The following is a 56,211-nucleotide window of genomic DNA, read 5'->3' on the forward strand; positions in this document are numbered from 1 at the left end:
ATCGAGCTGTTCACCGCCCTGCTGCTCTCGCTCCCCGGCTCGCCGATCCTCTACTACGGTGACGAGATCGGCATGGGCGACAACATCTGGCTCGGTGACCGCGACGCGGTCCGCACCCCCATGCAGTGGACGCCGGACCGCAACGCGGGCTTCTCCTCCTGCGACCCGGGCCGCCTGTATCTGCCGACCATCATGGACCCGGTCTACGGCTACCAGGTCACCAACGTCGAGGCGTCGATGTCCTCGCCGTCCTCGCTGCTCCACTGGACGCGCCGGATGATCGAGATCCGAAAGCAGAATCCTGCCTTCGGACTGGGGTCCTACACCGAACTCCAGTCGTCGAACCCGGCGGTGATCGCGTTCCTGCGGGAGTACGAGGACGACCTGGTCCTGTGCGTGCACAACTTCTCCCGCTTCGCCCAGCCCACCGAGCTGGACCTCAGGCAGTTCAACGGGCGGCATCCGGTGGAGCTGTTCGGCGGGGTGCGGTTCCCGGCCGTCGGCGAGCTGCCGTACCTGCTGACCCTGGCGGGGCACGGCTTCTACTGGTTCCGTCTGCGCGCGGACGGGTAACCGGAACCCGGCATAGTCCACCCCGGGCGGCGGCGGTTTCCTCCGGCCCGCCCGGGGCACGCAATACTGACGCCCCCGACGACCGGGGAAAGGACGTACCGCGATGGCGGACACGGTCACCCCCTCCACGACGCCCCCTCTTCTCACCTCGCTCGACCCTCTCCTGCGCGAATGGCTGCCCCGGCAGCGCTGGTTCGCCGGCAAGGGTCGCCCGGTCACCGGCTTCGCCACGGTGGCCGAGACGGAACTCCTGCCCTCGGACGGCAGGCTGGGCCTGCACCATCTGCTGGTCCGTGCCGAGCAGCCACCCGCCCCCGCCGAGGCCGGCGACTGCTACCAGCTCCTCATAGGCGTGCGCGAGGCGCTGCCGCCCCGGCTGGCGCCCGCGCTGATCGGACACCTGCCCGACGGCCCGCTGGCCGGACGCACGGTGTACGACGCCCTGTACGACCCCCGGCCCGCCGAGGTGGTCCTGGAGGCCCTGCGCACCCAGGCCCGCATCGGCGGGCTGTTCTTCGAAAACGACCCCGGCCAGGAGATACGCGACGGGCTGGTGGCCCGGCTGCTGACCGCCGAGCAGTCCAATTCCTCGGTCGTCTACGGAGATACGTTCATTCTGAAGTTGCTGCGACGCGTCGTGCCCGGCGTCAACCCCGACCTGGAGATACCCCTGGCCCTGGCCCGCGAGGGCTGCGCCCGGGTTCCCGCGCCGACGGCGTGGCTGCGGGCGGAGCTGGCCGGGGAGTCGTACGTCCTGGCCGTCCTGCAGCCCTTCGTACGCGGCGCGACCGACGGCTGGGAACTGGCCCTGCGGGAGCTGGCCAAGGGCGAGGACTTCGCGGCGGACGCGCGGGCGCTGGGGCGGGCCACCGCCGAGGTGCACACCGCGCTGGCCCGGGCGCTGCCGACCGTCACCCTCGGACACAGCCAGCTGGAGTCGATGGTCGCGGGCATGACCGAGCGGCTGGAGGCGGCCGCCCAGGCGGTACCGGCGCTGCGGCCGTACGAGGACGGGCTGCGCTCGGCCTACGAGGCGCTGGCCGGCCTGGCCGCCGAGGGCCGCACCTGGACCGCCCAGCGGGTGCACGGCGACCTGCATCTGGGACAGTGCCTGCGCTCACCGTCCGGGGAGTGGTCGCTGATCGACTTCGAGGGGGAGCCGGCCCGCCCGCTGGCCGAGCGCCGGATGCCGCAGCCGCCGGTGCGGGACATCGCCGGCATGCTGCGCTCCTTCGACTACGCGGCCCACTCGACGACCCCGCCGGCCCGCGACTGGGCGCGGCTGTGCCGGTCGGCCTACTGCGCCGGATACGCCGAGATCACCGGCACCGACCCCCGCACCGACCCCGTGCTGCTGCGGGCCTACGAGACCGACAAGGCCGTCTACGAGGTCGTCTACGAGGCCCGGCACCGCCCCGACTGGCTTCCCGTGCCCCTGTCGGCCGTACACCGCCTCGCCACCTCCGACTCGACCTGATCCCCGGGAGACCCGTCCGTGACCTCCAAGAAGTCCGTATCCGTAGCCGCCGACGACCGTGCGCGGCTGCTGCACGGCACGCACCACGACCCGCACTCCGTCCTGGGCGCGCATCCGGTCCCGGACGGCGGGGTCGCCGTCCGGGTGTTCCGCCCGTACGCCCGCGCGGTGACGGTCGTCGCCGGCCGGGATCTGCGGACCGAACTGCACGACGACGGCGACGGCTTCTTCTCCGTCCTGCTCCCCCTGTCCGACGTGCCGGTCTACCGGCTGCTGGTGGAGTACGACGGGACGGTCCAGGAGACCGAGGACGCCTACCGCTTCATGCCCACCCTGGGCGAGCTGGACCTGCATCTGCTCGGCGAGGGCCGGCACGAGCGGCTGTGGGAGGCGCTCGGCGCGCACCCCATGACCCACCAGGGTGTGTCCGGCACCCGTTTCTCTGTGTGGGCGCCGAACGCGCGGGGCGTGCGGCTGGCCGGCGGTTTCAACTTCTGGGACGGCGCCGGGTACCCGATGCGCTCGCTGGGCTCCTCAGGGATCTGGGAGCTGTTCGTGCCGGGCGTCGGCGCGGGCGAGCTGTACAAGTTCGACATCACCCGGCCTGACGGCTCCCGCACCCTGCGCGCCGACCCGCTGGCCCGTCGTACCGAGGTCCCGCCCAGCACGTCGTCGATCGTGCACGCGTCCCGCCACGAGTGGACCGACGAGGAGTGGATGACCCACCGGGCCGACACGCCGGTGCACGAGGCCCCCTTCTCGGTCTACGAGGTGCACCTGCCGTCCTGGCGCCCCGGCCTGACCTACCGCGAACTGGCCGAGCAACTCCCGCGCTACGTCAGTGACCTGGGCTTCACCCATGTCGAGCTGATGCCGGTCGCCGAGCACCCCTTCGGCGGCTCCTGGGGCTACCAGGTCACCGGCTTCTACGCGCCGACGGCCCGGCTCGGCACCCCCGACGACTTCAAGTACCTGGTCGACGCCCTGCACCGGGCCGGCATCGGGGTGCTGATGGACTGGGTGCCGGCGCACTTCCCGCGGGACGACTGGGCGCTGGCGGAGTTCGACGGGCGGCCGCTGTACGAGCACTCGGACCCGCTGCGGGCCGCCCACCCCGACTGGGGCACCCTGGAGTTCGACTTCGGCCGGCGGGAGGTGCGCAACTTCCTGGTGGCGAACGCCCTGTACTGGTGCGAGGAGTTCCACATCGACGGGCTGCGGGTCGACGCGGTCGCCTCGATGCTCTACCTGGACTATTCGCGCGAGCCTGGCCAGTGGACGCCGAACGAGCACGGCGGCCGGGAGAACCTGGACGCGGTGGCGTTCCTCCAGGAGATGAACGCGACGGTCTACCGCCGGGTGCCGGGCGTGGTGACCATCGCCGAGGAGTCGACGGCCTGGGAGGGCGTGACGCGCCCCACCGACACCGGCGGTCTCGGCTTCGGCCTGAAGTGGAACATGGGCTGGATGCACGACTCGCTGGAGTACATGTCCCACGAGCCGGTACACCGCAAGTACCACCACCACGAGATGACGTTCTCGATGGTGTACGCGTACAGCGAGAACTACGTCCTGCCCATCTCCCACGACGAGGTCGTGCACGGCAAGCGCTCGCTGGTCTCCAAGATGCCCGGCGACTGGTGGCAGCAGCGCGCCAACCTCCGCGGCTATCTGGGCTTCATGTGGGCCCACCCGGGCAAGCAGCTCCTCTTCATGGGCCAGGAGTTCGCCCAGGGCGCTGAGTGGTCGGAGGCGCACGGCCCGGATTGGTGGCTGCTCGACCCGGAGTACGGCGCCGAGGCCGACCACCGTGGCATCCGCGACCTGGTCCGCGACCTCAACACCGTCTACCGCGCCACCCCGGCCCTCTGGCAGCGGGACACCTCCCCCGCCGGCTTCCAGTGGATCGCGGGCGACGCGGCCGAGGACAACGTCTTCGCGTTCCTCAGGTACGACGCCGACGGCACCCCGCTCCTCGCGGTCTCCAACCTTGCCCCCGTGGTCCGCCACGACTACCGCCTGGGCGTCCCCGACGAGATCCCCGCCTGGCACGAGACCCTCAACACGGACGCGGCGGACTACGGCGGCAGCGGCATCACCAACCCCGACCCGGTCAAGCCGGAGCACCAGTCCTCCCACGGCCGCCCGGCGAGCATCCGGCTGACCCTGCCCCCGCTGGCCACGGTGTGGCTGCGGCCGGCGTAGGTTCCGCCACCTCGGGCGGCCCCTCATGAATCCAGGTCGGTGAGTCCCTTCGGCAGGGGGCCGGTGTGCAGCACCCCCAGCCGCTGGGTGGCGCGGGTCAGGGCCACGTACAGGTCGCTGGTGCCGTACCGGCCCGGTTCCACCACCAGGACCGAGTCGAACTCCAGGCCCTTGGCCTGGCGCGGGTCGAGAAGGACGACCGTCTGCGTCAGGTCGGGTTCGGCGCCGGCCGTGACGCCGTCGAGGCGCGTGGCGAGGGCGCGGTGGAGGTCGCGTGGGGCGATCACCGCCAGGCGGCCTTCGGCGGGGGCGAGTTCGGCCACCGCCTTCTCCACGGCGCCGGGGAGGTCGTCGTACGCCTGCCGGATCCATGGCCGTACGCCCGTCGAGCGGACCGAGCTCGGGGGCTCGAAGGCCGGGTTCCCGGCGCGGACCACGGCCGCGGCGAGGTCCATGATCTCGGACGGGGTGCGGTAGTTGACGCCGAGGCGGGTGTGGTCCCAGCGGTCCTCGACATACGGTTCGAGGATCTTCGACCAGGAGCCCACGCCCGCCGCCTCCGCGGTCTGGGCCGGGTCGCCGACCAGGGTCATGGAGCGGGTGGGGCTGCGCCGCATCAGCAGCCGCCAGGCCATCGGCGACAGTTCCTGCGCCTCGTCGACGATGATGTGCCCGAAGGCCCAGGTGCGGTCTTCGGCCGCGCGTTCGGCCGCGCTGCGGAAGTCCTCCTCCTCCTGGCGCTCGGCGAAGCGTTCGGCGTCGATGATGTGGTGCGCGGACAGGACCTCCGAGGCATCGGGGTCGCTGTCCTCCTTGTCGTCGAACTCGTAGGTCCGGGAGGCGTAGGAGACGTCGAGGACGCCCTGTGCGTAGGCGATCTGGGTCTCGCGCTCGCGCTCGGCGCGGGCCCGGGCGACGCGCTCGTCGACGCCCAGCAGTTCGGCCGCCTCGTCGAGGAGGGGGACGTCCGAGACCGTCCAGAACCGGGTGACGGGGCGGCGGATGGCGGCCGCGTCCTCGGCGCCGAGATACCCCTCGGGGGCGGCGAGGAAGTCGGCGACCAGGCGCTGCGGGGTCAGCCGCGGCCACAGCTGGTCGACGGCGGACCAGACCTCGGGGTTCTCGGCGAGTTCGTCGCGGATCTGGGTGATGTCGGAGGCGTCCAGCAGGCTGCTGCCGTCGAAGGGGTCGGTGCCCACCCGCTCGGCGTACAGCTCGGTGAGCGTGTTCAGGATGTGGCCCTCGAAGTGCTCGCGGGCTACGTTGTGCGGGAGCCCGGCGGCCCGGGTGCGCTCGCGGGCCACGTTCACCAGGCCGTCGTCGAGCATCAGCACCTCGCGGTCGTGCTCGATGGTGAGCACCGGGTCGGGCAGCGCCTCCCGGTCGCGTACGGCGGCGGCGAGCACGTCGGCCATGTCGGCGCGGCCCTTCACGGCGGCCGCCTCGGGGGTGTCGGCCGCCGTGGCCTTCACCCCGGGGTACAGCTCGCCGACCGTGGCCAGCAGCACGCCCGTCTCGCCGAGCGAGGGCAGCACCTCGCCGATGTAGCCGAGGAAGGCGGGGTTGGGGCCGACGATGAGCACGGCCCGCTTGGCGAGCAGTTCGCGGTGTTCGTAGAGGAGATAGGCGGCCCGGTGCAGTGCGACGGCGGTCTTGCCCGTCCCCGGTCCGCCCTCGACGACCAGGATCCCGCGGTGCGGCGCCCGGATGATCTCGTCCTGCTCGGCCTGGATGGTCTGCACGATGTCGTTCATCCGGCCGGTGCGGGCCGAGTTGAGGGCGGCGAGCAGCACCGCGTCGCCGGAGGGGTCTTCGTGGCCGGTGCGCTCCTGGTCGCCGAGGTCGAGGATCTCGTCGTGCAGAGCGGCGACCCTGCGGCCGTCGGTTGCGATGTGCCGGCGGCGGCGCAGGCCCATCGGGGTGTGGCCGGTGGCCAGGTAGAAGGGGCGGGCGACCTCGGCACGCCAGTCGATGAGGAACGGGGTGCGCTCGGCGTCGTCCCGGCGCAGTCCGATCCGCCCGATGTGGTGCTTCGTACCGGAGGTCAGGTCGATCCGGCCGAAGCAGAGGGAGCCGTCCACGGCGTTCAGCGCGGCGAGCAGCCCGGCGCGCTCGGCGACCAGGATGTCCCGTTCCAGACGGGCCTGCATCGGCTTGTCGCCGAGCGCGAGGGCGTCCGCGACCGAGTCCTCGGTGGCGCCGCGCAGCGCGTCCACCCGTGCGTACAGTCCGTCGATGAATTCCTGCTCGTGCCGCAATTCATCGTCCGGAAATTCGGTGTTTGACAATTCCGCTCCCGCCCGGATACACTGTGCCCACTGAACTTCTTCGCGACCGGGCCGATTTCGTATCGACTTGAAGTCACGAACTCTTGAATATACGCAAAGAAATCCCCCGAGTGCAATTGCTCGGGGGATTTCTTGTGTACGGGGTGGGCTCAGAGCACGTCGGACAGCTCCTCGATGAGCCGCCGCTTGGGCCGGGCGCCCACCATCGACTTCACCGGCTCACCGTCCCGGAACACCATGAACGTCGGCATCGACAGCACCCTGTAGGCGTTCGTCGTCTCCGGGTTGTGGTCCACGTCCAGCTGGACCACCTTCAGCCGCTCGCCCTCCTCCGCCGCGAGGGCCGTGAGCACCGGCGCCATCTGCCGGCACGGCGGGCACCAGTCGGCGGTGAACTCCACCAGCACCGCCCCCTGAGCCCCGATCACCTCCGCCGCGAAGTCCGCGTCCGTCACCTCGGCCACACCCGCCGCCTTGGTCATTCGACATCCCCTCCCAGCTCGCACACCGGTTCCGGACCACCCGGAACCCGCGCCTCGGCGGCCAGCTCGTCCCGCGTCCGCTCCGCCCGCACCAGCTGGGCCCCGACCTCGGCCCGCACGGCCTGCAACTCGCCGATGAGCGAGTCCAGCTCCGCCAGCTTGCGCCGGTAGACCGCGAGCGACGCCGGACAGGTGTCGCCCTCCGGATGGCCGGCCCGCAGACACTCCACGAACGGCCGGGTCTCCTCCAGCTCGAACCCGAAGTCCTGGAGGGTCCGGATCTGCGTGAGCAGCTTCAGATCGCTCTCGTCGTATGTCCGGTGGCCGTTCCCGGAACGCCGCGCGGGCAGCAGCCCGCGCGCCTCGTAGTACCGCAGGGTGCGCGTGGTGGTCCCGGCCCGTGCGGCCAGCTCGCCGATTCGCATGTCCACGACGGTAGGACTTGACGCCGACGTCAAGACAAGCTCGGCTGCACCCCCGCGGACTCCTCGACCTCCATCAGGGAGGCGCTGTGCCGCTCCTCATCGAAGGCCCGGCGCCCGCCGCGCAGCCCGAACAGCCGCTTGGCGAGGGCGATGTAGAGCACCGCGATGATGTTCAGCACCAGAGTGGCGATCTTCAGATAGCTGACCTTCTCGGTGAGTTCGTAGATCTCCAGCGGCAGGAAGGCGGCGGTGGCGACCACCGTCAGATACTCCGCCCACCGCTTGGCGTACCAGAGTCCGACCGCCTCGACGAGTTCGATCAGCGCGTACGTCAGCAGCAGCGCGGCCACCAGCAGCAGTGTGGAGTGCTTGTAGCCGAAGGCCTTCTGTATGGAGCCGACGACCGGTGAATGGTCGAGGTCGTAGTGGAAGTGCTTGAAGACCGGCCGGAAGGTGTCCAGGTACTCGTTGAAGAGCCGGCGCACCGCGTCCTGGCTGTTGCTGAACTTCCACACCGCTACCGCGACCAGCACGATGAAAACCCCGCGCACGGCCCGCTCGACCGCCAGGAAGCGCAGGATGAACAGATCCCGCAGCACCTTCCCCCGCGGCACCAGCGGGGCGTCCTCCGCCGGTCCCGAGCCGTGCGGCTCACCGAGCGCGAAGTCGCCGCAGCGCAGACAGCGCCACGCGTCGCCGACCGCGGTCTGGGCGTGCAGCCGCCCCCGCAGCCGCGGGTCGTCCGGGGCATAGGTCACATGCCCCTTGCGCGCGCAGTGCCGCCGATCCCAGTCGATCTTCATCCCCCGTGCCTCCCTGCCAGTGCCGACGTGCCGTTTCGGGTTGGTCCGGAGCGGCACGTTAGTGGATACGGCTGACAAGTGGCGGTGAGGGGTCAGCGCGCGCCGCTGTCCGCCGGCTCCCGCTCCTCTGCCGGAGCCTCCGCTTCCGCATTCTTGCGCCCCGGGAGCAGCGCCGCCACGAGCACGGTCCCGATGCCCAGGATCACCGCGCCGACCAGGCTGGTGTGGGCCACGGCGTCGGCGAAGGAGGAGCCGACGGCGTCCGTCATCTGCCGGGCGCCCTGTGCCAGCTGCTGTGCCTGCGCCTTCAACTGGGCCGCCTGCTGCGGGTCGGTGGCCTGCGCGGCCCTGGCGGCCGTCTGCCGGGCCTTCTCGCCGATGCCCTGGGCGACCGCGTAGCCGGCGCCGACCGAGTCCTGTGCGGTGGCGAGGGCGCTCGCGGGCAGCTTGCTGCCGCTGGTGGCGGCCGTGAGGTGGTTGCCGTACGAGGTGGCGAGCAGCGAGCCGAGGATGGCGATGCCGAGGGAGCCGCCGAGCTCCAGCGAGGTGTCGTTGACGGCGCCGCCGACGCCCAGTTCGGACTCCGGGAAGGCTCCCATGATCGCGTCCGTGCAGGGCGAGAGCGCGAGGCCGATGGCCAGGCCGAGGATGATCAGGGGCGCGACGAAGTCGCCGTACGCGGAGGAGGCGTCCACCCGGGTCAGCAGGGCCAGGGCGGTGGTACCGCCGACCATTCCGGCCGTCACCGTCCACTTCATGCCGACGCGCGGGGTGAGCCAGCCGGTCAGGGCCGAGCCGGCGAAGACCGCGCCGGCCAGCGGGAGCATCCGCACGCCGGTGCCGAGGGCGTCGTAGCCGAGGACGAACTGGAGGTGCTGGGTCAGGTAGTAGAAGGCGCCGAACACGGCCAGGAAGAACAGGGCGACGGCGAGGTTGGACCCGGCGAAACGGCGCTGGGCGAACCGGCGGACGTCCAGGACCGGGTGCGGGTGGCGCAGCTCCCACAGGACGAAGGCGACGAGACCGGCGCCCGCGACCACGGCCGCGGTGACCGCCTTGACGCCCCAGCCGAAGTGCGGCCCTTCGATGATCATGTAGACCAGCGAGCCGACCCAGACCACGGAGAGCAGCCCGCCGACGTAGTCGATCCGGTCGTGGTGACCGGCCCTGGACGGCGGTACGAGGACGAGGGCGCCGGCGATCGCGACGGCCGCGATCGGCACGTTGATGAGGAAGGTCGAGGACCAGCCGTGGTCGCGCAGCAGGGCGCCGGCGACCACCGGCCCGGCGGCGATGGCGAGCCCGGCGGTGGCGGTCCACAGGGTGATGGCCTTCGCCCGCTCATGGCGCGGGAAGGTCGCGGCGAGCAGGGAGAGGGTGGCGGGCATGATCAGCGCGGCGCCGGTGCCCATCACGGCACGGGCCGCGATCACGGTCGTAGCGCTGTCGGCGAGATATCCGAAGACGGCCCCGCCCCCGAACACGACCAGGCCGAGGATGAGCGCTCCACGGCGGCTGTACTTGTCGCCGATCGCGCCGAGCAGCAGCATCAGGGCGGCGTACGGGACGGTGTAGCCGTCGATGACCCACTGCAGGTCGGCGCTGCTGAGCCCCAGGTCGGTGGTCATGTCCGGCGCGGCCACCGTGAGGGCGGTGTTGGCCATCACGATGATCAGCAGGCTCAGGCAGAGCACGAGCAGTGCCCACCAGCGGCGCGGATACGGCCGCTCCATCGTCTCGACCGGTTCCTTCATGACGAGTCGCATGGCAGGGATCGCCTTCCTCGCGTCCGATGCGGTCTGATGCGCACGAGTTGACTTGCACAGCGGAGTGCAATTGCACAACCATGTGCAATGTAAGGGATATGCACACCACTGTGCAAATGAAGGAGGTGAAGCCCTTGCGCAGGGACGGTGAGCCAGGCCGCGGGCAGGCACAATGGCAGCCATGACCACGGGTAACACCTCCCGCGCCGACGTGAACCGGCGCCGCATCCTCGACGTCGCCCTCGCCGAGCTGCTGCGCGACCCCGACGCCTCGATGGACCAGATCGCACGCGCGGCAGGGGTCGTACGACGGACCGTGTACGGCCATTTCCCGAGCCGTGAGGCGCTGATCGGCACGCTGGTCGACGGCGCGGTGGAGGCGCTGGCCGCCGCCGACGCGGGGGCCCGCCGGGAGACGGCGGACCCGGCGGAGTCGGTGGCCCGCTCGGTGCTGGCCATCTGGGAGATCGCCGACCGCTACCGGCTGCTGGTCGGCCTCGCCCAGCGCACGGTCACCATGCAGGGCATCCGCGACCGTCTGGCGCCCCTGCGCGAGAAGAAGGTGGAGATGCTGCAACGCGGCCTCGACGAGGGCGACTTCAGCTCACCGCTGCCGGCGCCGGCGCTCGCGTACGTCCACGAGCAGCTGCTGTTCGCGGTGATGGAGGCGGTGAACGACGGGCTGCTGGACGCGAAGGAGGCGGGCCGCTCGGCCGCGGTCAGCGCACTGACGGCGGCGGGCGTGCCCGCCTCCAGGGCCACGGAGCTGGTGGCCGAGTTGAGCGAGTAGTCCCTTTGGGCCTGCCCCGGGCGGCTGAGCGAAGAGGAGGAGTTCTCAGCCGCCCGGAGGGCGATGACCGGACGGCCGGCCCGGGTTCAGGCCGAGCCGGACATCCGGCGGCTTTGACATCCGGCGGCTTTACGGACACCGGGGGCAGCGCCCCGTGAGGGGCGCGGGGCCGTGTCGATGTGCGGCTCCGCCGCGTGGGCGCGACCAGCCACCCATGACCGGCGGCCGCGCATGCACGGCAACCCGGCAGTCGCCTAGGCCTTCGCCAGCTCCTCCCGCTGCTCGGGCAGCTCGGGCACCGTCGGCTCCCCCTCGTCCAGCAGCGTCTTCTCGTCGAACGGCAGCTCACCGGCGAGCACCCGCCGCACGCGGCCCTTGTCGATCTCCTTGGTCCAGGTGCCGATCAGCACCGTGGCGACCGCGTTGCCCGCGAAGTTCGTCAGCGCGCGGGCCTCGCTCATGAACCGGTCGATGCCGACGATCAGGCCGACGCCGTCCACCAGCGCGGGCTTGTGCGACTGCAGACCGCCGGCCAGCGTGGCCAGACCGGCGCCGCTGACGCCCGCCGCGCCCTTCGAGGCCAGCAGCAGGAAGAGCAGCAGTGGGATCTGCTCACCGATCGACATCGGCGTACCGAGGGCGTCGGCGATGTACAGCGACGCCATGGTCATGTAGATCATCGTGCCGTCGAGGTTGAAGGAGTACCCCGTCGGAACGGTGATGCCGACGACCGGCTTGCTGACCCCCAGGTGCTCCATCTTCGCGATGAGCCGCGGCAGTGCGGACTCGGAGGAGGAGGTGGACAGGATCAGCAGGAACTCGCGGGCGAGGTATTTGAAGAGGGAGAAGATGTTCAGCCCGGCGATGGCCCGGAGCATCGCGCCCAGCACCACGAACACGAACAGCACACAGGTGATGTAGAAGCCGAGCATCAGCACGGCGAGGCTCTTGAGCGCGTCGAGCCCGGCGGACCCGACGACGGCCGCGATGGCACCGAACGCACCGATCGGCGCGGCCCACATGATCATGCCCAGGATGCGGAAGACGAGCCGCTGGATGTGCTCGATGCCCCGCAGCACCGGCTGCCCGGCCGATCCCATGGCCTGCAACGCGAACCCGGCGAGCAGCGCGATCAGCAGCGTCTGCAGCACCTGGCCCTCGGTGAAGGCGGAGACGAAGGTGGTCGGAATGATCGACAGCACGAAGTCGACGCCGCCGAGCGCCTCGGAGTCCACCTGGGCGTGTCCGGAGGCCTTGAGCGCGTTGGTGATGTGCAGCCCGTCACCGGGGTGCAGGATGTTGCCGACGACCAGCCCGATGGTGAGCGCGACCAGCGACATCACCAGGAAGTAGCCGAGCGCGATACCGCCCACGGCCCCGACCTTGGCGGCCTTCCGAACGGACCCGATCCCGAGCACGATCGTGCAGAAGATGATCGGCGAGATCATCATCTTGATCAGGTTGACGAAGCCGGTGCCCAGCGGCTTGAGCTCGACTCCGGCGTCGGGCCAGATGAGGCCCACGGCGATGCCCAGCGCGACCGCGACGATCACGGCGATGTACAGGTAATGGGTACGGTCCCGCTTCACGGCGGGTGCGGCAGGTGCCGTACTGGGGGTGCTTGCGGCGGCCACGGCTGCCCTCCTTGACGTCTTCGTCGGCATCACCGGCGTGCGGCTCACGTCCGGGGGATATGGGGGTTGCCGTGACTATCTCCTGGTCTGTGAGGCCGGTCACCCTTCCGTTCATTTAGTTCATCGTTAACCCGAGAGGCACACTGCTGACATGCGCTTCCCGACCGTCTCCCGCCCCCGCAGCCTGGCCGGCCAGCTGTTCGCCATGCAGGCGGTGCTGATAGCGGTGCTGGTCGCCGGATACGCGCTCTTCACCTACGTCAGCGACCGCCACCAGGCGGAGGAGGCGGCGACCCGGCAGGCAGCGGCGGTGGCACGGTCGGTCGCCGACGCCCCCTCGGTCCGTACGGCGATCCACACGTCCGATCCGAGCACCCTCTTGCAGCCGTACGCCCTCCAGGTCACGCATGACACCGAGGTCGACTTCATCACGATCATGACCCCGGACGGCATCCGCTGGACCCACCCCGACAAGAACGAGATCGGCAGGCACTACCTGGGCCATATCGAGGCGGCCCAGCACGGCCACACCTACAGCGAGACGTACAAGGGCACCCTCGGCCCGTCGGTGCGCACGGTGACACCGATCCTGGACAACGGCCGGGTGATCGGTCTGGTGAGCGCCGGCATCAAGGTCGAGGCGATCAGCCAGCGGGTCCAGGAGCAGGTGACGGCGCTGCTGGGGGTGGCGGCGGGCGCGCTGGCGCTGGGCGCGATCGGCACGTACGTGATCAACGCGCGGCTACGACGTCACACGCACGGCATGAACGCCTCGGAGCTGAGCCGGATGCACGACTACCACCAGGCGGCGCTGCACGCGGTCCGCGAGGGCCTGCTGATGCTGGACGGCCAGTTCCGGGTGGCGCTGATCAACGACGGGGGCCGGGAACTGCTGGGGGTGGGCCCGGAGGGGGAGGTCGTGGGCCGCTCGGTGGCCGAGCTGGGCCTGCCGGCGCCGCTGACGGGCGCGCTGCTGGCCTCGGAGCCCCGGGTGGACGAGGTGCATCTGACGGCGGACCGGGTGCTGGTGCTGAACACCTCGCCGGTGTCGGGCGGCGAGCGCCGCGGCACGGTGGTCACCCTCCGGGACGTCACCGAACTACAGGCCCTTACGGGCGAGTTGGACTCGGAGCGGGGCTTCACGCAGGCGCTGCGCTCCCAGGCGCACGAGGCGGCGAACCGCCTCCACACCGTCGTCTCCCTGATCGAGCTGGGCCGGGCGGAGGAGGCGGTGGACTTCGCGACGGCGGAACTGGAGCTGGCGCAGGCGCTGACCGACCAGGTGGTCGCGGCGGTCAGCGAACCGGTCCTTGCCGCACTGCTGCTGGGCAAGACGGCCCAGGCGAACGAGCGGGGTGTCGAGCTGGTGGTCTCGGACGAGAGCCGGCTGGATGACGGTTTGCTACCGGAGAGCCTGTCGGCGCGCGATCTGGTCACCATCCTCGGCAACCTGATCGACAACGCGGTGGACGCGGCCCAGGGGACGGTCCGGGCGCGGGTGACGGTGACCGCGTACGCGGACGATCACGATGCCGAGCTGGTGATGAGGGTGGCGGACACGGGGGCCGGGGTGGACCCCGCACATGCGGAACTGGTCTTCCAGCGCGGCTTCACGACGAAGCCGGCGGGGCCGGGCGGGCGGGGGCTCGGTCTGGCGCTCGTCCGACAGGCGGTCGTACGGCTCGAGGGCACTCTGACCGTGACGGAGGCGCCGGAGGGCGGGGCGGTGTTCGAGGTGCGGTTGCCCTTGCGGGCGTCTGTGGTGGGGGGCGAGGTGTGATGGCCGGGGAACCGATCAGAGTGCTGGTGGTCGAGGACGATCCGGTGGCCGCGGACGCGCATGTGATGTACGTGGGGCGGGTGCCGGGGTTCGTGGCGGTGGGGAAGGCGCACAGCGGGGCGGAGGCGCGGCGCGTCCTGGACCGTACGGCGGTGGATCTGCTCCTGCTGGACCTGCACCTGCCGGACGTGCACGGCTTGCAGTTCGCGCGGTCGCTGCGGGCGGCGGGACATCAGGCGGACGTCATAGCAGTGACGTCGGCACGGGATCTGACGGTGGTGCGGGAGGGGGTCTCGCTGGGGGTCGTGCAGTACGTGCTGAAGCCGTTCACCTTCGCGACGCTCCGGGACCGGCTGACCCGGTACGCGGAGTTCCGTGCGGCGGCGGGCGAGGCGAGCGGCCAGGACGAGGTGGACCGGGCACTGGCCACGCTTCGGGCGCCGTCGCCCGCGGCGCTCCCGAAGGGGTTGAGCGCACCGACGCTGGAGCGGGTGACGGTCGCGTTGCGGGAGGCGGAGGAGGGACTGACCGCGGCGGCGCTGGCGGAGAGCGTGGGGATTTCCCGGATCACGGCGCGACGGTATCTGGAACACCTGGTGGAGGCGGGGCGGGCCGGGCGGAGCCCGTTGTACGGGCAGGTGGGGAGACCGGAGTTGGTTTATCGGTGGGGGCGGGGGCGGTAGGGGGGCGAGTCGGGCGGCCCAGGTGAGGGCTTGGGCGGCTTCGGCGAGCAGCTGTTCGGCATGGGGGGATCCTCGCCTCCTCCCTCCCCCAGCAAACCCCCGCACACTCATTGACCTGACTAGACCACTCCACTTACCTTCACACGGCAAGAGAGACGAACCCCCAGGCCACAGCGCAGTGCGCCCCGAGGAGGTCGTGCCCGTGCGCCCCACCGCCGTCAGCATCGTTGCCCTCGCTCTTGTCACCTCCGCCGCTTCGCTCACCGCGTGCAGCAGCGGATCCGGGAGCAGTCCCGACACCGTGAAGGTCTCCTTCAAGCAGTCCATGGACAACTCCATCAAGGTGACGGACACATATCTCGCGGACATCAAGAAGCAGTTCGAGAAGGAGTACCCGGGGAAGAAGGTGGAGCTCGTTCCCATCAAGGCCTCGGACGCGGACTACTACACCAAGCTCCAGCAGATGCTGAGGTCCCCGCGAACCGCTCCCGACCTCGTCTACGAGGACACCTTCCTCATCAACTCCGACATCACCAGCGGGTATCTGAAGCCCCTGGACTCCTACCTCGCCAAGTGGAAGGACTGGGGGCAGTTCATCGACACCGCGAAGTCGGCGGCCAGAGGAGAGGACGGGAAGACGTACGGCGTCCCGGACGGCACCGACACCCGCGGCCTCTGGTTCGACAAGCGGGTGTTCAAGAAGGCCGGGCTGCCCACCGACTGGCAGCCCAAGAGCTGGGACGACGTGCTCGCCGCCGCCCGGACCATCAAGGCCAAGGTACCCGGCGTCACGCCCCTCAACGTCTACACCGGCAAGGCCGCCGGTGAGACCGCCAGCATGCAGGGCTTCGAGATGCTGCTGTACGGCACCGACGACGGGGCCGGTGACCCGCTCTACGACAAGACGAGCAAGAAGTGGATCGCCGGGAGTCAGGGGTTCAAGGACGCGTTGTCCTTCGTCGAGACCGTGTACAAGGACAAGCTGGGGCCGGACGTCTCCGACGCTCTGGACCCCAACTACCGGAACACCGTCTGGGGTGGACTCATGCCCCAGGGCAAGCTGGGCATCAACCTCGACGGGTCCTGGCTTCCGCAGAACTGGCTCAAGGGCAGCGGTCACGAGTGGTCCGACTGGTCCAGGCAGCTCGGTCTCGCCTACATGCCGACCCAGCACGGCCAGGCGCCCGGCAAGGTGAGCATGTCCGGCGGCTGGACCTGGGCCGTCCCCGCCAAGGCAGGCAACCCCGACCTCGCCTTCGACTTCATCAAGACCATGCAGACCAAGGCGAACGCGGAGAAGTGGTACATCGCCAACTCGGGGATCTCGGTGCGGAAGGACGTCGCGAGTGACCCGTCGTACACGTCCGCCCAGCCCGGCATCAAGTTCTTCACCGATCTCGTCGCCAGTACGCACTACCGGCCCGCCTACACGGCCTATCCGAAGGTCTCCACCGCCATCCAGGAGGCCATGGAGAGCGTGACCACCGGTGACGCGTCGGTCGACAAGGCGGCGAGTACCTACGACTCGACGCTCAAGGACGTCACCGACAACCAAGTGGTCACCCGGTGATCACCCGTCGCATCGCCCGCACTCTCCCGCTCACCCCCGCCCTGGTCCTGATCCTCCTCTTCCTCGGCGGGCCCATCGTCTACTGCGCCTACATCGCCTTCACCGACCTCCAGCTCACCGGCCAGGCGCACTCCTCCTTCGTCGGTTTCGCCAACTTCCGTACGGCGTTCGGGGACGACGCCTTCCTGAACGCCGTCTGGCTGACCCTCGTCTTCACCGTGCTGTCCGCGCTCGTCGGGCAGAACACGCTGGGGCTGGCGCTCGCCGCACTGATGCGGCGGGCGTCGAAGCCGGTGCGGACGCTCACCGGCGGGATCGTGATCACGGCGTGGGTGCTGCCGGAGGTCGTCGCCGGGTTTCTGCTGTACGCCTTCTTCCGGCGGGAGGGCACCCTCAACGCCATCCTCGACTTCCTCCATCTCCCGTCCCAGAACTGGCTGTTCACACTGCCGATCCTGGCCGTGTCGTTCGCCAACGTGTGGCGGGGCACCGCCTTCTCGATGCTCGTCTACTCCGCCGCCCTCGACGAGATACCCAACGAGATCGAGGAGTCGGCGGAGGTCGACGGCGCCGGGGGCTGGCGCCGGATGTGGCACATCACGCTGCCGATGATCCGCCGGTCCATCGGGACGAACCTGATGCTCAACACCCTTCAGACGCTCTCCGTCTTCGGGCTGATCTGGGTGATGACCCGGGGCGGGCCCGGCGACAAGAGCCAGACCCTGCCCCTCTTCATGTACGAACAGGCCTTCCAGAACAGCATGATCGGGTACGGGACGGCGGTCGCCCTGCTCCTTCTCCTGGTCGGCTCGCTCTTCTCGGTCGTCTATATGCGGCTGTTGCGTACGGAGGTGTGAACAAGACAGATGCCTCGCAATCGCCGGCGCTCCCGCCGCCTCGCCGCCGACCTCGGACTTCTCGTCGTGGCCGCCGCCTTCGTGCTGCCGCTCGCCTGGGTGCTGCTCTCCGCCGTCGATCCGCACGCCGATCTCCGGGTGAGGATCCCGGACGGGTTCACCTTCGCCAACTTCGACGCGATCCTCACCCCCGACATCACCTACACCCCACTCCTCAACAGCCTGATCCTCTGCGGCGGCGCCACCGCGCTCACCGTCGTCTGCGCCGCCCTCGCCGCCTACCCGCTCTCCCGCTACCGCTCCCGGCTCAACCGGCCGTTCCTGCTCTCCATCCTCTTCGCGACCAGCCTGCCAATCACCGCGATCATGGTGCCGGTGTACGCGCTGTTCGTACGGATCAACCTCATCGACACCCTGCAGGGCACCATCCTGTTCTTCGCCGCCTCCCAGCTCCCCTTCGCCATCTGGCTGATGAAGAACTTCATGGACGGCGTACCGAAGGAGCTGGAGGAGGCCGCCTGGACTGACGGCGCCAGTTCGTTCCAGTCGCTGGTCCGGATCGTGCTGCCGCTGATGGGGCCGGGGCTCGCCGTCGTCACCGTCTTCGCCTTCGTGATGATGTGGGGCAACTTCTTCGTCCCCTTCATGCTGCTGCTCTCGCCGGACCAGATGCCCGCCTCGGTCAGCATCAACGACTTCTTCGGCAACCGTGGCATGGTCGCCTACGGCCAGCTCGCCGCGTTCTCCGTCATCTACTCGACGCCGGTGATCCTGCTGTACGTCCTGGTGGCGCGCCGGCTGGGCGGCGGGTTCGCGCTGGGCGGCGCCGTCAAGGGGTGAGGCGGGGTCGCCAAGGAGTGCGGCGGTGCCGTCAAGGGACGCACAGTTCGGCCGTACGGTCGAATCCGTACGTTCCCACAATCCGTGTTCCTGGCCGAACAGACCGTAGTCAGTGCCCTCGCGTGCCCTTAGTTTGTGCGCTGTGCGCCGACCCCCAGCTCTGCCGAACCAGCCAGGTCCCCCCTTCAACGCCCCCGCCGCCCGCAGACTCCGTGCCGCTCTCGGTATGGGCCCCGAGCACGTGGCCCACCATCTGCGGGCCTCGTACGGGCTGCCGTACGCCAGCCCCGATCTCATCCTCGCCTGGGAGCGCGGGGCACTGATCCCCAGCAGTCCCGAACTCACCGCGCTCTCGGGCGTGTTGTGGTGCTCCCCGGGCGAACTGATCGGCCGGCCGCGGACCCTGCGCGAGCATCGCGTCGCCCGCGGGCTGGCACCCGAGGACGTGGCGATGGCCGTGGGTCTCGAACTCCTCGTCTACCTGGCCATGGAGGAGGACGAGCAGTGGCAGGGCACGGAACGCCAGTCCGCCGCCCTCGCCGACCTGCTCAGGCTCTCCCTGCCGGACTTCATCACCGTCACCGGCCGCGAGGAGAAACTGGCCGAACTGCTGCGCAGCGCGGTCACCACCCGCTGGCAGGGCTATGTCCGCCCGGTGACCAAGGTGGTCCCCCTGGACAAACGGGTGGTCGAGAACGTCCTGCGGGGGTTGCACGAGGACTACCAGGGCCAGATGACGGCCACCCTGGCCTGGGGCAACACGACCACGACGGAGGACGCCAAGGAGCGGGGCGAGGACTTCCTGACCGGGATAGTGCCCCGGTTCTGGAACGGCGTGGAGGAGGGTGCTTCCTGACCGGTGCTTCCTGAACGCCCCGGCCGGACGCGCCCCCTAGAACACCGACTCCGCCTCGTCCATCCGGTCCTTGGGAACCGTCTTCAACTCGGTCACCGCCTCGGCCAGCGGCACCATCAGGATGTCCGTCCCCCGCAGCGCCGTCATCTTGCCGAACTCGCCCTGGTGCGCCGCCTCCACGGCGTGCCACCCGAACCGCGTCGCGAGGACACGGTCGTACGCCGTCGGCGTGCCGCCCCGCTGGATGTGCCCGAGGATGACCGGCTTGGCCTCCTTGCCGAGCCGTCGCTCCAGCTCGTACGCCAGGGCCGTACCGATGCCCTGGAAGCGCTCGTGGCCGTACTGGTCGATCGCGCCCTTGCCGTAGTCCATCGAGCCCTCTGCGGGATGCGCTCCCTCGGCCACGCACACCACGGCGAACTTCTTGCCGCGGGCGAACCGCTCCTCGACCATCTTGACCAGGTCGGCCGGGTCGAAGGGCCGCTCGGGGAGGCAGATGCCGTGCGCACCGGCCGCCATCCCGGACTCCAGGGCGATCCACCCGGCGTGCCGGCCCATGACCTCGACGACCATCACCCGCTGGTGGGACTCGGCGGTGGTCTTCAGCCGGTCCATCGCCTCCGTGGCGACGCCCACCGCCGTGTCGAAGCCGAACGTGCGGTCGGTCGAGGAGATGTCGTTGTCGATGGTCTTCGGGACGCCCACGACCGGCAGGCCGGCGTCGGACAGCAACCGCGCCGCCGTCAGCGTGCCCTCGCCGCCGATCGGGATCAGCGCGTCGATGCCGAACTCCTCGACCATGTCGGTGGCCCGCTCGCACGCTTCACGCAGCCGGTCCCGCTCCAGGCGCGACGAGCCCAGGATCGTGCCGCCGCGGGCGAGGATGCCGCTGACGGCGTCCAGGTCGAGGGAGCGGTAGTGGCCGTCGAGCAGACCCCGGAAGCCGTCCTCGAAACCGATGACCTCGTCGTCGTACTGTGCGACTGCCCGGTGTACCACCGATCGGATGACGGCGTTCAGGCCGGGGCAGTCGCCGCCTGCGGTGAGAACTCCGATGCGCATGGTGGTGTGTCTCCTGCTCGCTGTCGTTACCGGTGAGCCGATCCGATTGTTTCATGCCGGGCGGGCGGGTGGAGTCCTGACGGGCGCCTTATCCGGCGCCGGGGGTATTGTCAAGAGGGTTCTGCTCACCTCGGTGGGCGATTTTTATGACACGGCGAAGACGGAACGGAGTGCACACGTGACGCGCAGCGTGTACGTGACCGGGATCGACCGCGGCGACGGCCGCCAGGTCGTGGAGCTGGGCATGATGGAGCTCCTGACCCGGCAGGTCGACCGGGTCGGCGTCTTCCGCCCCCTCGTCCACGACGGCCCCGACCGGCTGTTCGAGCTGCTGCGTGCGCGGTACCGCCTCTCCCAGGACCCGGGGACCGTCTACGGCATGGACTACCACGAGGCGTCCGCCCTCCAGGCGGAGCAGGGCGCCGACGAACTGGTCTCCACCCTCGTCGACCGATTCCACCTGGTCGCCCGCGCCTACGACGTCGTCCTCGTCCTCGGCACCGACTTCGCCGACACCCAGTTCCCGGACGAGCTGTCCCTCAACGCCCGGCTCGCCAACGAGTTCGGCGCCTCCGTGATCCCGGTGGTCGGCGGCCGCGACCAGAGCGCCGAGTCGGTGCTCGCGGAGACCCGGAACGCGTTCCGGGCGTACGACGGTCTCGGCTGTGACGTCCTGGCGATGGTCGCCAACCGGGTCGCCCGCGAGGACCGCGACGAGATAGCCGACCGGATCACCGACCGGCTGCCGGTGCCGACGTACGTGCTGCCGGACGAGCCCGCGCTGTCCGCGCCGACGGTCGCCCAGATCACCCACGCGCTCGGCGCCAAGGTGCTGCTCGGCGACGACTCGGGCCTCGCCCGGGACGCGCTGGACTTCGTCTTCGGCGGTGCGATGCTGCCGAACTTCCTGAACGCCCTGACTCCCGGCTGCCTGGTGGTGACCCCCGGCGACCGCGCCGACCTGGTCGTCGGCTCGCTGGCCGCGCACAGCGCCGGCACCCCGCCGATAGCCGGCGTGCTGCTCACCCTCAACGAGCGGCCGACCGACGAGATCCTCACTCTCGCCGCCCGGCTCGCCCCGGGCACCCCGGTCCTCTCGGTGCCGGGCAACAGCTTCCCGACCGCCGCCCAGCTGTTCTCCCTGGAGGGCAAGCTGAACGCGGCCACCCCGCGCAAGGCGGAGACCGCGCTCGGTCTGTTCGAGCGGCACGTCGACACCGCCGGCCTCAACAAGCGGGTCTCGGCGCCGAGCAGCGGCCGGCTCACCCCGATGATGTTCGAGCACAAGCTGCTCGAGCAGGCGCGTACGGACAAACGGCGGGTCGTCCTGCCGGAGGGCACCGAGACGCGGGTGCTGCACGCGGCCGAGGTGCTGCTGCGCCGGGGCGTCTGCGATCTGACCCTGCTCGGTCCGGTCGACCAGATCCGCAAGAAGGCCGCCGACCTCGGTATCGACCTCGGCGACGCCCAGCTGATCGACCCGGTCACCTCCGAACTGCGCGACACCTTCGCCGAGCAGTACGCCCTGCTGCGTGCCCACAAGGGCGTGACGGTGGAGCTGGCGTACGACGTGGTCACCGACGTCAACTACTTCGGCACCCTGATGGTCCAGGAGGGGCTGGCGGACGGCATGGTCTCCGGGTCCGTGCACTCCACGGCGGCGACCATCCGGCCGGCCTTCGAGATCATAAGAACAAGGGGGGCCGCGCAAAGCGCGTCGGATAGGGCGGTGGCGGGCGACGGGAGGGCGAAGCCGGAGTCCTCCATCGTCTCGTCCGTGTTCTTCATGTGCCTCGCCGACAAGGTGCTGGTCTACGGCGACTGCGCGGTCAACCCGGACCCCAACGCCGAGCAGCTCGCCGACATCGCCATCCAGTCGGCCGCGACCGCCGCCCAGTTCGGGGTGGACCCGCGGATCGCGATGCTGTCGTACTCCACGGGTACGTCGGGTTCGGGGGCGGACGTCGACAAGGTGCGGGAGGCGACGGAGCTGGCGCGCTCGCGCAGGCCCGACCTGAAGATCGAGGGGCCGATCCAGTACGACGCGGCCGTGGAGCCGAGCGTCGCGGCGACCAAGCTGCCGGGCTCCGAGGTCGCCGGACAGGCCAGCGTGCTGATCTTCCCGGACCTCAACACCGGCAACAACACCTACAAGGCCGTGCAGCGTTCGGCGGGCGCGATCGCCGTCGGACCGGTGCTCCAGGGGCTGCGCAAGCCCGTCAACGACCTGTCCAGGGGCGCCCTCGTCCAGGACATCGTCACGACCGTCGCCATCACGGCGATCCAGGCCCAGACCCTCGATTCCTCCTACGATTCCTCCAACGAGAAGGCGTCCGCCCAGTGAGTCCCACCCGTGTCCTCGTCCTCAACTCCGGCTCCTCGTCGGTGAAGTACCAGCTGCTGGACATGCGGGACAGCAGTCGGCTGGCGGTGGGTCTCGTCGAGCGGATCGGCGAGCAGACCTCGCGGCTCAGCCACAGCTGCCTCGCCACCGGCGACACCCGCGAGCACACCGGGCCGATCTCCGATCACGAGGCCGCCCTGAAGGCCGTGGCGGAAGAGCTGTCCGGGGACGGGCTGGGGCTCGACTCTCCGGAGCTGGCGGCGATCGGGCACCGGGTGGTGCACGGCGGGATGTTCTTCACCGAGCCGACCGTGATCGACGACGAGGTGCTCACCGAGATCGAGCGGCTGATCCCGGTCGCCCCGCTGCACAACCCGGCCAACCTGACCGGCATCCGTACCGCGCAGGCGCTGCGCCCGGATCTGCCGCAGGTCGCCGTCTTCGACACGGCGTTCCACACGGCCATGCCGGAGTCGGCGGCCCGCTACGCGATCGACCCGAAGATCGCCGACCGGCACCGCATCCGCCGCTACGGCTTCCACGGCACCTCGCACGCCTATGTCTCCCGGGCGACCGCGCGGCTGCTGGGAAAGACACCTGAAGAGGTGAACGTCATCGTGCTGCATCTCGGCAACGGGGCGTCCGCCTCGGCGGTCGAGGGCGGCCGGTGCGTGGACACCTCCATGGGTCTGACGCCTTTGGAGGGGCTGGTGATGGGTACGCGTTCCGGTGATCTGGATCCCGCCGTCATTTTCCATTTGGCGCGTGTTGGCGGAATGTCCATGGATGAGATCGACACTCTTCTCAACAAGAGGAGCGGTCTGTTCGGACTGTGCGGTGACAACGACATGCGGGAGATCCGGCGGCGGATCGACGAGGGCGACGAACAGGCGAAGCTCGCCTTCGACATCTACATTCACCGTCTGAAGAAGTACATCGGCGCCTACTACGCGGTGCTCGGCCGGGTGGACGCCGTGGCGTTCACGGCGGGGGTCGGCGAGAACGCGGCGCCCGTGCGGGAGGCGGCCGTTGCCGGGCTCGAGGGGCTGGGACTGGCCGTCGAGCCGGGGCTGAACGCCGTACGGGCGGCCGAGCCGCGGCTGATATCGCCGGCGGATGCGCGCGTCGCCGTCGCCGTGGTGCCGACGGATGAGGAACTGGAGATCGCCACCCAGACGTACGCGCTGGTCGGCTCCGCCAGAAATAACAGCTGAGCATATCGGCGCCCATTTGTATCTTCCGCCAGACGGAATATTCCGTAGCGAAACAAACCGATAGGATCGCCCCATGCGCCGTTCGAAAATCGTCTGTACTCTCGGCCCCGCGGTCGACACCCACGAGATGCTCGTCGCCATGATCGAGGCCGGCATGAACGTGGCCCGGTTCAATTTCAGCCACGGCTCGCACGCCGAGCACCAGGGGCGGTACGACCGGGTCCGGGCCGCCGCCAAGGAGACCGGCCGGGCCATCGGCGTCCTCGCCGACCTGCAGGGCCCGAAGATCCGTCTGGAGACCTTCGCCGAGGGCCCGGTGGAGCTGGAGCGCGGTGACGAGTTCATCATCACGACCGAGGACGTCCCGGGCGACAAGCACATCTGCGGTACCACCTACAAGGGCCTGCCGGGCGATGTCTCGCGCGGTGACCAGATCCTCATCAACGACGGCAACGTCGAGCTGAAGGTCCTCGACGTCGAGGGCTCGCGGGTGAAGACGATCGTCATCGAGGGCGGTGTCGTCTCCGACCACAAGGGCATCAACCTGCCCGGCACGGCCGTCAACGTGCCCGCGCTGAGCGAGAAGGACATCGAGGACCTGCGGTTCGCGCTGCGCATGGGCTGCGACCTGGTCGCCCTGTCCTTCGTCCGGGACGCCAAGGACGTCAACGACGTCCACCGGATCATGGACGAGGAGGGCCGCCGGGTCCCCGTCATCGCCAAGGTGGAGAAGCCGCAGGCGGTGCAGAACATGGAGGACGTCGTGATGGCGTTCGACGGTGTGATGGTCGCCCGCGGTGACCTCGCCGTCGAGTACCCGCTGGAGCGGGTCCCCATGGTGCAGAAGCGCCTGATCGAGCTGTGCCGGCGCAACGCCAAGCCGGTGATCGTGGCGACCCAGATGATGGAGTCGATGATCACCAACTCCCGTCCGACCCGCGCCGAGGCCTCCGACGTGGCCAACGCGATCCTGGACGGCGCGGACGCGGTCATGCTGTCGGCGGAGTCCTCCGTCGGCGCCTACCCGGTGGAGACCGTCAAGACGATGTCGAAGATCGTCGTCGCGGCGGAGGAGGAGCTGCTGAGCAAGGGCCTGCAGCCCCTCGTCCCCGGCAAGAAGCCGCGCACGCAGGGCGGTTCGGTGGCCCGTGCGGCCTGCGAGATCGCCGACTTCCTCGGCGGCCGGGGCCTGGTCGCCTTCACCCAGTCCGGCGACACCGCCCGCCGGCTGTCCCGCTACCGCGCCCAGCAGCCGATCGTCGCCTTCACCACCGACGAGAACACCCGCAACCAGCTCACCCTCAGCTGGGGCGTGGAGTCGCACGTGGTGCCGTTCGTGAACAGCACGGACGAGATGGTCGACATGGTCGACCAGGAACTCGCCAAGATCAACCGCTTCAACCCGGGCGACACGGTCATCATCACGGCCGGCTCGCCCCCCGGCGTCTCCGGCACCACCAACATGCTCCGCGTCCACCACATCGGCGGCATCAACAAGTGACGGCCCTCTGAAGGGCCTTGTACAGCACTGAGGGCGCCCCCTGTGACAGGGGGCGCCCTCGCTGTGTCGGAGGACTACGGCAGGTCCGGGGCCACCTGCTCCCAGGACTGGAACTCCTGCCACCGTGGGTGGTCGGCCAGGAGCGGAGCCAAGGGGCGCACGGGGTTGAGCAGCCGACGGATCTTCCGGAGTTTGCGTACCTGGGGCAGGAACTCCGGTTTCTGCGAATGCTCCATCTCAAATGACCGCGCGGCCAGCGCTCCAGCCTCCTCTGGATTCATCGGCATGGCGTCCAGGGCCCGCACGAGGACGAACTCCGGATCGAACAAGGGGTCATCCCCGCGGGAGCCCAGTCTCTGCAGCAGCCAGGACCTGAGCCACAAGTCCCGAAAGAACCATTCGTCCTCGGCCGAGTCGGTGGACCGCTCGGCGGCAGCCAGCAGCGTGGACCACGCCGTGGCAATCGCGCGCCACTGTTCGTCGGTCACCCCGGCCGGATCCGCCTGAAGGCGGGCGACGAACTGCTGCGCCGCCGCGATCCACTGGCTGACGTCCCCGCCTGCCCAGTCCGCGTCCACCGTCGTCCAGCGGCGCACATGCCCGTCCAGGTCCAGCCGGTCGAGGCCGTCGAAGAGCCCGGTCATCCGGACATCGCCTCCGTTGGTCAGCACTGTGGCCCGGTCCCCCGCACGAGGCGGACGACCGGGCCACAGCTCTGTGCACGGCTCCCGAAAGGGTCTGTGGGTGGCGCTCAGCCGGTGCCGTCGGTGGTGTAGAGGTGCATCCCGGGTACGTGCAGGGTGCCGCCGAACTGGGCCGCCTGGACGACCTTCACGTTGGTGAAGTAGATCAGCGGGATGTTCAGCGGCGGCGGGCTGTCCGGGGTGAACGTGATCGGGATCAGTCCGAACAGGTTCCCCGAGATGGACTCCGTGTACATCGTGGTGTCGCCGCCGCGGATCGTGGACGTCGAACCGGACGCGGCCTGCACGTGGTAGGTCTTGCCGATGGTCGTGTCCTTGACCGTCTGGTGCAGGTCGCCGATGTCGGTGCCGCCGGAGATGACGTACTTCAGCACCTTCTTCGTCTTGCCGCTTGCCGTCTTCACCTCCACGACACCCTGGTAGTCAGCACTCTTCAGCAGCAGCGAGCTGGCGCTCAGGTACCAGGGGTCGTCCGCCACCGCCACCTTGTTGTCGACACCGCTCACGTCGTCGGTGGCGACCTTGCAGTCGTCGGCCGACGTGCTGGAGCTCGCGGACGGGCTCGGCGAGGCGGTGGAGGTGGCGTCGTCGGCCGCCTTGGTGGCGTCCTTGGTGACCTCGTCCGCCGCCTTGGTCGCCGTGCCGGTGGTGTCCTTCACGGTGTCCGTGACCTTCTTGACGGTCTTGGACACGGCGTCGGAGCCGCTGTCCTTGCCCGACGAGGAGGACGACGAAGACGAGGACGACGAGTCGGCGGACGCCGGGGCCGACGGCGTGGGGGTGGCGCTCGCGGTGGAGTCCGACGAGGACGAACTCGTGGTGCTGCCGCCGCCGAGGATGCCGGTGATCGCGTCCCCGATCGAGCCCAGCAGGCCACCGCCGCTGCTGCTTGCGGAGGCGGACGGCGAAGGGGTGGCCGTGCCGTCGGAGCCGGACGAACCCGAGGAGGAGCTCGAATCATCCGACGACGAGGACGACTTGGACGCGGACGGCGTCGGCGTGGCCGCGTCGTCGGAACCTGAATCCGACGAGGAGGACTTGCCCGAGGCCTTGCCCGAGCCAGACGACGACGTCGAGTCCTTGGCGTCGGCCGACGCCGTGGGGGACGGCGTCGCCGAGCCCGTGGAGTCGTCGCTCGCGCTCGCGGAGGGCGAGGCGGACTCCAGGGCGGAGACGCAGTTCTTGTACTCGTCGGCCTTCTGGCTGTTCGACGTCGACGACGTGTTGTTCGTGTCGGCGATCGCGAGCGTCGACGTGAACCCCATGCCCATGATCACGGCCGTCGGCATCGCCACGGAGGCTATCGCCTTGCCGGCCGGCATGTGGAACCTGGTGAACAGCGGCTTCTTGGGTGCCGCGTGGCGCGGCCCGGTTCTCACACGGGACTCGTCCACATCAGTCCCGTGGGTCACCTCGTCAGCCGGCACTGTGCCTCCCGTTCGCCCCGTCCAGCGGGCTCGTTCCTGACAGGTCATTCGCCTCGCCCACGCCGTTCGCGCCCGTGAAGTAGGTGGCCCCGTCGGGGGTGGCGTCGCCGGCCGGGGGGACGTCGCCCTCCGGCTGCGGCGCACCCGGCGCCCCGGTCACCTCCGGCTTCGGCGGGGCAGCCGGCGCCCAGGCCACGGCCATCGCGCCGCCGATGAGGGCGAACAGGAAGCCCATGACAAAGCCGCCGAAGTTGGACACGGGGAGGGACACCAGCGCCAGCAGGATCGCGGCGACTCCCGCGAACGTGCGGATGTGCTTCTGGAACCAGACGCTGACGCCCAGGACGACGAGCAGCACGCCGATGATCAGGGAACCGGCACCCGCGGTGGTCGCCATGGCGACCGTGAGGTTGCCGATCTGGAGATGCGCGTACGGGAAGTACATGATCGGGAAACCGGCGATCAGGATGTACAGACCGGCCCAGAACGGCCGCGTGCCCCGCCAGGAGCGGAACTGCAGCCTCCGGCGGCTGAACTGGCCGGGTGCGGCAGGAGTCTCGGCGCTCATGGAAAACAGCTCCCTGGTGCGGCGTTGCTGTGGTGGTGGTGCTGTGTGATGCGGTGGTGATGCCTTGTACCGCTTGTGAAGACCGTGGGAAGAAGGTGGAGGGCGGGGGTGCCGTCGGCTCCCCCGCCCGTCACGGGGTGCTTAGTAGCACTCCGCACCCTTCGTCGAGATCGACATGTGCAGATTGCTCAGCTTGAAGGTTCCGGCAGTGGTGGCCCACGCCGTCTGCTTCACACCGGACAGCGAGGCGTGGTCCGCCTCCTGCGCGAACCCGTTCGGGTTCGTCTGGCCGGCCTTCGCCTCGTCCGACTTGATGCCGGGACCCTTGGTCGAGCTGCCGGCCGCGACACCGATGTTGATGTTGGTGAACGTCGCGTCGGCGCTCAGGTCGTCGAGGTCGATGTACAGCTTGCTGGCCTCGACCGGCTTGCCGCTGTCGGTGCCCGCATGAAGGATCAGGCTGACGTTCCCGAAGATCGGGACGTTCGGCGTGACCACGGACTGGCACAGGTTGGTGATGGTCGCGGTGTTGAACGCCGAGACCGCCACCGGGTGGATCGTCTTGTCACCGGCGAGGGTGACACCCGAGTCGACGGCACCGTACTGGACGAAGCCGTTACCTTCGAGCTGGTCGGCCGTGACCTTGAACTGCTGGCCCGACACACTGAACGACGCGGCGAGAGCGCCCTGCGCGAGGGCGACACCTATACACGCCGTGGCGGCCACGCTGGGCACCATGACCACAGCGAACCGCTTCCATCTGGTCCCGCCACGCACCTGGGACTCCATATTTCCTCCTTCTCGGACGTACATCTCCTGGCCCGGAATCGCCCCCAACGGCGGCTCGGCCGGGCAGGGATGGGAGAAGTGCTACGTCCTCGGAAGGGGAGCGCCCGCACTCGGAGGCACGAACGGCACCTCGATCACCGGCGATCACCCCCGAGCGACAACCACTGGTCGCGCCTGACACGCATCACGCACAACCTTGCTGGACAGGCTTCACCTCACGGCGAAGACCCCCCTGCCCAAGAGCCGGCGTCACTGCCGCCGACTCTGCTCGGTGGGGACCCACATGAACCCGCGGCCCGACCGGCTGTCGGGGGTACGGGAATGGACCGAGCGTCGCCGATCGTGGTGCATTCTCGCCGCCCGCACAAGGGGCTTCGTTACTGGGTAGTAACGGCCGGATAACCGAAGGAAGACCCGCTGGTCTCGGAGAGCGACACTGGGTGGCATCCAGGGGCAGAACAAAGCCGTTGAACTCTGGACGGAACCAGACAGATCAACGGCCCTGATTTACTGCGAGTAACAGCGACCGCTATTACCAAGATTTGGCAAAGAGCGGCCGCTGTGACCCGTCGTCGGCGAACCTTTCACTTCGGCATCACACGACGTGACGTTTAGCGACTGGTCAGCACCGTGTTCAGAACAGCGCCCGCGCCAGCGCCCGGCGTGCGCCCACGACCCGGGGATCGTCGGTGCCGACGACCTCGAAAAGCTCAAGGAGCCGTCGGCGTAGGGCGTCCCGGTCGTCCCCGGCCGTACGCTGCACGGCCTCGATCAACCGCCCGAAGGCGTCCTCGACATGGCCGCCCACCAGATCCAGGTCGGCGGCGGCGATCTGCGCGTCGGCGTCGGTCGGCTTCTCGGCCGCCTCCTTGCGCACCCGCTGCGGGTCCATCCCCTGCACACGCTTGAGCAACTCGGCCTGCGCGAGCCCCAGTTTGGCCTCGCTGTTGGCCGGGTCGTCGCTCAGTACGTTCCGGTACGCCTGGATCGCCCCGCCCAGGTCGCCCGCGTCCAGCGCCTGGACGGCGGCTTCGAGGAGCGCGTCGTACGGACCGGCGGGCATCGCGGTGTCGGCCGCCGGGGCGGCGCCCGGCTGCGCGTCGGGATCGACGGTCAGCCCGGTCAGCCCGAAGCGCTCCTCGGCGACCTGGATCAACTGGTCGAGGGTGCCCCGGATCTGGTCCTCACCGGCGGCGCCCTGGAAGAGCGGCAGCGCCTGCCCGGCGACCACCGCGAACACCGCCGGGATCCCCTGGATCCCGAACTGCTGCATCAGCATCTGGTTGGCGTCGACGTCGATCTTGGCGAGCAGGAAGCGGCCGTTGTACTCGACGGCGAGGCGCTCCAGGACCGGGCTCAGCTGCTTGCAGGGCTGACACCACTCGGCCCAGAAGTCGATGACGACAGGGACTTCGGCGGACCGCTGCAGGACATCGCGCTCGAAGCCTGCTTCGTCGACGTCGATGACCAGATCGGCCGGGGCGACGGCGCCGGTACCACCCTGCCGGGCCGCTTCGGCGCGCGTCTGCTCGGCCTTGGCCTTGGCCTCCTGGGCCGCCTTCACCGCGGCGAGGTCGACGACGCCGCTCATGGACATGTTCCGTGGCTGCATGCGTCTATCCTCCCCCGTTCTCGCGCGTGTGTGAAAAGCGTTGTGAAAGCCAGGTCGAACAAGCGTTTAGTACGGGCGCCGGGTCCCCACCCACGCCACGGTCGTCGCCCGTGCGGTCATCCACGAGCTTTCGCTACGACCCGTAGCGTAATGCCTCGGGGACCCCGCGCGACACCCCGCCCCGGTGATCTCCCTCACGACGCCACATGAACGGCCGGTTATGGTCATGGGATGCAGAGCCGCACCCCCGCCAGCCGCACCGGGCGCCCACGCAGCGCCGAGGCGGACGCCGCGATCCTGGAAGCGACACGGCAGGCGCTGGTGGAACTGGGCTGGTCCAAGCTCACCTTGGGAGACGTGGCGACGCGGGCGGGGGTTGCAAAGACGACCCTGTATCGCCGCTGGGCCGGCAAGAACGAGTTGGTCGTGGACGCGGTCGCGGAACTGTTCGACGAACTCGAACTCCCCGACCGGGGCAGCCTCGCCGAGGACATCGAGGGCGTGGTGCTCCAGTTCGCGGCGATCCTGGACCGCCCGGAGGCCAAGAGCGGGCTGATGGCGGCGGTGGCCGAGTCGACCCGGGACGAGGCGCTGCGGGAACGTATCCGCGCGTCCATCGTGGACCGCCAGAAGCGGCTGGTCCTGGAGGGCCGCGAGCGCGCCCAGCGACGCGGCGAACTCCCCGAGCAGCCCGACCCGTGCGAGGCGGACCGCACGGCGGACCTGATCTTCGACGTGGTGGCCGGCTCGGTGGTGCACCGCGCCCTGGTGAGCGGCAAACCGGCGGACGAGGAGTGGGTGCGCGGCCTGACGAGGGTTCTGCTGCTGGGCCTGGCGGGCGCTGCGGACGACACGGCCAACCTGGGCGACACCAAACCGTAACGTCAGCGGATCACACCGGACTACCCGACGGCGACGCTGCCGTCACCCATTTCCCACACGTGCCCCTGGAGGACACGTTCCTGGTCACGGGCCCGGTCCAGATAGACGCGCTCCGTCGGCGTGCTCGCGGTGACCGTGGCGCCGGCCTTGCCGGCCAGCATGATCATCACGGCAGTACGCCGTCCAGCAGCTTGATCATCTCCATATGCCCCGTCGAGGCACGCCGGCGCAGGGCCGCGGTGACGAACTCGCCGTAGAGCCGGGTGTCCGTCTGGACCCAGTCACCGGAGACGTCGTCGAGTCCGGTCGGCACCTTCAGGACCAGGGAGCCCAGGGCGTTGACACCGCCCATGAAGAGCTGACCGACGGCGAGCGCCGGTTCCCAGACGTCCTCGTCGGTGTCGGTGACCGTGAAGATGTAACTCGTCACGGTCACCGTATGCGCTCTCCAGGGCCCGTTTCAGGCCCCGCCGCCCGCACCCGTGCCCCGGGAAACCACCTAGAACCCCGCCGGCTCCGTGTACACCCCCCACTCCTCCCGCAGCACCCCGCAGATCTCGCCCAGGGTCGCCTCGGCGCGTACGGCGTCGAGCATCGGCTCGATCATGTTGGCCCCGGAGCGGGCGGCGCCCAGCATCGCGTCCAGGGCGGTGCGCACCGCGCCCTCGTCCCGCGCGGACCTCCGCTCGTCCAGCACCCGCACCTGCTCCCGCTCCACCTCGTGCGAGACCCGCAGGATCTCCAGGTCCCCGGTGACGGATCCGGTGTGGACGTTCACGCCGACGACCCGCTTGTCGCCCTTCTCCAACGACCGCTGGTACTGGAAGGCGGACTCGGCGATCTCCCCGGTGAACCAGCCGTCCTCGATGCCCCGCAGGATCCCGGAGGTGACCGGCCCGATCGGGTGCCGCCCGTCGGGATGGGCGCGCAGCCCGCGCTCCTTGATCTGGTCGAAGATCTTCTCGGCGTCGGCCTCGATCCGGTCGGTCAGCTGCTCGACGTACCAGGAACCGCCCAGCGGATCCGCCACGTTGGCGACGCCGGTCTCCTCCATGAGTACCTGCTGGGTGCGCAGCGCGATCTCGGCGGCCTGCTCGCTCGGCAGCGCGAGGGTCTCGTCGAGGGCGTTGGTGTGCAGCGAGTTGGTCCCGCCGAGCACCGCCGCGAGCGCCTCCACGGCCGTACGCACCACGTTGTTGTACGGCTGCTGGGCGGTCAGCGAGACGCCCGCGGTCTGCGTGTGGAAGCGCAGCCACTGCGACTTGTCCGACCGGGACCCGTACACGTCCCGCATCCAGCGCGCCCAGATCCGGCGTGCCGCGCGGAACTTGGCGATCTCCTCGAAGAAGTCGACGTGCGCGTCGAAGAAGAAGGAGAGCCCGGGCGCGAAGACGTCGACGTCGAGCCCGCGGCTGAGCCCCAGCTCCACGTATCCGAAGCCGTCGGCGAGCGTGTACGCCAGCTCCTGCGCGGCCGTCGCGCCGGCCTCGCGGATGTGGTAGCCGGAGACGGACAGCGGCTTGTACGCGGGGATGCCGGCCGCGCAGTACTCCATCAGGTCGCCGATGAGCCGCAGATGGGGTTCGGGCTGGAACAGCCACTCCTTCTGGGCGATGTACTCCTTGAAGATGTCGGTCTGGAGCGTGCCGTTGAGCACCGCCGGATCCACGCCCTGCCGCTCGGCGGCGACGAGGTACATGCAGAAGACCGGCACCGCCGGCCCGCTGATCGTCATCGACGTCGTGACATCGCCCAGCGGGATGTCCTTGAACAGGACCTCCATGTCGGCGGCGGAGTCGATGGCCACCCCGCAGTGCCCGACCTCGCCCAGCGAGCGCGGGTCGTCGGAGTCGCGGCCCATGAGGGTCGGCATGTCAAAGGCCACGGACAGACCCCCGCCGCCGTTGGCGAGGATCATCTTGTACCGCTCGTTGGTCTGCTCGGCGTTGCCGAACCCGGCGAACTGGCGGATGGTCCAGGTCCGCCCGCGGTAGCCGGTCGGATACAGCCCGCGGGTGAAGGGGTACTCCCCCGGCCAGCCGATCCGCTCGAATCCCTCGTACGTATCCCCAGGCCGGGGCCCGTACACCGGCTCCACGGGGTCCCCGGAGAGCGTGGTGAAGTCCGCGTCCCGCTTGCGGGCAGCGTCGTAGCGGGCCTGCCAACGTAGGCGGCCCTCCGTGATGGCGTCAGCGTCCATACCCTCGAATTTACTAGGACGTCCTAATAAATGTCGATGCCAAACCGCCGCACGGGTGTCCGTACGGCGGTGAGGTCAGACCTTGGCCGCCACCGGGGAGGCGTCGGTGATCTTGGCGTCGAGTTCGCGGGTGACCTTGCGCTCCACGAAGAACGCAGCGGTCGGGACGGTGCCGGCGAGCAGCACCCACAGCTGCTTGCCGACCGGCCACTTCGCCTTGGAGCCCAGGTCGAAGGCGAAGACCAGGTAGACGACGTAGAGCCAGCCGTGCGCGATGGCGACGACCCGCGTGAAGTCGGCCGCACCGCCGATGTCCAGCCCGTACTTGGCGATCATGCTCAGGCACAGCAGCACCAGCAGCACACCGGTGACATAGGCCAGGACGCGGTAGCGGGTCAGCACGCTCTTTTTCATGAGGACGAGCGTAACCACCCGTTCCGGGAGATCTTGCCCCGGGTCACTCCTCGCCGGAGGACCGGCTCACTGGTCGTCGAAGTCGTGCGCCGAGACCCGCAGTGGACGCAGCATCGCGAAGATCTCCGCACACTCCTCGGCGTCGTACACCCCGAGCCCGAAGTCCATCGCCATCAGGTCCCGGGTGGCCGCCTCGACAACCTCGCGGCCCTTCTCGGTGATCGTGGCGAGCGTGCCGCGCCCGTCGTTGGGGTTGGGCCGCTTGTCGACCAGACCGGACCTCACCAGCCGGTCGACGGTGTTCGTCACGGACGTCGGGTGCACCATCAGACGCTCGCCGATCTTCGACATCGGCAGCTCACCGGCCTTGGAGAAGGTGAGCAGCACCAGCGCCTCGTAGCGCGCGAACGTCAGCCCGTACGGCCTGACCACCGCGTCGACCTCGGCCAGCAGGATCTGCTGGGCCCGCATGATCGAGGTGATCGCGGCCATCGACGGGACGTTTCCCCAGCGCTGCTTCCAGAGGTCGTCGGCACGGGCGATGGGGTCGAAGGGGAGACTGAGAGGCTTCGGCACGCCACCGACCTTACCGGCCGGTCATATACCGGTCAGCCGTGTCTCGGCTTTCGGTCGCCTCCCCGCCCACACCACGGCAGACCCGGGCCCACATCCGCGCCCACGGCAAAGGCACGGCAGGGGCCCGACAGCTCCAGCCCCGTAGAACGAGGCCCGTACGGGCAGCCCCCGCCGCAGAATGGCACCCATGACCGAAGCACCCGACGCGGCCACCGCCCCCGTTGGGGCAATCACGGCCCCGTCAAGGCCGTCGCAGGTCCGGCGGCAGATGCCGCACCAGCAACGCGACGGCCTCCTCGGCCGTCGCGACCTCGCCGACTTCGGTGAAGTCGGACGAGTAGACCTTGTAGGGCGGCGGGCAGACACCGAACCCCTGCTGCGTGCCCTGTACCCCGGGTCTGCCCGAGCGGACCGCGCAGGAAGTGCAGGCCGCCGTGGCGCGGGAACGGCCCAACACCCGCAGCTGGATGCACGACGAGCTGGTGGAGATCGCGCACGCGGCCCGCTTGCGCGCTCGCCGGGGCGGCCTCAACGGCGGTTCGTGCGGCGAAGGCGGTGACGGACCGCGCGCTGGGCGACCGGGCCGAGGTCCTCCAACGCGGCCACCAGCGCCCCCAGTTGCTCCAGGGCGTCCAGGGCCGCGTGGGCGCCGGACGCGTCGACGCCCTCGTAGAGCTCGATGCCGACGAAGGACGCGGCGACCGCGCGGGCGAGCCCGGCCGGGTCGACGAACTCGCCGAAGGGGGTGGCCGCGAGGACCCGAACGAGGACCGTCTCGATCTCCGCGATCCACAGGTCGAGCCCGGCCGCCGTGGCGGGGCCGAGGGCCGCGTGGGTCTGGGCGCCGGCCAGCAGCTGGCCGAGCAGGGCGACATGGCCACCCGCGCGCTCCTCCTCGTGGATCTGCCGGCCCACGGCGAGAAGTTCGGAGAGCGAGCCGGCCGCGGCGAGCCGGGGGCGGAAGCGGGCGACGGCCCGCTCGGCTCCGTACCGGCAGGCGGCCGCGAGGAGCTCGTCCACGGATCCGAAGTGGTAGAAGACCAGCGCCTGGTTGACCCCCGCGGCCGCCGCCACCGTACGGGCGGACGTCTTGGCGATCCCCTGCTCGGTGAGCGTCCGCAGCGCGCCCTCCAGCAGCTTGCTCTTCGTCTCCAGGGACTTGGCGGTCTCCGGGCTCACGCGCGCGACTCCTCACGGACCGGCCGCAGCCCCGGCCGTACCCCACAGCGGCGGATGTCGGTGTACGACGCCTCGAAGGAGCCCTGATAGCCGAAGAGCGGACCGAAGTACCGGTTCACGACCCGCACCTGGATACGGAAGCGGCCGGTCCGGTCGTCATAGGACTCACGCACCTCGGCGGTGGCCCCGGCGAGTTCGGGGACGCGGACGTCCACCGGGCCCTCCCTGAACCGGTGCTCGCCGGAGCGGATGAGCAGGGAGCCGTCGGGCTCTGCGTGGAAGTGCAGCTCGGAGGCCAGGTGCTGGTGGGTGCCGAGGTAGTCGAGGATGCGGTCGCCCTTGGGGCTGAGCACCATCTGGGCGTCGAATCGGCGGGCGCGGCCTGGCAGGTCGAACGTGCGCACGAAGGTCACCGTCTCACGGCCGTAGGTGTCGATGTAGGGCACGTTCTCGATCACGAAGGGAATGTTCCGGCCCGCCTTCGGGACCAGGATGTTACGGGTGCTGCCCAACGCCAGGAACGGTTTCACGAACGCCGGCCCGTGCCAGATCCGTTCCATCACACCCCTGCCGGTACAGGCCTCACCGCTCGCCATGCCGACAGAGAAGCGTCGTTGGAGGCGCGGGTGCAGCCGGTCGAAGTCGGCGCCCAGCGCGGTACGGAACATGGAAGTCACGACCGCCTCTCCAGGGTGCGCAGGACCCGGGGCGCGGTCACCCGGGTCGGTGGGGTGCGCAGACAGCGGCGGGCGGCCGGGGTGGTGGCGAGCGGGGGCCCGAAGAGGGCCAGGGAGAGGGCGACCACCAGGAGGAGCGGGACCAGGAAGGCGACGGCGGGCGAGAGGGCCTCGAGGACCGGGCCCCGGCTCAGGCCGGCGGCACAGCCGGCGACCGTCAGCGCGCGGGCGGCCATCTCGGCCAGCCAGTTCCACCGCGCCCGCTCCGGTGTGATCCCGCGCTCCAGCCACAGCCGCAGCCGGTCGAAGGACCAGGCGGTCGCCCAGCCCATCAGCGGCCGGAGGAAGAGCCGGTCGGCGAACGCGCCGAAGGCGCCCCAGCGGGGCCGGTAGTCGTAGCCGGTGAGGAAACGGACGCCGTCGGCGACCGGGACGTAACGCCAGAAGCCGCTGCCCTCGGCGAGCAGCGAGAGCGGGTGCGGGGAGGCGAAGCGCAGGGCGGAGGTGCGGGTGCCGTCGGGGCGCTCCTTCTCCCCCGCCGAGATCCCGCTGCCGGCGACCGTGAGGAACGGCAGTACCCGCGTGGCGTAACGGAAGCGCTGCGGCTCGCCCGCCGCGCGCGGGAGGTGGTCGATCTCGGTGAACCTGAGGTCCCAGCGCTGGTGCCGGGCCGGGTCCTGGGTGTGCGCCCACAGTTCGTCGAGGTCGGCGCGGATGTGCGCCTCTATATAGAGCCCCATTGGTGTCGTACCCCCGTCACCTGGTCCTTTGAATGTATTTGAGCGACTGCTCAAACCCTCGGGACCGTGACGCTACCCGTTTTTGAGCGATCGCTCAATCACAGGGGACAAGAAACCCCGGCCCTTGAAGGACCGGGGGTTCTGACTTTGGGCTGTCGACTACTGGGCGAGGTGACGCTCGACCGTCTCCACCTTGCTGGTGAGGCCGTCGGTGACACCCGGGCGGATGTCGGCCTTGAGGACCAGCGAGACGCGGGGGGCGCGGTTCTCGACGGCGGCGACGGCGCGCTTGACGACGTCCATGACCTCGTCCCACTCGCCCTCGATCGAGGTGAACATGGCGTCGGTGCGGTTGGGCAGCCCGGACTCGCGGACCACCCGGACGGCGTCGGCGACGTACTCCCCGACGTCCTCGCCGACGCCCAGCGGCGTCACGGAGAAGGCGACGATCATGCGTTCACGACCCCTTCCTTCTCCTTGTGGGCGCGGGCCGCGATGACCGCGTCCTCGGCCTCGCGGCGCAGCTTGCGCTCGGCGAAGAAGCCGCCGGTCGGCAGGACGGAGAGGACGAAGTAGAAGGCGGCGGTGCCGAGGGGCCACTTGGCGCGGTTCCAGGCGTCGGCCCAGAAGATCACGTACAGGATGAACAGGACACCGTGGATCGCGCCCATCACGGGCACCGCGTTGAAGTCCGTGGTCCGCTTCAGCACCGAGCAGACGAGCAGGATCAGGAAGGAGACGGCCTCCGGGGCGGAGACCAGGCGGAGGCGGCGGATGGCGGTGGCGGTCTTGATGTCCACGAGTCACCTTCGGTGGGAGAGACGTCCACGCTTTGTGAACGCGAGCACAAACGTTCAACCATTGTGGCAAAGGAGCCTCGCGGTCCCCGCGCGGGGGGTGGGCGGCCGGGCCCGGTGACGGAGGGGGTGCGGGTGGGATGCAGTTCGTGCGGCAGATCTCCGCGACCGGCGTCGAGCACCTTCACGCGGCTCTCTCCGGGCAAGCAGTACGAGCTGAAGGAACGGCAGAGTGCGTTGATGCTGCTCGACGAGGAGGAGGACGGGGCGCCACCGAGGTCCACGGTCGACCTGACGGCCGGGCAGGCGGTCATACGCGTCCCCGGCGATCGGCGGGCGCCCCGCCAGAGCTCCGGCCTCCCGGCGATCGGCGGGCGGCCCCCTGAAGATCGGGGCTCCCAGGTGCCGTGGTCGGCCGCCCCCTAGGGGGCGGATCCGGGACGACGTCCACCCGTGGGACCTGTTGGTGGCGTCGGCCTGCGGCTACCTTCGCAGCGTGGCGATGTTTCGACTTCAAGGCAGCAAGGTGCTCGCCGTCGAGATGACCGGGGACGCCGTGAAGGCGAAGAACGGCTCGATGGTCGCGTACGACGGGCAGATGGCGTTCAAGAAGCTTAGCGGCGGCGGTGAGGGGCTACGGGGGATGGTGACCCGGCGGCTCACCGGCGAGCAGATGACCGTGATGGAGGTGAAGGGGCACGGGACGTGCTGGTTCGCGGACCGGGCGTCCGAGATCAACCTGGTCGGCCTCCAGGGCGACAAGCTGTACGTCGAGTCGAGCAACCTGCTCGCGACCGACGCCGGCCTGCGCACCGGCACGACCTTCACCGGCCTGCGCGGCGTCTCCCAGGGCAACGGTCTGTTCACCACCACGGTGGAGGGTCACGGACAGGCGGCGATCATGTCGGACGGCCCGGCGGTGGTACTCCGGGTGAGCCCGCAGTACCCGCTGACCGTCGACCCGGGCGCCTACATCGCCCACCAGGGAAACCTCCACCAGTCCTTCCAGTCAGGAGTGACATTCCGCACGTTCCTCGGGGAGGGCGGCGGCGAGGCCTTCCAGATCCGGTTCGAGGGGGACGGCTTGGTGTACGTACAGCCGAGCGAGCGGAACACGATCGCGGGGGATGTGTGAGATGGCCCTGCGCGAAGTGAACTCCAAGATGGTCGAGGCGACCGTCATGCCCGGGCAGCGGCTGTTCAGCCAGCGCGGAGCGATGCTCGCCTACAAGGGCGAGGTGTCCTTCACACCCAACATCCAGGGCGGCCAGGGCGGGCTGATGTCGATGCTGGGCCGCCGGGTCGCGGGCGAGGCCACCCCGCTGATGACCGTCGAGGGCAGCGGCACGGTCTTCTTCGGGCACGGCGGCCATCACGTCCAGGTCATCACCCTCACCGGCGACACCCTCTATGTCGAGGCCGACCGGCTGCTCGCCTTCGAGGGCACGCTCCAGCAGGGCACGATGTTCATGGGCTCCCAGGGCGGTGTGATGGGCATGGTGCGCGGCCAGGTCACCGGCCAGGGCCTGTTCACGACCACCCTCAAGGGCCACGGCTCGGTCGCCGTGATGGCCCACGGAGGGATCTTCGAGATCCCGATCACGCCGCAACGCCCGGTCCATGTCGACCCGCAGGCCTATGTCGCCCACCACGGCGACGTCCGCAACAAGCTGTCGACCGCGCTCGGCTGGCGGGACATGGTGGGCCGCGGCTCCGGCGAGGCGTTCCAGCTGGATCTCAGCGGAAACGGCACGGTGTACGTCCAGGCCTCGGAGGAGAAGCTGTGAGCGCATACGGTCCCGCCGGACCGGTCGTGTACGACCCCATGACCCTCCCCGTCGACGACAACGTCAACAAGTACACCTTCTGCGTGGAGCTCAAGAGCGGCCAGTGGTTCCTGCAGAAGGGGAAGATGATCGCCTACTACGGCTCGATCGACTTCAACGGCGTCGGGCACGGCCGCCTGGACCGTCTCGTCCGCACTTCCTTCCATTCGCCTCTGCACGCGAGCGACTGGGTGGTGGCGGAGGGATCGGGCAAGATGCTCCTCGCCGACCGGGCCTTCGACGTCAATTCGTACGATTTGGACGACGGCAACCTGACCATTCGCTCCGGCAACTTGCTAGCTTTTCAGCCAAGTCTCGCGCTCAAGCAGTCAATCGTTCCGGGTTTTCTGACCCTTATCGGAACCGGCAAGTTTGTCGCCGCGTCCAACGGGCCGGTGGTGTTCATGGAACCCCCGATCCGGGTGGATCCGCAGGCACTCGTGGGATGGGCCGACTGCCCCTCCCCGTGCCACCACTACGACCACGGTTATATGACAGGTGTCATGGGCGGTCTACGTGCGATGACGGGCCTCGGCGGGGCCTCCGGAGAGGAGCACCAGTTCGAGTTCGTGGGGGCCGGCACGGTCCTGCTCCAGTCCACCGAGACCCTGATGGCGGAGCAGGCCACGGGAGCGGTTCCACATGAGCCCGGGGTACCCGGCGGGAGTGGCCCTTTCACGGGCCATTCACAGCAGCAGGGCACACCGCGCCTTCCCGGACAGCTGGGGGACCTGCAACGTCGCTTCGGGCTGTGAGCGGTAGTCTGCGGAGTGTGACATCGAACGCGTGCGCGCAGTCACACCACCCTCAGTAGTTCGCCTTTCAACATTTTAGGTAGACTTCATACATGGAGACCGAGACGGCCACGCGCTGGCTGACCGATGCGGAGCAGTGCGCCTGGCGCACCCACCTGGAGGTCAACAGGCTGTTGACGTACCAGCTCGAAAAGGATCTGCAGCCGTTCGGCCTGACAATGAACGACTACGAGATCCTGGTGAATCTGTCCGAGGCCGAGGACTACCGGCTGCGAATGAGCGACCTCGCGGCCGCGACACTCCAGTCCAAGAGCCGGCTCTCGCACCAGATCACCCGTATGGAGAACGCGAACCTGGTCCGCCGGGAGAACTGCGAGTCCGATCGCCGCGGGCTGTTCGCCGTCCTCACCGAGCACGGCATGGAGATGATGAAGAAGGTGGCGCCACATCATGTGGCCTCCGTGCGACGGCACTTCATCGACCTGCTGTCGCCGGAGGCACTCATAGAGCTCGACAAGGGCCTGAAGCCGATCGCCGAACACCTGCGGGGACAGCGCGGGCGCCCGTGACGGCGAACGCCACCTGACGGCGGCGGACGAGGGTTCAGGTCTCGTCCGCCGCTCACCGCAGCCCCCTACGCGCGCAGCCGGGTGACCGCCCGCACTCCTGTTGCCGAGGCCAGGGCCGCGGCTCCCGCCAGGGCGAAGCAGAGTCCCACCGACAGGCGCCCGAGCGCCAGCCCCGCGACCACCGAGCCAGCCGAGGTCCCGGCGTTCACGGCCGCGTTCACCCACGCCCCGGCCCGGGTCCGGGCGGAGTCGCCCGCCGTCTCGTCGGCCAGCAGGTACGCCGTCGTCAGGGTCGGTGTCACGAACACGCCCGTAGCCGCCATGGCCAGGGCCAGGAACCAGACCCCGGGAGCCAGCCCGGCGACGGCCAGCGCCGCGCCCAGGGCCACCGTCAGCCACGCCAGCCGTTCGGCGGCCGGGAGGCGCCAGTCCACCGCCCCGTTCAGCAGGCCTCCCACCGCGCCGCCCACCGAGAGCGCGGCCAGGATCCAGGGGACGACCTCCGTGCCGTACGACCGCTGCTCGGCGAAAGCCATCACCAGCAGGTCGGCACCGCTCAGCGCAAGCCCCAGGCCGGCGGCCGCGATCACAGGGGCCGCCGGGAAGCCCCCGGCCTGGCCACCGACCTCTCGCTTCGGCCCGGTCACGCCCCGCACCGCCGGTGACGTCACGAACGCGCAGGTGCCGGCCAGCATGAGCACCGCGCTCAGCAGCAGCCCGGCCGGCGGGGGACCGAAGCGCAGCAGCAGGCCGACCAGCGCCGGGCCGGACACGAACAGCAGTTCCTCGGCGACCCCGTCCAGGCTGTAGGCCCGCCGGAGCAGCGCCGGGTCGTCGACCAGGCGCCCCCACACCGCCCGCATGGTGGGGCCGAGGGGTGGCGCGACGCAGCCGGAGAGGGCGGCGGTGACGGCGAGCGCCGCCGGCGGGGCGCCCGGACGCCAGGTCTGGGCCGCGAGCAGGCAGAGCAGGGCGCTGTAGGCGCCCGCCATGGGTGGCAGGGCCCGCCGGGGGCCGTACCGGTCCACCAGGGTCGCCCGGACCGGCGTCAGGACGACCGCAAAGCCGCCGAAGAGGGCCATCACCAGCCCCGTCACGGCGTAGGAACCGGTCGCGCGGGTCACGGAGAGCAGGACGGACAGGGAGACGGTGCCGTAGGCGAGGCGGCCCGCGAGGGCGGCGAGGAAGGTGCGGCGCGCGTGCGGGACGCGCAGGACGGCGGCGTACGACGGTCGCCGGGCAGGTGAAGGGCGCGATGAAGTCAGCGCGGACATGGGCCGGTTCCTCGGTCGGAGGCGGAAGAGGGGACACCTGTGCGCGCCACGGCACGGGACATGAAGGTGCCGGTGGCGCGGGGTGCCCGCTTACGCCAGGGAGAGGAACATGCGGGTCAAAATAGCAGCCGGGGCCGTCGGCCGGTCCGGATCAGTTCTCCGTCAGCCCGGTCACCAGTTCGTCCGCCGCCCGGTACGGGTCCAGCTCTCCCGTCATGATGCGTTCCGCGAGTGCGCCGATGTGACGGTCTCCGTGGAGGTCGCCGATGCGTTCGCGCAGTGCCGTCACCGCGATGGTCTCGACCTCGCGGGCGGCGCGGGCCAGTCGGCGTTCCGCCAGGACGCCCCGCTCCTCCATCCACGCGCGGTGTTTCTCCAGGGCCTCGACCAGTTCGTCGATGCCCTCCGCGCGGGCGGCGACCGTCTTGACGATCGGGGGCCGCCAGTCGCCGGGGCCGCGGGACTCGCCGAGCCCCAGCATGTGGTTGAGTTCGCGGGCGGTGGCGTCCGCGCCGTCGCGGTCGGCCTTGTTGACGACGTACACGTCGCCGATCTCCAGGATTCCGGCCTTCGCCGCCTGGATGCCGTCGCCCATCCCGGGGGCCAGCAGGACGACGGACGTGTCCGCCTGGGAGGCGATCTCCACCTCGGACTGGCCCACGCCGACCGTCTCGACGATGATCACGTCACAGCCCGCCGCGTCAAGGACGCGGATGGCCTGGGGGGCGGCCCAGGCCAGGCCGCCGAGGTGGCCGCGCGTGGCCATCGAGCGGATGTAGACGCCGGGGTCCGAGGCGTGGTCGGACATGCGGACGCGGTCGCCCAGCAGAGCGCCTCCCGAGAAGGGGGAGGACGGGTCGACGGCCAGGACGCCGACCCGTTTGCCCTGTTTGCGATAGGCGGTCACCAGGGCCGAGGTGGAGGTCGACTTGCCGACCCCCGGGGAGCCCGTCAGGCCTACCACATACGCGTTGCCGGTCAGGGGCGCAAGCGCCGCCATGACCTCCCTGAGCTGCGGTGACGCCCCCTCCACCAGCGAGATCAGCCGGGCGACCGCACGCGGTCGGCCCTCCCTGGCCTGGGCCACCAGTGAGGAGACGTCCTGCATCACAGCTCCGTTCGCTTCCGTTCGCTCAGAGAAACGTGCTCAGGCCTTCGGTACCCGCACGATCAGCGCGTCACCCTGGCCGCCGCCACCGCACAGCGCGGCCGCGCCGACCCCGCCGCCGCGCCGCTTGAGCTCCAGGGCCAGGTGCAGGACGAGACGGGCGCCGGACATGCCGATGGGGTGGCCCAGGGCGATGGCACCGCCGTTGACGTTCACCGTTTCGGTGGACACCCCGAGGTCCTTCATTGACTGGACGGCGACCGCGGCGAAGGCCTCGTTGATCTCGATGAGGTCGAGGTCGGCGACCTCCAGGCCCTCCTTCTTCAGGGCGTGCTGGATGGCGTTGGACGGCTGGGACTGGAGGGAGTTGTCCGGCCCTGCCACATTGCCGTGGGCGCCGATCTCGGCGAGCCACTCCAGGCCCAGCTCCTCGGCCTTGGCCTTGCTCATGACGACCACGGCCGCCGCGCCGTCCGAGATCTGCGAGGAGGTACCGGCCGTGATCGTGCCGTCGCGGGTGAACGCCGGGCGGAGCTTGCCCAGCGACTCGGCCGTGGTGTCGGGGCGGATGCCCTCGTCCTTGCTGAAGACGACCGGCTCGCCCTTGCGCTGCGGGATCTCGACCGGGGTGATCTCGGCCTCGAAGATGCCGTTCTTCTGCGCGGCGGCGGCCCGCTGGTGGGACAGGGCGGCCACCGAGTCCTGCTCCTCGCGCCCGAGGCCGAGGCGGGTGTTGTGCTTCTCCGTCGACTCGCCCATCGGGATGTTCTCCCACGGGTCGGTCAGGCCGTCGTACGCCATCGCGTCGAGCATTTCGATCGCGCCGTACTTGAAGCCCTCGCGGGACTTCGGGAGCAGGTGCGGGGCGTTGGTCATGGACTCCTGGCCGCCGGCGACCACGATGTCGAACTCGCCGGCGCGGATCAGCTGGTCCGCCAGGGCGATGGCGTCGAGGCCGGAGAGGCACACCTTGTTGACGGTGAGCGCCGGGACGCTCATCGGGATGCCGGCCTTCACGGCGGCCTGCCGGGCCGGGATCTGGCCCGCGCCGGCCTGGAGCACCTGGCCCATGATCACGTACTGCACCTGGTCGCCCCCGATCCCCGCACGGTCGAGGGCGGCCTTGATCGCGAAGCCGCCGAGGTCGGCCCCGGAGAAGGACTTCAGCGAGCCCAGCAGTCGTCCCATGGGCGTCCGCGCGCCCGCGACGATCACTGAGGTGGTTCCAGCGGTTCCAGAAGTCATGAGCTGCGATTCCCCTTACCGGCTGCACTGCCGAGGAGTGAACGAGGGTTTACTTCGAATGTACTGAGTGGCACTCCGTGCCGTCATCGGGCCGTCAGTGTGATCGCTGGCACGTTGCGTAACCACCGCGGTGGCGCTGCACTGAATCCATGCTGACGCGAATCGACCACATCGGTATCGCCTGCCACGACCTCGACGCGACAGTCGAGTTCTACCGGGCCACGTACGGCTTCGAGGTGTTCCACACCGAGGTCAACGAGGAGCAGGGCGTGCGGGAGGCCATGCTCAAGATCAACGAGACGTCCGACGGGGGTGCCTCCTACCTGCAGCTCCTGGAGCCGACCCGGGAGGACTCGGCGGTCGGCAAGTGGCTCGCGAAGAACGGCGAGGGTGTGCACCACATCGCCTTCGGTACGGCGGATGTGGACGGTGACGCCGCGGACATCCGTTCCAAGGGCGTACGCGTTCTGTACGACGAGCCCCGGCGCGGGTCCATGGGATCGCGGATCACCTTCCTGCATCCAAAGGATTGCCACGGCGTACTGACAGAACTGGTCACTTCGGCGGCTGTTGAGTCACCTGAGCACTGACCCTCGTACATATGGGCCGGTAGGGTTGGGCGCGGTCGTCCCTTCGCACGTTCGCAGGGCCGGGGCGGCCGCATGCCGGGGTCCGGGTTTCGGGGGACGAGCGTCGGGGCAGCAGCCCGTGCTCCGCCGTTGATCTGACACCATTCCCCGGGGGCCCCGTTCGGCGGATGGACGGAGCTCGTTCGGAGAAGGTTGCGACCAGGGGACGGATGGGACCGCGCAGTGCGGGGCTACGAGAGCCAGGAGCGAGAGCCGGCGGCTGACGTCGACCACCTCTCTCGGTTCGAGGCCGAGATGAAACGGCTGAAGACCGAGCGGGAAAAGGCGATCCAGCATGCCGAGGACCTCGGCTACCAGGTCGAGGTGCTGCGCGCCAAGCTGCATGAGGCGCGGCGCACCATCATGTCCCGGCCCGCGTTCGACGGCGGTGACATCGGCTATCACGCCGAGCAGCTGCTCCGTAACGCCCAGATGCAGGCCGACCAGATCCGCCAGGAGGCGGAACGGGTGGCCGCGGAGGCCCGGGCGCAGACCCAGCGCATCCTCCAGGAGCACGCCGAGCAGGCCGCGCGGCTCCAGGCCGAGCTGCACCAGGAGGCGGTGACCCGCCGCCAGCAGCTGGACCAGGAGCTGGCGGAGCGCCGACAGACCGTCGAGTCGCACGTCAACGAAAACGTGGCGTGGGCCGAGCAGCTGCGGGCCCGGACCGAGTCCCAGGCCCGGCGGCTGCTGGACGAGTCGCGGGCCGAGGCCGAGCAGGCCATGGCCGCCGCCCGCGCGGAGGCCGAGCGGCTGGCGACCGAGGCGCGGCAGCGGGTGCAGGCCGACGCGGAGGCGGCCCGCGCGGAGGCCGAGCAGCTCCTGCTGCGCGCCCGCAGGGACGCCGAGCGGCTGCTGAACGCCGCCTCCACCCAGGCCCAGGAGGCCACCGACCACGCTGAGAAGCTGCGCAGCTCCACCGCGACGGAGTCGGACGCGGCCCGCCGGCAGGCGAGCGAGCTGAGCCGCGCCGCCGAGCAGCGGATGGCGGAGGCCGAGGAGGCGCTGCGCAAGGCGCAGTCCGAGGCCGAGAAGCTGGTCACCGAGGCCGAGACGAACGCCGCGAAGGCCCTGTCGAGCGCCGAGGCCACCAACGAGCAGCGCACCCGTACGGCGAAGGAGCAGGTCGCCCGGCTGGTCAGCGAGGCCACCAAGGACGCCGAGGCCACCAAGGCGGACGCCGAGCAGGTGGTCGCGGACGCCAGGGCCGAGGCCGAGAAGATCATCGCGGAGGCCTCCGAGAAGGCCCGCACCCTGACCGCCGAGGAGAGCGCCTCCCAGCTGTCCAAGGCCGCCAAGACCGCCGAGGACGTCCTCAACAAGGCGGCCGAGGAGGCCAAGCGGACCACCAAGGCCGCCGCCGAGGAGGCCGAGCGGATCCGCACCGAGGCGGAGACCGAGGCGGACCGGCTGCGTGCCGAAGCGCACGACATCGCCGAGCAGCTCAAGGGCGCGGCGAAGGACGACACCAAGGAGTACCGCGCCAAGACGGTCGAGCTGCAGGAGGAGGCCCGCCGGCTGCGCGGCGAGGCCGAGCAGCTGCGTTCCGACGCGGTCGCCGAGGGCGAGTCGATCCGTGCCGAGGCCCGGCGCGAGGCCGTGCAGCAGATCGAGGAGGCGGCCAGGTCCGCCGAGGAGCTGCTCGCCAAGGCCAAGGCCGACGCGGACGAGCTGCGGCAGACCGCCACCACGGACAGCGAGAAGGTCCGCACCGAGGCCATCGAGCGCGCGACCACGCTGCGCCGGCAGGCCGAGGAGACCCTGGAGCGCACCCGCCAGGAGGCCGACCGGCACCGCACCGAGGTCCTGGAGCAGTCCGAGGCCCTCAAGGCGGACGCCGAGCGGGCCGCGCGCGAGTTGCGCGAGGAGACCGAGCGGGGCGTCGAGGCCCGGCGCGCGGAGGCCGCCGAGGAGCTGGCCCGGCTGCACACCGAGGCCGAGGAGCGGTTCGCGAACGCCGAGCAGGCGCTCACCGAGGCTCGTGAGGAGGCCGGCCGGATCCGCCGGGAGGCCGCCGAGGAGATCGAGCGGCTGCGCTCCGAGGCCGCCGAACGTATCCGCACGCTCCAGCAGCAGGCCGAGAACGAGGCCCAGCGGCTGCGCGACGAGGCCGCCTCCGACGCGTCCGCGTCCCGCGCCGAGGGCGAGTCCATCGCCGTAAGGCTGCGGTCCGAGGCCGCGGCCGAGGCGGAGCGGCTCAAGCAGGAGGCCCAGGACACCGCCGACCGGGTCCGAGCCGAGGCGCAGGCGGCGGCCGAGCGGCTGTCCACCGAGGCGTCCGAGACGCTGGCCGCCGCCCAGGAGGAGGCCACCCGGCGCCGCCGCGAGGCCGAGGAACTTCTGGGCGCCGCCCGCCAGGAGGCCGACCAGGAGCGCCAGCGGGCCCGCGAGCAGAGCGAGGAGCTGCTCGCCTCCGCGCGCAACCGCGTCGAGGAGGCGCAGGCCGAGGCGGTACGGCTGGTCGAGGAGGCCGACCGGCGGGCCACCGAGATGGTGTCCGCCGCCGAGCTCCACGCCCAGCAGGTACGGGACTCGGTCTCGGGGCTGCACGAGCAGGCGCAGGAGGAGATCGCCGGGCTGCGTTCGGCCGCCGAGCACGCGGCGGACCGGACCCGCCGGGAGGCCGAGGAGGAGTCGGACCGGGTCCGCGCGGACGCCTACGCCGAGCGGGAGCGGGCCAGCGAGGACGCGACCCGGATCCGCCGCGAGGCCGCCGAGGCGTCCGAGGCGGCGAAGGCGCTGGCCGAGCGGACCGTGACGGACGCCATGGCGGAGTCGGAGCGGCTGCGTTCGGAGGCGTCCGCGCACGCCCAGCGGGTGCGCACCGAGGCCTCCGACACCATCGCGCAGGCCGAGCAGGACGCCACGCGTACGCGTGCCGAGGCCCGTGAGGACGCCAACCGCATGCGTTCGGACGCGGCCACCCAGGCGGACACCCTCATCACCGAGGCGCGCAACGAGGCCGAGCTGCTCCAGAACGAGACCATCGCCGAGGCCGACCGCGTCCGCGCGGACGCCATCGCCAAGGCGGAGAAGCTCATCGCGGACGCCAGCGGGGACGCGGAGCGGCTGCGTGCCGAGGCCGCCGAGACGATCGGCTCCGCCCAGCTGCACGCCGAGCGGACCCGCAGCGACGCCGAGCGGCTCAAGGCGGACGCGGAGGCGGAGGCCGAGCGCATGGTCAACGCCGCCCGCGAGGAGGCCGACCGCACCCTCGACGAGGCGCGCAGGGAGGCCAACAAGCGGCGTCAGGACGTGGCCGAGCAGGTCGACACGCTCATCAACGAGACCGCCGCCGAGGCCGACAAGCTGCTCACCGAGGCACAGCAGCAGGCCCACAAGACCACCGCGGACGCCGAGGCGCAGGCCGACAGCATGGTCGGCGCGTCCCGCAAGGAGGCCGACCGGCTGGTGTCCGAGGCCACGGTCGAGGGCAACTCGCTGGTGGAGAAGGCCCGTACGGACGCGGACGAGCTGCTCGTCGGCGCCCGCCGGGACGCCACCGCCATAAGGGAGCGGGCGGAGGAGCTGCGCGACCGCATCACCAGCGAGATCGAGGAGCTGCACGAGCGGGCCCGCCGCGAGGCCGCCGAGACCATGAAGTCCACCGGCGACCGCTGTGACGCGCTCATCAAGGCCGCCGAGGAGCAGCTCGCCAAGGCCCAGGCCAAGGCCAAGGACCTGGTCTCGGAGGCCAATTCCGAGGCGGGCAAGGTCCGTATCGCCGCCGTCAAGAAGGCCGAGGGGCTGCTCAAGGAGGCCGAGCAGAAGAAGGCCACGCTCGTCCGGGAGGCCGAGGAGCTCAAGGCCGAGGCGATCCGCGAGGCCCGGGCCACGGTCGAGGCCGGCAAGCGCGAGCTGGAGATCCTGGAGCGCCGCCGTGAGAACATCAACGGGGAGATCTCCCGTGTCCAGGACGTCCTGGAGGCGTTGGAGTCCTTCGAGACCCCGTCGGCCAACAAGGACGGCGGAGTCAAGGCGGGCAGCACGGTGGGTGCCCCTCGATCGGGTGGCAAGTCGTCAGAAGGGTAGAGGACAGGGCCTGTTCTGTAGTGTTCTGAGGCTTTTGACCAAGCCTTTGGCAGAGGCTTTGGCAAGCGATCTCACAGCCAGCCACCCAAAAGGGGTGTCATTCTCCAGATCAAACACGCATCCGCTCGATGACACACCGCTTCGGCCCCTAGGATTCCACCTATCACCTCACCGGTCTCACTCGACAGGAACCCCATGAGCGACACTTCCCCCTACGGCTTCGAGCTTGTGCGGCGTGGGTACGACCGCGCTCAGGTGGACGAACGAATCTCCAAGCTCGTCTCCGACCGTGACAGCGCTCTCGCCCGCATCACCGCTCTGGAGAAGCGCATCGAGGAGCTCCACCTCGAGACGCAGAACGCCCAGGCTCAGGTAAGCGACGCGGAGCCGTCGTACGCCGGCCTCGGCGCGCGTGTCGAGAAGATCCTCCGCCTCGCCGAGGAAGAGGCCAAGGACCTGCGCGAGGAGGCCCGTCGGGCGGCCGAGCAGCACCGTGAGCTCGCCGAGTCGGCGGCCCAGCAGGTGCGCAACGACGCAGAATCGTTCGCTGCGGAGCGCAAGTCCAAGGCCGAGGACGAGGGCGTCCGGATCGTCGAGAAGGCCAAGAGCGACGCGTCGCAGCTGCGTTCCGAGGCCCAGAAGGACGCGCAGTCCAAGCGTGAGGAGGCGGACGCGCTCTTCGAGGAGACCCGTGCGAAGGCCGCACAGGCCGCCGCCGACTTCGAGACGAACCTCGCCAAGCGGCGTGAGCAGTCCGAGCGTGACCTCGCCTCGCGTCAGCAGAAGGCCGAAAAGCGCCTCGCCGAGATCGAGCACCGCGCGGAGCAGCTGCGCCTCGAGGCGGAGAAGCTGCGCACCGACGCCGAGCGCCGTGCGCGTCAGACCGTCGAGACGGCTCAGCGTCAGGCCGAGGACATCGTCGCGGACGCGAACGCCAAGGCCGACCGGATCCGCTCGGAATCCGAGCGCGAGCTCGCCGCGCTGACCAACCGCCGCGACTCGATCAACGCCCAGCTGACCAACGTCCGCGAGATGCTGGCCACGCTGACGGGTGCGGCCGTGGCCGCCGCCGGCTCTCCGGCGGAGGACGAGCCGATCTCCCGCGGGGTCCCGGCTCAGCAGTCCCGCTGAGCGCTGACCGGTAACGACATCAAGGGCCCGCATTCCCGTGGGGGGTGCGGGCCTTTGTCGTGCGAGTGCGGGTGGCACGTGGTTACTCCCACGGCGCCGCACCCGACAACGGCGCTTCGTCCCCGCCGCACTGCTCCCCCGCGCCCACTCAGGTGGCAGCCCCCACAAGCCGGTCTTAGCGTGGCCGCATGATCGAGCTGGAGGGACTGACCAAGCGTTACGGCGACAAGACCGCGGTCGACGACCTCACCTTCGCCGTGCGGCCCGGCATCGTGACCGGATTCCTCGGGCCCAACGGGGCCGGGAAGTCGACCACCATGCGGATGATCCTCGGACTCGACCACCCCACGGGCGGCCGGGTACGGATCGACGGCAAGCGGTACGAGCAGCTCAAGGACCCGCTGACGTACATGGGGGCGCTGCTCGACGCCAAGGGCGTGCATGGCGGGCGCAGTGCCTTCAACCATCTGCTGTGCCTCGCGCAGAGCAACGGGATCCCGAAGAGCCGGGTGACCGAGGTGCTGGACACCGTCGGGCTCACGGCGGTGGCGCGGAAGAAGGCCAAGGGGTTCTCGCTGGGCATGGGACAGCGGCTCGGGATCGCCGGGGCGCTGCTCGGGGATCCGCGGATCCTGATGTTCGACGAGCCGGTGAACGGGCTCGACCCGGAAGGGATCCACTGGATCCGGAACCTGATGAAGTCGCTGGCCGCCCAGGGCCGGACCGTGTTCGTCTCCTCCCACCTGATGAGTGAGATGGCGCTGACCGCCGATCACCTCGTCGTCATCGGGCAGGGGCGGCTGCTCGCCGACACCTCCATGGCGGACTTCATCCGGGCGAACTCGCGGTCGTACGTCCGGATCCGCTCTCCCCAGCGCGAGCGGCTGCTCGATGTGCTGCACCAGGCCGGGATCACCGTCGTCGAGACGGGGACCGGAGCGCTTGAGGTGGAGGGCGCGAAGGCCGAGCCGATCGGGGAACTGGCCGCGCAGCACGGGATCGTGCTGCACGAGCTGAGCATCCAGCAGGCCTCGCTGGAGGAGGCGTTCATGCAGTTGACGGCGGAGTCCGTGGAATACCACGCACATGCCGACTCGACCCCGGTGCCGCAGGCCTGGGGTGCCGGCTGGGACAAGGGGGCGTGATGGCGGTCGTCACCCAGGTCGTACGGTCCGAGTGGACCAAGATCCGGTCGGTCTCCTCGACGGTGTGGACGCTCTCGCTGGCCGTGGTCGTCAGCGTGGCGCTCGGGATGCTGCTCTCCGCGCTGGCCAACAGCCAGTTCGGCAACATGCCCGCGCGGGAACGGCTCTCCTTCGACCCGACGAACATCAGCTTCGCCGGGATGACCCTCGGTCAGCTCGCGATGATCGTGTTCGGGGTGCTGGTGGTGTCGAACGAGTACAGCACCGGCATGATCCGCACCTCACTGGCCGCCGTACCGCAGCGGGCCACCTTCCTCTTCAGCAAGATCGCGGTGGCGACCGGCCTGGCGCTGGTCGTCGGCATGGTGACCAGCTTCGCCGCGTTCTTCCTCGGGCAGGCCATGCTCGGCTCCCACCGGGCCCAGCTCGGCGACACCGGGGTGCTGCGCGCGGTCATCGGTGGCGGGCTCTACATGACGCTCATCGCGATGTTCTCCATGGGCGTGGCCGCGATGCTGCGCTCGCCGATGCTGTCGCTGGGCATCCTGATGCCGTTCTTCTTCCTGATCTCCAACATCCTCGGCAACGTCGACGCGACCAAGAAGATCGGCCGGTTCCTGCCGGACCAGGCGGGCAGTCACATCATGCAGGTGGTGCCGAGAGTCGGCGACGACGTCCCGTACGGGCCCTGGGGCGGCCTCGGGATCATGGGGCTGTGGGTGATCGCCGCGCTGGCCGGCGGGTATGTCCTGCTGAAGAAACGGGACGCCCAGTGACCGGACCGGGACCGACGGGCTTTGCCAGCTCTTGATGGGAACCGTCAGCGTCCGGATATCCTCCTAACCCTTACGGGGGCGTCTGCCCTGCTGTCCTGATCCTTTCGATGGGTGCGGAGCATGATCGAGGCTGTCGGCCTGACCAAGCGCTACGGCGACAAGACCGCCGTCTACAACCTTTCCTTCCAGGTACGGCCCGGCGCCGTCACCGGCTTCCTCGGGCCCAACGGCTCGGGCAAGTCGACGACCATGCGGATGATCCTGGGTCTGGACAACCCGACCGCCGGCGCGGTGACGATCGGCGGCTACCCCTACCGCCGGCTCCCCAACGCCGCCCGCCAGGTCGGCGCGCTGCTCGACGCGAAGGCGGTGCACGGCGGCCGGTCCGCCCGCAACCACCTGCTCTCCCTGGCCCAGCTGTCCGCCATCCCGGCCCGCCGGGTCGACGAGGTGCTCGGGGTGGTGGGCCTCCAGGACGTGGCCGGCAGGCGCTCCAAGGGCTTCTCGCTCGGCATGGGCCAGCGCCTCGGCATCGCCGCCGCACTGCTCGGCGACCCCCAGGTGCTGCTGTTCGACGAACCGGTCAACGGCCTCGACCCCGAGGGCATCCTCTGGGTGCGCAACCTGATGAAGTCCCTCGCCGCCGAGGGCCGTACGGTCTTCGTCTCCTCCCATCTGATGAGCGAGATGGCGCTCACCGCCGACCACCTCATCGTCATCGGGCGGGGCCAGCTGCTCGCCGACATGAGCGTGACGGACTTCATTTCGGCCAATTCCGCCGACTTCGCCCGGGTGCGTACCCCGGACACCGAGCCGCAGCTGCGCGAGAAGCTCAGCTCGGCGCTGACCGAGGCCGGCGGCCATGTCCTGCCCGAGCAGGACGGGGCGCTCCGGGTGACCGGCCTGCCGCTGCCGCGGATCAGCGACCTCGCGCACGAGGCGGACGTACGGCTGTGGGAGCTCTCCCCACACCAGGCCTCCCTCGAGGAGGCGTACATGCGGATGACGCAGGGCGCCGTCGACTACCGCTCCACCGTCGACCAGAGGACCGGCCTCCATCAGCCGCTGCCGCCCGGCGCGCAGCCGCCGATGCCGGTGCCCGGACAGGGCCAGCCCGGCTGGTACGCCCCTCCGCCGCCCCAGCAGGGCGGCCAGCCGTTCGCGGCGCCGTACGGCGCACAGGGAGCGCCCGCAGGCGCGTACGGCGCCCCGCAGGCCCCTTACGGGGCTCCCCAGGCCGCCCCCAACCCCAACCCCTACGCCGCGCCGGCCCCGGCGCCCGCTGAATCGTCACAGCCGGCTCCCCCCACTCCCGCTCCCGCCCCCGCCGACCTGACCAAGCCCGAGGACGCCCGATGAGCACCCCCCAGCCCCCGAAGCCGCAGGCAGCCCCGGCCGCGCCCGACTGGCAGGCGGCGCCCGGCGGCCCGTACCCCGGTTACACCTCGCCGATCCCGGTGGTGCGCACTCACCTCGGGCACGCCATCGCCTCCGAGTGGACGAAGATCCGGTCGGTGCGTTCGACGATGTGGACGCTCGGCGTCTTCGTTCTCCTCGTCGTCGGCATCGGCCTGCTTGCCGCCGCGGTGGTCAGCAATTCCTCCTCGTCCGACGACCTGTCCGGCCAGAACGCGCTGTCGCTCGGCTTCTTCGGGCTGCTGCTCGGCAGCATGTGCATCATCACGCTGGGCGTGCTGACCACGGCCTCCGAGTACGGCACCGGAATGATCCGTACGACGATGGTGGCCTGCCCCTCCCGCGCGCGTGTGCTCGCGGCGAAGGCGATCGTCTTCTTCGCGGTCGCGTTCGTGATCACCCTCGCGGCCAGCGCGTTCGTTGCCATGACACAGGTGTCGATGCTGAACGACGTCGCCCGGACGCCGACCGGTGGGGAATGGCTGAAGGGCACCGTCGGCGTCAGCCTCTACATCGCGCTGCTCGGGCTGCTCTCGCTGGTCATCGGCTCGATCATCCGGCACTCGGCGGGCGCCGTCACGATCATGATCGGCGCGGTGCTCGCCCCGCTGGTGATCGCGCTGTTCATGTTCTCGGCGTCGCTGGAGAAGGTGCGCACCGCCCTGTTCGAGTACTCGATCCCGAACCAGCTGAGCGTCTTCTACTCCAACTCCCTCAGCGATTCCGGCCCTTCGGGCTGGGACCCGCTGTGGATCATCCTCGGCGTGACGGCCGTCGCGTTCGCCGGCGCCTACGCCCTGCTGGAGAAGCGGGACGTGTGAGTTCCCGCTTCTCCAGCTAGAACCTCGGCGCGTTACGGGACCGCTGCACCCGCGTGGTGCGGCGGTCCTTCGCGTTCCAGCAGGCCTTGTGCCAGTGCCGGCGCTCGTCGACGCCCGAGTGCTCAGGCCAGGCCACCACGTGTGGGAGGCCGGAGGCAATCACCTGGTCGCAGCCCGGGCAGCGGTATGTCTTGCCGACCGCGCTGGCGCCGGCCACGTGCCGCACGCTCCACTCCTCGCCCTGCCAGCTCTCGCTGGACTGCCAGCCGCCGTAACGGTCCGCGCGGTCGTCCTCGGCGCTCCGGCCGGAGGAGGAGGCTCCATTCGGGCCCTTGGGTCGGTTGCGACGCGGGGACACGGGACACCTCTCGGGGCTATACAGGAAGCAAGGGCTGTGTCCAGCCTACGACGCGCGCGCGGGGGTACGCGTAGGGAACCAACCCCCACAAGTCCCCCTCCAGGGCGACCCGTTCTCCAGACAATCCGCAAATCTCTTCGCCAGGCCGTGTCCTCGGCACGTGTCAGACGGTTATGCCGGGTGGGGGAGCTCCGGGTAGGAGCCAGGAAAGCAGGAAAGCGATGCGCGTAGGAAGTTTTGTGCTGGCGGCCCAGTTCCCGGGCCAGGGCCAAGGGGAGGCGTTGCACCGGGCGGTGCGCACGGCGGAAGTGGCCGAGGAGGCCGGGCTGGACGCGGTCTGGCTGGCCGAGCACCACTTCGTGCCGTACGGCACATGCCCGTCCGCGGTGACACTGGCGGCTTTACTGCTGGGCCGCACCAGGCGCCTCAGGGTCGGTACGGCGGTGAGTGTACTGCCCACGGTCCACCCGGTGGCGCTCGGCGAACAGGCCGCACTGCTCCATGTGACGAGCGGCGGCCGCTTCTCGCTCGGCGTGGGCCGGGGCGGCCCCTGGGTGGATCTGGAGGTGTTCGGGGCCGGACTCGATGCGTACGAGCACGGCTTCCCGGAATCACTCGAACTGCTGATGCGCTGGCTGCGCGAGCCGGCCGTGTCGGCCTCCGGGCCGCGCTTCTCGTTCCGTGAAGTCCCGGTCGTACCGCGCCCGTCGGAGGCACTGACGGAGACGCCGGGGCCGGAGGTGGTGCTCGCGTGCACCTCCCCCGCAAGCGTCCGGCTGGCCGCCGAGCAGGGGCTGCCGATGCTGCTCGGGATGCATGTCGGGGACGAGGAGAAGGCCGAGATGGTCGCGCTGTGGCGGCAGCACGCGCGGGCGGCCGGACGGCCGGCCGAGGAGGTCCTCGGCGCGGCCCATGTCTCGGCCGGCGTCTGCCAGATCGCCGACCGGCGCACCGACGCCGTGGAGACGCTGACGAAGGCGATGCCGGGCTGGCTGAAGCAGGGCCTGGAGGCCCATGTGACGGTGGACGGCCGGTTCCGCTCGATGCGCGACCCGCTCGCCTACACCGAACTGCTCTGCGGACTGCACCCGGTGGGGACCGCGCGGCTGTGCGCCGACCGGCTCGCGGCGACCTCCGAGCGGACCGGCATCTCCCGATTCGCCCTGCTGACCGAGGGCTCGGGGGACCTTGCGGCCACGGAGGAGAACGTACGACGGCTGGGTGCCGAAGTACTGCCGCACCTCCGGTGACCTCACACCTCCGAGGGGAGCTTGCCGCCCCAGTGACTGATTGCACCTCCCGCGTGTGGAGCGGCAAGCAAGCGGCTCACTGCGTCAGCAGTACCGGAGCCCCGCGTCAGCAGTCCCGGAGCTCCGGGGACTGGTTCAGCAGCTGATTGCGCACCGAGGTG

General features: G+C 70.1%; 54 protein-coding genes and 1 pseudogene (1 of these 55 only partly in view). 27 read left to right on the forward strand and 28 right to left on the reverse strand.

What is annotated here, in order from left to right:
- The 3 genes from ABTY98_RS32450 to glgB all read left to right on the forward strand — a co-directional run.
- Positions 1–573, forward strand: a 573-nt coding sequence (locus tag ABTY98_RS32450) for an alpha-glucosidase C-terminal domain-containing protein (protein WP_352224637.1), incomplete at its 5' end; no start/stop codon positions are given.
- Between the two features lie 103 nt (positions 574–676).
- Positions 677–2,050 (forward strand): maltokinase N-terminal cap-like domain-containing protein, encoded by a 1,374-nt coding sequence (locus ABTY98_RS32455; RefSeq protein WP_352224638.1) that lies wholly within the window; start codon positions 677–679, stop codon positions 2,048–2,050.
- 18 nt (positions 2,051–2,068) lie between these two features.
- Positions 2,069–4,255, forward strand: a complete 2,187-nt coding sequence (glgB, locus tag ABTY98_RS32460; RefSeq protein WP_352224639.1) for a 1,4-alpha-glucan branching enzyme — start codon at positions 2,069–2,071, stop codon at positions 4,253–4,255.
- 23 nt (positions 4,256–4,278) lie between these two features.
- Here the strand turns inward: glgB and ABTY98_RS32465 are convergent, their stop codons facing one another.
- The 5 genes from ABTY98_RS32465 to ABTY98_RS32485 form a co-directional block, all read right to left on the reverse strand.
- The gene (locus ABTY98_RS32465) at positions 4,279–6,543 is read right to left on the reverse strand and encodes a HelD family protein (RefSeq protein ID WP_352224640.1); all 2,265 of its coding nucleotides are present in this window, start codon (positions 6,541–6,543) and stop codon (positions 4,279–4,281) included.
- A 149-nt stretch (positions 6,544–6,692) separates the two neighbouring features.
- A complete protein-coding gene (locus ABTY98_RS32470; protein WP_352224641.1) occupies positions 6,693–7,025 on the reverse strand; it encodes a thioredoxin family protein in 333 nt (110 codons plus the stop codon).
- Positions 7,022–7,450, reverse strand: coding sequence for a MerR family transcriptional regulator (locus ABTY98_RS32475; RefSeq protein WP_352224642.1), 429 nt, complete (start codon positions 7,448–7,450; stop codon positions 7,022–7,024). Before ABTY98_RS32475 ends, ABTY98_RS32470 begins: the two co-directional genes overlap by 4 nt.
- Positions 7,451–7,479: 29 nt before the next feature.
- Positions 7,480–8,253, reverse strand: a complete 774-nt coding sequence (locus ABTY98_RS32480; RefSeq protein ID WP_352224643.1) for a DUF2127 domain-containing protein — start codon at positions 8,251–8,253, stop codon at positions 7,480–7,482.
- 92 nt (positions 8,254–8,345) lie between these two features.
- Positions 8,346–10,019 carry an MFS transporter gene (locus ABTY98_RS32485; protein WP_352224644.1) on the reverse strand — a complete coding sequence of 558 codons (1,674 nt, stop codon included), beginning with the start codon at positions 10,017–10,019 and terminating at the stop codon, positions 8,346–8,348.
- A 172-nt stretch (positions 10,020–10,191) separates the two neighbouring features.
- Here ABTY98_RS32485 and ABTY98_RS32490 point away from each other — a divergent pair, with 172 nt between their 5' ends.
- Positions 10,192–10,809, forward strand: coding sequence for a TetR/AcrR family transcriptional regulator (locus tag ABTY98_RS32490; RefSeq protein WP_352224645.1), 618 nt, complete (start codon positions 10,192–10,194; stop codon positions 10,807–10,809).
- 254 nt (positions 10,810–11,063) lie between these two features.
- Here the strand turns inward: ABTY98_RS32490 and ABTY98_RS32495 are convergent, their stop codons facing one another.
- Positions 11,064–12,473 (reverse strand): cation:dicarboxylate symporter family transporter, encoded by a 1,410-nt coding sequence (locus ABTY98_RS32495; RefSeq protein WP_352224722.1) that lies wholly within the window; start codon positions 12,471–12,473, stop codon positions 11,064–11,066.
- Positions 12,474–12,594: 121 nt separating this feature from the next.
- Here ABTY98_RS32495 and ABTY98_RS32500 point away from each other — a divergent pair, with 121 nt between their 5' ends.
- From ABTY98_RS32500 to ABTY98_RS32525, 6 genes are all read left to right on the forward strand, one after another.
- Complete coding sequence (locus tag ABTY98_RS32500) at positions 12,595–14,223, forward strand: sensor histidine kinase (protein ID WP_352224646.1); 1,629 nt, start codon at positions 12,595–12,597, stop codon at positions 14,221–14,223.
- Positions 14,223–14,906 carry a response regulator gene (locus tag ABTY98_RS32505; RefSeq protein WP_352224647.1) on the forward strand — a complete coding sequence of 228 codons (684 nt, stop codon included), beginning with the start codon at positions 14,223–14,225 and terminating at the stop codon, positions 14,904–14,906. The genes ABTY98_RS32500 and ABTY98_RS32505 overlap by 1 nt, the downstream gene beginning before the upstream one ends.
- 202 nt (positions 14,907–15,108) lie before the next feature.
- Entirely contained in the window at positions 15,109–16,476 is a 1,368-nt protein-coding gene (locus tag ABTY98_RS32510) for an extracellular solute-binding protein (RefSeq protein WP_352224648.1), read from the forward strand.
- Positions 16,473–17,333 carry a carbohydrate ABC transporter permease gene (locus ABTY98_RS32515; RefSeq protein ID WP_352224649.1) on the forward strand — a complete coding sequence of 287 codons (861 nt, stop codon included), beginning with the start codon at positions 16,473–16,475 and terminating at the stop codon, positions 17,331–17,333. The genes ABTY98_RS32510 and ABTY98_RS32515 overlap by 4 nt, the downstream gene beginning before the upstream one ends.
- A gap of 9 nt (positions 17,334–17,342) precedes the next feature.
- The gene (locus tag ABTY98_RS32520; RefSeq protein ID WP_352224650.1) at positions 17,343–18,173 is read left to right on the forward strand and encodes a carbohydrate ABC transporter permease; all 831 of its coding nucleotides are present in this window, start codon (positions 17,343–17,345) and stop codon (positions 18,171–18,173) included.
- A 142-nt stretch (positions 18,174–18,315) separates the two neighbouring features.
- Positions 18,316–19,029 carry an XRE family transcriptional regulator gene (locus ABTY98_RS32525; protein ID WP_352224651.1) on the forward strand — a complete coding sequence of 238 codons (714 nt, stop codon included), beginning with the start codon at positions 18,316–18,318 and terminating at the stop codon, positions 19,027–19,029.
- A 36-nt stretch (positions 19,030–19,065) separates the two neighbouring features.
- Here ABTY98_RS32525 and ABTY98_RS32530 read toward each other — a convergent pair whose 3' ends face one another.
- A complete protein-coding gene (locus tag ABTY98_RS32530; protein WP_352224652.1) occupies positions 19,066–20,091 on the reverse strand; it encodes an ATP-dependent 6-phosphofructokinase in 1,026 nt (341 codons plus the stop codon).
- Positions 20,092–20,269: 178 nt separating this feature from the next.
- Between ABTY98_RS32530 and pta the strand changes: the two genes are divergently transcribed.
- From pta to pyk, 3 genes are all read left to right on the forward strand, one after another.
- A complete protein-coding gene (pta, locus tag ABTY98_RS32535) occupies positions 20,270–22,435 on the forward strand; it encodes a phosphate acetyltransferase (RefSeq protein WP_352224653.1) in 2,166 nt (721 codons plus the stop codon).
- Entirely contained in the window at positions 22,432–23,649 is a 1,218-nt protein-coding gene (locus ABTY98_RS32540; protein WP_352224654.1) for an acetate kinase, read from the forward strand. The genes pta and ABTY98_RS32540 overlap by 4 nt, the downstream gene beginning before the upstream one ends.
- A 73-nt stretch (positions 23,650–23,722) precedes the next feature.
- Entirely contained in the window at positions 23,723–25,150 is a 1,428-nt protein-coding gene (gene pyk / locus ABTY98_RS32545; RefSeq protein WP_352224655.1) for a pyruvate kinase, read from the forward strand.
- Positions 25,151–25,224: 74 nt separating this feature from the next.
- Here the strand turns inward: pyk and ABTY98_RS32550 are convergent, their stop codons facing one another.
- From ABTY98_RS32550 to ABTY98_RS32570, 5 genes are all read right to left on the reverse strand, one after another.
- Positions 25,225–25,794, reverse strand: a complete 570-nt coding sequence (locus tag ABTY98_RS32550; RefSeq protein ID WP_352224656.1) for a hypothetical protein — start codon at positions 25,792–25,794, stop codon at positions 25,225–25,227.
- 107 nt (positions 25,795–25,901) lie between these two features.
- Positions 25,902–27,281 (reverse strand): hypothetical protein, encoded by a 1,380-nt coding sequence (locus ABTY98_RS32555; protein ID WP_352224657.1) that lies wholly within the window; start codon positions 27,279–27,281, stop codon positions 25,902–25,904.
- Positions 27,271–27,849: a DUF6114 domain-containing protein gene (locus ABTY98_RS32560; protein WP_352224658.1), complete on the reverse strand. Its 579-nt coding sequence runs from the start codon at positions 27,847–27,849 to the stop codon at positions 27,271–27,273. Before ABTY98_RS32560 ends, ABTY98_RS32555 begins: the two co-directional genes overlap by 11 nt.
- Before the next feature lie 141 nt (positions 27,850–27,990).
- Positions 27,991–28,638 (reverse strand): DUF6230 family protein, encoded by a 648-nt coding sequence (locus tag ABTY98_RS32565; protein WP_352224659.1) that lies wholly within the window; start codon positions 28,636–28,638, stop codon positions 27,991–27,993.
- 634 nt (positions 28,639–29,272) lie between these two features.
- Entirely contained in the window at positions 29,273–30,250 is a 978-nt protein-coding gene (locus ABTY98_RS32570) for a tetratricopeptide repeat protein (protein ID WP_352224660.1), read from the reverse strand.
- A 231-nt stretch (positions 30,251–30,481) separates the two neighbouring features.
- Here ABTY98_RS32570 and ABTY98_RS32575 point away from each other — a divergent pair, with 231 nt between their 5' ends.
- A complete protein-coding gene (locus ABTY98_RS32575) occupies positions 30,482–31,132 on the forward strand; it encodes a TetR/AcrR family transcriptional regulator (protein ID WP_352224661.1) in 651 nt (216 codons plus the stop codon).
- Positions 31,133–31,152: 20 nt separating this feature from the next.
- On the opposite strand, the gene ABTY98_RS32580 is transcribed toward ABTY98_RS32575, so the two are convergent.
- The 11 genes from ABTY98_RS32580 to ABTY98_RS32630 form a co-directional block, all read right to left on the reverse strand.
- The gene (locus ABTY98_RS32580) at positions 31,153–31,299 is read right to left on the reverse strand and encodes a hypothetical protein (protein ID WP_352224662.1); all 147 of its coding nucleotides are present in this window, start codon (positions 31,297–31,299) and stop codon (positions 31,153–31,155) included.
- On the reverse strand, positions 31,299–31,562 hold the full coding sequence (locus ABTY98_RS32585) for a DUF6086 family protein (RefSeq protein ID WP_352224663.1): 264 nt from the start codon (positions 31,560–31,562) through the stop codon (positions 31,299–31,301). The genes ABTY98_RS32580 and ABTY98_RS32585 overlap by 1 nt, the downstream gene beginning before the upstream one ends.
- A 69-nt stretch (positions 31,563–31,631) precedes the next feature.
- Positions 31,632–33,332, reverse strand: coding sequence for a coenzyme B12-dependent isobutyryl-CoA mutase large subunit (gene icmA, locus ABTY98_RS32590; RefSeq protein WP_352224664.1), 1,701 nt, complete (start codon positions 33,330–33,332; stop codon positions 31,632–31,634).
- 75 nt (positions 33,333–33,407) lie between these two features.
- On the reverse strand, positions 33,408–33,746 hold the full coding sequence (locus tag ABTY98_RS32595) for a DUF3817 domain-containing protein (RefSeq protein WP_352224665.1): 339 nt from the start codon (positions 33,744–33,746) through the stop codon (positions 33,408–33,410).
- Positions 33,747–33,812: 66 nt separating this feature from the next.
- On the reverse strand, positions 33,813–34,322 hold the full coding sequence (locus ABTY98_RS32600; RefSeq protein WP_352224666.1) for a MarR family winged helix-turn-helix transcriptional regulator: 510 nt from the start codon (positions 34,320–34,322) through the stop codon (positions 33,813–33,815).
- Positions 34,323–34,563: 241 nt separating this feature from the next.
- On the reverse strand, positions 34,564–34,854 hold the full coding sequence (locus ABTY98_RS32605; protein ID WP_352224667.1) for a hypothetical protein: 291 nt from the start codon (positions 34,852–34,854) through the stop codon (positions 34,564–34,566).
- Positions 34,851–35,501, reverse strand: coding sequence for a TetR/AcrR family transcriptional regulator (locus tag ABTY98_RS32610; RefSeq protein ID WP_352224668.1), 651 nt, complete (start codon positions 35,499–35,501; stop codon positions 34,851–34,853). The genes ABTY98_RS32605 and ABTY98_RS32610 overlap by 4 nt, the downstream gene beginning before the upstream one ends.
- Complete coding sequence (locus tag ABTY98_RS32615) at positions 35,498–36,178, reverse strand: DUF4166 domain-containing protein (protein ID WP_352224669.1); 681 nt, start codon at positions 36,176–36,178, stop codon at positions 35,498–35,500. Before ABTY98_RS32615 ends, ABTY98_RS32610 begins: the two co-directional genes overlap by 4 nt.
- Positions 36,175–36,918, reverse strand: coding sequence for a hypothetical protein (locus ABTY98_RS32620; RefSeq protein ID WP_352224670.1), 744 nt, complete (start codon positions 36,916–36,918; stop codon positions 36,175–36,177). The genes ABTY98_RS32615 and ABTY98_RS32620 overlap by 4 nt, the downstream gene beginning before the upstream one ends.
- Positions 36,919–37,077: 159 nt before the next feature.
- Positions 37,078–37,371 carry an MTH1187 family thiamine-binding protein gene (locus ABTY98_RS32625; protein WP_352224671.1) on the reverse strand — a complete coding sequence of 98 codons (294 nt, stop codon included), beginning with the start codon at positions 37,369–37,371 and terminating at the stop codon, positions 37,078–37,080.
- Positions 37,368–37,718, reverse strand: a complete 351-nt coding sequence (locus ABTY98_RS32630; RefSeq protein WP_352224672.1) for a DUF3817 domain-containing protein — start codon at positions 37,716–37,718, stop codon at positions 37,368–37,370. The genes ABTY98_RS32625 and ABTY98_RS32630 overlap by 4 nt, the downstream gene beginning before the upstream one ends.
- 152 nt (positions 37,719–37,870) lie before the next feature.
- On the opposite strand from ABTY98_RS32630, the pseudogene ABTY98_RS32635 reads away from it, so the two are divergent.
- The 5 genes and pseudogenes from ABTY98_RS32635 to ABTY98_RS32655 all read left to right on the forward strand — a co-directional run.
- A pseudogene (locus ABTY98_RS32635) lies at positions 37,871–38,039 on the forward strand (DUF6191 domain-containing protein); the annotation flags it as partial.
- Positions 38,040–38,217: 178 nt separating this feature from the next.
- The gene (locus ABTY98_RS32640) at positions 38,218–38,850 is read left to right on the forward strand and encodes an AIM24 family protein (RefSeq protein ID WP_352224723.1); all 633 of its coding nucleotides are present in this window, start codon (positions 38,218–38,220) and stop codon (positions 38,848–38,850) included.
- Between the two features lies 1 nt (position 38,851).
- Positions 38,852–39,502: an AIM24 family protein gene (locus tag ABTY98_RS32645; RefSeq protein ID WP_352224673.1), complete on the forward strand. Its 651-nt coding sequence runs from the start codon at positions 38,852–38,854 to the stop codon at positions 39,500–39,502.
- A gap of 38 nt (positions 39,503–39,540) precedes the next feature.
- Complete coding sequence (locus ABTY98_RS32650) at positions 39,541–40,296, forward strand: AIM24 family protein (RefSeq protein WP_471511800.1); 756 nt, start codon at positions 39,541–39,543, stop codon at positions 40,294–40,296.
- A gap of 92 nt (positions 40,297–40,388) precedes the next feature.
- Positions 40,389–40,865, forward strand: a complete 477-nt coding sequence (locus ABTY98_RS32655) for a MarR family winged helix-turn-helix transcriptional regulator (RefSeq protein ID WP_352224675.1) — start codon at positions 40,389–40,391, stop codon at positions 40,863–40,865.
- 65 nt (positions 40,866–40,930) lie between these two features.
- On the opposite strand, the gene ABTY98_RS32660 is transcribed toward ABTY98_RS32655, so the two are convergent.
- The 3 genes from ABTY98_RS32660 to ABTY98_RS32670 all read right to left on the reverse strand — a co-directional run bounded on the left by ABTY98_RS32660 (position 40,931) and on the right by ABTY98_RS32670 (position 44,492).
- The gene (locus ABTY98_RS32660; RefSeq protein ID WP_352224676.1) at positions 40,931–42,139 is read right to left on the reverse strand and encodes an MFS transporter; all 1,209 of its coding nucleotides are present in this window, start codon (positions 42,137–42,139) and stop codon (positions 40,931–40,933) included.
- Between the two features lie 151 nt (positions 42,140–42,290).
- Entirely contained in the window at positions 42,291–43,247 is a 957-nt protein-coding gene (meaB, locus tag ABTY98_RS32665; RefSeq protein ID WP_352224677.1) for a methylmalonyl Co-A mutase-associated GTPase MeaB, read from the reverse strand.
- Positions 43,248–43,286: 39 nt separating this feature from the next.
- A complete protein-coding gene (locus ABTY98_RS32670; protein WP_352224678.1) occupies positions 43,287–44,492 on the reverse strand; it encodes an acetyl-CoA C-acetyltransferase in 1,206 nt (401 codons plus the stop codon).
- Positions 44,493–44,641: 149 nt separating this feature from the next.
- Here ABTY98_RS32670 and mce point away from each other — a divergent pair, with 149 nt between their 5' ends.
- The 7 genes from mce (at position 44,642) to ABTY98_RS32705 (ending at position 54,442) form a co-directional block, all read left to right on the forward strand.
- Positions 44,642–45,082, forward strand: coding sequence for a methylmalonyl-CoA epimerase (gene mce, locus ABTY98_RS32675; RefSeq protein ID WP_352224679.1), 441 nt, complete (start codon positions 44,642–44,644; stop codon positions 45,080–45,082).
- Between the two features lie 222 nt (positions 45,083–45,304).
- Positions 45,305–49,153: a polarized growth protein Scy gene (gene scy, locus ABTY98_RS32680; protein WP_352224680.1), complete on the forward strand. Its 3,849-nt coding sequence runs from the start codon at positions 45,305–45,307 to the stop codon at positions 49,151–49,153.
- Between the two features lie 195 nt (positions 49,154–49,348).
- On the forward strand, positions 49,349–50,284 hold the full coding sequence (locus ABTY98_RS32685; protein WP_352224681.1) for a coiled-coil domain-containing protein: 936 nt from the start codon (positions 49,349–49,351) through the stop codon (positions 50,282–50,284).
- Positions 50,285–50,472: 188 nt separating this feature from the next.
- Positions 50,473–51,429 (forward strand): ABC transporter ATP-binding protein, encoded by a 957-nt coding sequence (locus ABTY98_RS32690; protein WP_352224682.1) that lies wholly within the window; start codon positions 50,473–50,475, stop codon positions 51,427–51,429.
- Entirely contained in the window at positions 51,429–52,205 is a 777-nt protein-coding gene (locus ABTY98_RS32695) for an ABC transporter permease (protein ID WP_352224683.1), read from the forward strand. The genes ABTY98_RS32690 and ABTY98_RS32695 overlap by 1 nt, the downstream gene beginning before the upstream one ends.
- 120 nt (positions 52,206–52,325) lie before the next feature.
- Positions 52,326–53,564 carry an ABC transporter ATP-binding protein gene (locus ABTY98_RS32700; RefSeq protein WP_352224684.1) on the forward strand — a complete coding sequence of 413 codons (1,239 nt, stop codon included), beginning with the start codon at positions 52,326–52,328 and terminating at the stop codon, positions 53,562–53,564.
- A complete protein-coding gene (locus tag ABTY98_RS32705) occupies positions 53,561–54,442 on the forward strand; it encodes an ABC-2 transporter permease family protein (RefSeq protein ID WP_352224685.1) in 882 nt (293 codons plus the stop codon). Before ABTY98_RS32700 ends, ABTY98_RS32705 begins: the two co-directional genes overlap by 4 nt.
- A 16-nt stretch (positions 54,443–54,458) precedes the next feature.
- Here ABTY98_RS32705 and ABTY98_RS32710 read toward each other — a convergent pair whose 3' ends face one another.
- Positions 54,459–54,800, reverse strand: coding sequence for an Rv1322 family protein (locus tag ABTY98_RS32710; protein ID WP_352224686.1), 342 nt, complete (start codon positions 54,798–54,800; stop codon positions 54,459–54,461).
- Between the two features lie 221 nt (positions 54,801–55,021).
- Between ABTY98_RS32710 and ABTY98_RS32715 the strand changes: the two genes are divergently transcribed.
- Positions 55,022–56,050 carry an LLM class flavin-dependent oxidoreductase gene (locus tag ABTY98_RS32715; protein WP_352224687.1) on the forward strand — a complete coding sequence of 343 codons (1,029 nt, stop codon included), beginning with the start codon at positions 55,022–55,024 and terminating at the stop codon, positions 56,048–56,050.
- A gap of 106 nt (positions 56,051–56,156) precedes the next feature.
- On the opposite strand, the gene ABTY98_RS32720 is transcribed toward ABTY98_RS32715, so the two are convergent.
- On the reverse strand, positions 56,157–56,211 hold the final stretch of the coding sequence (locus ABTY98_RS32720) for an SCO5389 family protein (RefSeq protein WP_093499046.1). It continues 338 nt past the right edge of the window; only the last 55 of its 393 coding nucleotides appear in the window; the start codon falls outside the window, past its right edge; its stop codon occupies positions 56,157–56,159.

The organism is Streptomyces sp. NPDC096040 (genome assembly GCF_040303265.1).
Classification (GTDB): Bacteria; Actinomycetota; Actinomycetes; order Streptomycetales; family Streptomycetaceae; genus Streptomyces.

Bases quoted from the DNA above. Each gene is read 5' to 3' on its own strand.
- ABTY98_RS32455 (WP_352224638.1), top strand. From the start codon at position 677: ATGGCGGACACGGTCACCCCCTCCACGACGCCCCCTCTTCTCACCTCG.
- ABTY98_RS32470 (WP_352224641.1), bottom strand. From the start codon at position 7,025: ATGACCAAGGCGGCGGGTGTGGCCGAGGTGACGGACGCGGACTTCGCG.
- ABTY98_RS32475 (WP_352224642.1), bottom strand. From the start codon at position 7,450: ATGCGAATCGGCGAGCTGGCCGCACGGGCCGGGACCACCACGCGCACC.
- ABTY98_RS32480 (WP_352224643.1), bottom strand. From the start codon at position 8,253: ATGAAGATCGACTGGGATCGGCGGCACTGCGCGCGCAAGGGGCATGTG.
- ABTY98_RS32485 (WP_352224644.1), bottom strand. From the start codon at position 10,019: ATGCGACTCGTCATGAAGGAACCGGTCGAGACGATGGAGCGGCCGTAT.
- ABTY98_RS32490 (WP_352224645.1), top strand. From the start codon at position 10,192: ATGGCAGCCATGACCACGGGTAACACCTCCCGCGCCGACGTGAACCGG.
- ABTY98_RS32495 (WP_352224722.1), bottom strand. From the start codon at position 12,473: ATGCCGACGAAGACGTCAAGGAGGGCAGCCGTGGCCGCCGCAAGCACC.
- ABTY98_RS32500 (WP_352224646.1), top strand. From the start codon at position 12,595: ATGCGCTTCCCGACCGTCTCCCGCCCCCGCAGCCTGGCCGGCCAGCTG.
- ABTY98_RS32505 (WP_352224647.1), top strand. From the start codon at position 14,223: ATGGCCGGGGAACCGATCAGAGTGCTGGTGGTCGAGGACGATCCGGTG.
- ABTY98_RS32520 (WP_352224650.1), top strand. From the start codon at position 17,343: ATGCCTCGCAATCGCCGGCGCTCCCGCCGCCTCGCCGCCGACCTCGGA.
- ABTY98_RS32530 (WP_352224652.1), bottom strand. From the start codon at position 20,091: ATGCGCATCGGAGTTCTCACCGCAGGCGGCGACTGCCCCGGCCTGAAC.
- pyk (WP_352224655.1), top strand. From the start codon at position 23,723: ATGCGCCGTTCGAAAATCGTCTGTACTCTCGGCCCCGCGGTCGACACC.
- ABTY98_RS32550 (WP_352224656.1), bottom strand. From the start codon at position 25,794: ATGACCGGGCTCTTCGACGGCCTCGACCGGCTGGACCTGGACGGGCAT.
- ABTY98_RS32560 (WP_352224658.1), bottom strand. From the start codon at position 27,849: ATGAGCGCCGAGACTCCTGCCGCACCCGGCCAGTTCAGCCGCCGGAGG.
- ABTY98_RS32565 (WP_352224659.1), bottom strand. From the start codon at position 28,638: ATGGAGTCCCAGGTGCGTGGCGGGACCAGATGGAAGCGGTTCGCTGTG.
- ABTY98_RS32570 (WP_352224660.1), bottom strand. From the start codon at position 30,250: ATGCAGCCACGGAACATGTCCATGAGCGGCGTCGTCGACCTCGCCGCG.
- ABTY98_RS32575 (WP_352224661.1), top strand. From the start codon at position 30,482: ATGCAGAGCCGCACCCCCGCCAGCCGCACCGGGCGCCCACGCAGCGCC.
- ABTY98_RS32580 (WP_352224662.1), bottom strand. From the start codon at position 31,299: ATGATCATGCTGGCCGGCAAGGCCGGCGCCACGGTCACCGCGAGCACG.
- icmA (WP_352224664.1), bottom strand. From the start codon at position 33,332: ATGGACGCTGACGCCATCACGGAGGGCCGCCTACGTTGGCAGGCCCGC.
- ABTY98_RS32595 (WP_352224665.1), bottom strand. From the start codon at position 33,746: ATGAAAAAGAGCGTGCTGACCCGCTACCGCGTCCTGGCCTATGTCACC.
- ABTY98_RS32620 (WP_352224670.1), bottom strand. From the start codon at position 36,918: ATGGGGCTCTATATAGAGGCGCACATCCGCGCCGACCTCGACGAACTG.
- ABTY98_RS32625 (WP_352224671.1), bottom strand. From the start codon at position 37,371: ATGATCGTCGCCTTCTCCGTGACGCCGCTGGGCGTCGGCGAGGACGTC.
- ABTY98_RS32640 (WP_352224723.1), top strand. From the start codon at position 38,218: ATGTTTCGACTTCAAGGCAGCAAGGTGCTCGCCGTCGAGATGACCGGG.
- ABTY98_RS32645 (WP_352224673.1), top strand. From the start codon at position 38,852: ATGGCCCTGCGCGAAGTGAACTCCAAGATGGTCGAGGCGACCGTCATG.
- ABTY98_RS32650 (WP_471511800.1), top strand. From the start codon at position 39,541: ATGACCCTCCCCGTCGACGACAACGTCAACAAGTACACCTTCTGCGTG.
- ABTY98_RS32655 (WP_352224675.1), top strand. From the start codon at position 40,389: ATGGAGACCGAGACGGCCACGCGCTGGCTGACCGATGCGGAGCAGTGC.
- ABTY98_RS32660 (WP_352224676.1), bottom strand. From the start codon at position 42,139: ATGTCCGCGCTGACTTCATCGCGCCCTTCACCTGCCCGGCGACCGTCG.
- meaB (WP_352224677.1), bottom strand. From the start codon at position 43,247: ATGCAGGACGTCTCCTCACTGGTGGCCCAGGCCAGGGAGGGCCGACCG.
- ABTY98_RS32670 (WP_352224678.1), bottom strand. From the start codon at position 44,492: ATGACTTCTGGAACCGCTGGAACCACCTCAGTGATCGTCGCGGGCGCG.
- mce (WP_352224679.1), top strand. From the start codon at position 44,642: ATGCTGACGCGAATCGACCACATCGGTATCGCCTGCCACGACCTCGAC.
- ABTY98_RS32685 (WP_352224681.1), top strand. From the start codon at position 49,349: ATGAGCGACACTTCCCCCTACGGCTTCGAGCTTGTGCGGCGTGGGTAC.
- ABTY98_RS32690 (WP_352224682.1), top strand. From the start codon at position 50,473: ATGATCGAGCTGGAGGGACTGACCAAGCGTTACGGCGACAAGACCGCG.
- ABTY98_RS32695 (WP_352224683.1), top strand. From the start codon at position 51,429: ATGGCGGTCGTCACCCAGGTCGTACGGTCCGAGTGGACCAAGATCCGG.
- ABTY98_RS32700 (WP_352224684.1), top strand. From the start codon at position 52,326: ATGATCGAGGCTGTCGGCCTGACCAAGCGCTACGGCGACAAGACCGCC.
- ABTY98_RS32705 (WP_352224685.1), top strand. From the start codon at position 53,561: ATGAGCACCCCCCAGCCCCCGAAGCCGCAGGCAGCCCCGGCCGCGCCC.
- ABTY98_RS32715 (WP_352224687.1), top strand. From the start codon at position 55,022: ATGCGCGTAGGAAGTTTTGTGCTGGCGGCCCAGTTCCCGGGCCAGGGC.